Annotated in this window: 56 protein-coding genes (2 of these 56 only partly in view); 23 read left to right on the forward strand and 33 right to left on the reverse strand. The window is 61.9% G+C overall.

Annotation, left to right across the window (positions count from 1 at the left end):
- A protein-coding gene (locus J2X15_RS14755) for an undecaprenyl-diphosphate phosphatase (RefSeq protein WP_310344104.1) crosses the window boundary here: on the forward strand, window positions 1-312 show its end. 522 nt of this gene lie to the left of the window's left edge; only the last 312 of its 834 coding nucleotides appear in the window; its start codon lies off the left edge, out of view; it ends in the stop codon at window positions 310-312.
- A gap of 426 nt (window positions 313-738) precedes the next feature.
- Here the strand turns inward: J2X15_RS14755 and J2X15_RS14760 are convergent, their stop codons facing one another.
- From J2X15_RS14760 to J2X15_RS14810, 11 genes are all read right to left on the reverse strand, one after another.
- Window positions 739-2445 (reverse strand): putative bifunctional diguanylate cyclase/phosphodiesterase, encoded by a 1707-nt coding sequence (locus J2X15_RS14760; protein ID WP_310344106.1) that lies wholly within the window; start codon window positions 2443-2445, stop codon window positions 739-741.
- Window positions 2446-2448: 3 nt separating this feature from the next.
- A complete protein-coding gene (locus tag J2X15_RS14765; RefSeq protein ID WP_310344107.1) occupies window positions 2449-4242 on the reverse strand; it encodes a sensor histidine kinase in 1794 nt (597 codons plus the stop codon).
- A 10-nt stretch (window positions 4243-4252) separates the two neighbouring features.
- A complete protein-coding gene (locus tag J2X15_RS14770; protein ID WP_310344109.1) occupies window positions 4253-5056 on the reverse strand; it encodes an alpha/beta hydrolase in 804 nt (267 codons plus the stop codon).
- Window positions 5057-5067: 11 nt separating this feature from the next.
- Window positions 5068-5895, reverse strand: coding sequence for a proteasome-type protease (locus J2X15_RS14775; protein ID WP_310344110.1), 828 nt, complete (start codon window positions 5893-5895; stop codon window positions 5068-5070).
- A 24-nt stretch (window positions 5896-5919) separates the two neighbouring features.
- Window positions 5920-7056 carry a GGDEF domain-containing protein gene (locus J2X15_RS14780; RefSeq protein ID WP_310344112.1) on the reverse strand — a complete coding sequence of 379 codons (1137 nt, stop codon included), beginning with the start codon at window positions 7054-7056 and terminating at the stop codon, window positions 5920-5922.
- A 66-nt stretch (window positions 7057-7122) separates the two neighbouring features.
- Window positions 7123-9720 carry a DNA mismatch repair protein MutS gene (gene mutS, locus J2X15_RS14785; protein WP_310344114.1) on the reverse strand — a complete coding sequence of 866 codons (2598 nt, stop codon included), beginning with the start codon at window positions 9718-9720 and terminating at the stop codon, window positions 7123-7125.
- A 54-nt stretch (window positions 9721-9774) separates the two neighbouring features.
- The gene (locus tag J2X15_RS14790) at window positions 9775-10170 is read right to left on the reverse strand and encodes a hypothetical protein (RefSeq protein WP_310344116.1); all 396 of its coding nucleotides are present in this window, start codon (window positions 10168-10170) and stop codon (window positions 9775-9777) included.
- Window positions 10167-10505 (reverse strand): heavy-metal-associated domain-containing protein, encoded by a 339-nt coding sequence (locus J2X15_RS14795; RefSeq protein ID WP_310344118.1) that lies wholly within the window; start codon window positions 10503-10505, stop codon window positions 10167-10169. Before J2X15_RS14795 ends, J2X15_RS14790 begins: the two co-directional genes overlap by 4 nt.
- 13 nt (window positions 10506-10518) lie before the next feature.
- Window positions 10519-11172 carry a hypothetical protein gene (locus tag J2X15_RS14800; protein WP_310344119.1) on the reverse strand — a complete coding sequence of 218 codons (654 nt, stop codon included), beginning with the start codon at window positions 11170-11172 and terminating at the stop codon, window positions 10519-10521.
- On the reverse strand, window positions 11169-11339 hold the full coding sequence (locus J2X15_RS14805) for a hypothetical protein (RefSeq protein ID WP_310344121.1): 171 nt from the start codon (window positions 11337-11339) through the stop codon (window positions 11169-11171). Before J2X15_RS14805 ends, J2X15_RS14800 begins: the two co-directional genes overlap by 4 nt.
- Before the next feature lie 105 nt (window positions 11340-11444).
- Entirely contained in the window at window positions 11445-11789 is a 345-nt protein-coding gene (locus tag J2X15_RS14810; RefSeq protein ID WP_310344123.1) for a DUF2946 family protein, read from the reverse strand.
- Between the two features lie 239 nt (window positions 11790-12028).
- On the opposite strand from J2X15_RS14810, the gene J2X15_RS14815 reads away from it, so the two are divergent.
- On the forward strand, window positions 12029-14869 hold the full coding sequence (locus J2X15_RS14815) for a sensor domain-containing protein (protein WP_310344379.1): 2841 nt from the start codon (window positions 12029-12031) through the stop codon (window positions 14867-14869).
- Complete coding sequence (locus tag J2X15_RS14820; RefSeq protein ID WP_310344126.1) at window positions 14866-17853, forward strand: sensor domain-containing protein; 2988 nt, start codon at window positions 14866-14868, stop codon at window positions 17851-17853. Before J2X15_RS14815 ends, J2X15_RS14820 begins: the two co-directional genes overlap by 4 nt.
- Here J2X15_RS14820 and J2X15_RS14825 read toward each other — a convergent pair whose 3' ends face one another.
- Entirely contained in the window at window positions 17854-18762 is a 909-nt protein-coding gene (locus J2X15_RS14825) for an inositol monophosphatase family protein (RefSeq protein WP_310344127.1), read from the reverse strand. It lies immediately after the preceding gene.
- A gap of 132 nt (window positions 18763-18894) precedes the next feature.
- On the opposite strand from J2X15_RS14825, the gene J2X15_RS14830 reads away from it, so the two are divergent.
- Together J2X15_RS14830 and cysE are read left to right on the forward strand one after the other, a co-directional pair.
- Window positions 18895-19770 carry an RNA methyltransferase gene (locus J2X15_RS14830; protein ID WP_310344128.1) on the forward strand — a complete coding sequence of 292 codons (876 nt, stop codon included), beginning with the start codon at window positions 18895-18897 and terminating at the stop codon, window positions 19768-19770.
- 10 nt (window positions 19771-19780) lie between these two features.
- Entirely contained in the window at window positions 19781-20554 is a 774-nt protein-coding gene (gene cysE / locus J2X15_RS14835; protein ID WP_310344129.1) for a serine O-acetyltransferase, read from the forward strand.
- Window positions 20555-20592: 38 nt separating this feature from the next.
- Here the strand turns inward: cysE and mog are convergent, their stop codons facing one another.
- Window positions 20593-21192 carry a molybdopterin adenylyltransferase gene (gene mog / locus J2X15_RS14840; RefSeq protein WP_310344130.1) on the reverse strand — a complete coding sequence of 200 codons (600 nt, stop codon included), beginning with the start codon at window positions 21190-21192 and terminating at the stop codon, window positions 20593-20595.
- Complete coding sequence (gene yjgA, locus J2X15_RS14845) at window positions 21189-21851, reverse strand: ribosome biogenesis factor YjgA (protein ID WP_310344131.1); 663 nt, start codon at window positions 21849-21851, stop codon at window positions 21189-21191. The genes mog and yjgA overlap by 4 nt, the downstream gene beginning before the upstream one ends.
- Before the next feature lie 23 nt (window positions 21852-21874).
- On the opposite strand from yjgA, the gene pmbA reads away from it, so the two are divergent.
- The 14 genes from pmbA to J2X15_RS14915 all read left to right on the forward strand — a co-directional run bounded on the left by pmbA (window position 21875) and on the right by J2X15_RS14915 (window position 33584).
- The gene (gene pmbA, locus J2X15_RS14850; protein ID WP_310344133.1) at window positions 21875-23296 is read left to right on the forward strand and encodes a metalloprotease PmbA; all 1422 of its coding nucleotides are present in this window, start codon (window positions 21875-21877) and stop codon (window positions 23294-23296) included.
- Window positions 23297-23320: 24 nt separating this feature from the next.
- Window positions 23321-24229: an AraC family transcriptional regulator gene (locus J2X15_RS14855; RefSeq protein ID WP_310344134.1), complete on the forward strand. Its 909-nt coding sequence runs from the start codon at window positions 23321-23323 to the stop codon at window positions 24227-24229.
- A gap of 16 nt (window positions 24230-24245) precedes the next feature.
- On the forward strand, window positions 24246-25157 hold the full coding sequence (locus J2X15_RS14860) for an AraC family transcriptional regulator (RefSeq protein WP_310344136.1): 912 nt from the start codon (window positions 24246-24248) through the stop codon (window positions 25155-25157).
- A 114-nt stretch (window positions 25158-25271) separates the two neighbouring features.
- Window positions 25272-25679 (forward strand): helix-turn-helix domain-containing protein, encoded by a 408-nt coding sequence (locus J2X15_RS14865; protein WP_310344138.1) that lies wholly within the window; start codon window positions 25272-25274, stop codon window positions 25677-25679.
- 126 nt (window positions 25680-25805) lie between these two features.
- Window positions 25806-26255 (forward strand): SRPBCC family protein, encoded by a 450-nt coding sequence (locus J2X15_RS14870; RefSeq protein WP_310344140.1) that lies wholly within the window; start codon window positions 25806-25808, stop codon window positions 26253-26255.
- A gap of 28 nt (window positions 26256-26283) precedes the next feature.
- Window positions 26284-26823 carry a hypothetical protein gene (locus tag J2X15_RS14875; RefSeq protein ID WP_310344142.1) on the forward strand — a complete coding sequence of 180 codons (540 nt, stop codon included), beginning with the start codon at window positions 26284-26286 and terminating at the stop codon, window positions 26821-26823.
- A 239-nt stretch (window positions 26824-27062) separates the two neighbouring features.
- The gene (locus J2X15_RS14880) at window positions 27063-28169 is read left to right on the forward strand and encodes an NHL repeat-containing protein (protein ID WP_310344144.1); all 1107 of its coding nucleotides are present in this window, start codon (window positions 27063-27065) and stop codon (window positions 28167-28169) included.
- 64 nt (window positions 28170-28233) lie between these two features.
- On the forward strand, window positions 28234-29391 hold the full coding sequence (locus tag J2X15_RS14885) for a hypothetical protein (RefSeq protein ID WP_310344145.1): 1158 nt from the start codon (window positions 28234-28236) through the stop codon (window positions 29389-29391).
- 24 nt (window positions 29392-29415) lie between these two features.
- Window positions 29416-29979: a DUF4124 domain-containing protein gene (locus tag J2X15_RS14890; protein ID WP_310344147.1), complete on the forward strand. Its 564-nt coding sequence runs from the start codon at window positions 29416-29418 to the stop codon at window positions 29977-29979.
- A gap of 161 nt (window positions 29980-30140) precedes the next feature.
- Window positions 30141-30869 (forward strand): hypothetical protein, encoded by a 729-nt coding sequence (locus J2X15_RS14895; RefSeq protein WP_310344149.1) that lies wholly within the window; start codon window positions 30141-30143, stop codon window positions 30867-30869.
- An 80-nt stretch (window positions 30870-30949) separates the two neighbouring features.
- The gene (locus J2X15_RS14900; RefSeq protein ID WP_310344150.1) at window positions 30950-31300 is read left to right on the forward strand and encodes a hypothetical protein; all 351 of its coding nucleotides are present in this window, start codon (window positions 30950-30952) and stop codon (window positions 31298-31300) included.
- A gap of 30 nt (window positions 31301-31330) precedes the next feature.
- Window positions 31331-32077, forward strand: a complete 747-nt coding sequence (locus J2X15_RS14905) for a hypothetical protein (protein WP_310344151.1) — start codon at window positions 31331-31333, stop codon at window positions 32075-32077.
- A gap of 13 nt (window positions 32078-32090) precedes the next feature.
- Window positions 32091-33086, forward strand: coding sequence for a hypothetical protein (locus J2X15_RS14910; protein ID WP_310344153.1), 996 nt, complete (start codon window positions 32091-32093; stop codon window positions 33084-33086).
- Window positions 33087-33104: 18 nt separating this feature from the next.
- Window positions 33105-33584 (forward strand): hypothetical protein, encoded by a 480-nt coding sequence (locus tag J2X15_RS14915; protein ID WP_310344155.1) that lies wholly within the window; start codon window positions 33105-33107, stop codon window positions 33582-33584.
- Here J2X15_RS14915 and J2X15_RS14920 read toward each other — a convergent pair.
- From J2X15_RS14920 to nirB, 10 genes are all read right to left on the reverse strand, one after another.
- Window positions 33522-33968: a GatB/YqeY domain-containing protein gene (locus tag J2X15_RS14920; protein WP_310344156.1), complete on the reverse strand. Its 447-nt coding sequence runs from the start codon at window positions 33966-33968 to the stop codon at window positions 33522-33524. The genes J2X15_RS14915 and J2X15_RS14920 overlap by 63 nt on opposite strands.
- Before the next feature lie 118 nt (window positions 33969-34086).
- Entirely contained in the window at window positions 34087-34299 is a 213-nt protein-coding gene (rpsU, locus tag J2X15_RS14925; RefSeq protein ID WP_105262375.1) for a 30S ribosomal protein S21, read from the reverse strand.
- A 131-nt stretch (window positions 34300-34430) separates the two neighbouring features.
- Window positions 34431-35693 (reverse strand): BaiN/RdsA family NAD(P)/FAD-dependent oxidoreductase, encoded by a 1263-nt coding sequence (locus tag J2X15_RS14930; protein ID WP_310344159.1) that lies wholly within the window; start codon window positions 35691-35693, stop codon window positions 34431-34433.
- A gap of 143 nt (window positions 35694-35836) precedes the next feature.
- The gene (locus J2X15_RS14935; RefSeq protein WP_310344161.1) at window positions 35837-36541 is read right to left on the reverse strand and encodes a type IV pili methyl-accepting chemotaxis transducer N-terminal domain-containing protein; all 705 of its coding nucleotides are present in this window, start codon (window positions 36539-36541) and stop codon (window positions 35837-35839) included.
- A gap of 58 nt (window positions 36542-36599) precedes the next feature.
- A complete protein-coding gene (gene cobA, locus J2X15_RS14940) occupies window positions 36600-37418 on the reverse strand; it encodes a uroporphyrinogen-III C-methyltransferase (protein WP_310344163.1) in 819 nt (272 codons plus the stop codon).
- Window positions 37415-38320, reverse strand: coding sequence for a DNA-binding protein YbiB (ybiB, locus tag J2X15_RS14945; protein ID WP_310344165.1), 906 nt, complete (start codon window positions 38318-38320; stop codon window positions 37415-37417). Before ybiB ends, cobA begins: the two co-directional genes overlap by 4 nt.
- Window positions 38321-38338: 18 nt before the next feature.
- Window positions 38339-41146 carry a nitrate reductase gene (locus tag J2X15_RS14950; RefSeq protein ID WP_310344166.1) on the reverse strand — a complete coding sequence of 936 codons (2808 nt, stop codon included), beginning with the start codon at window positions 41144-41146 and terminating at the stop codon, window positions 38339-38341.
- Between the two features lie 24 nt (window positions 41147-41170).
- Window positions 41171-41554: a nitrite reductase small subunit NirD gene (gene nirD / locus J2X15_RS14955; RefSeq protein WP_310344167.1), complete on the reverse strand. Its 384-nt coding sequence runs from the start codon at window positions 41552-41554 to the stop codon at window positions 41171-41173.
- Window positions 41555-41632: 78 nt separating this feature from the next.
- Entirely contained in the window at window positions 41633-42424 is a 792-nt protein-coding gene (locus J2X15_RS14960; RefSeq protein ID WP_310344169.1) for a type IV pili methyl-accepting chemotaxis transducer N-terminal domain-containing protein, read from the reverse strand.
- An 11-nt stretch (window positions 42425-42435) separates the two neighbouring features.
- On the reverse strand, window positions 42436-44874 hold the full coding sequence (gene nirB / locus J2X15_RS14965) for a nitrite reductase large subunit NirB (protein WP_310344171.1): 2439 nt from the start codon (window positions 44872-44874) through the stop codon (window positions 42436-42438).
- Between the two features lie 334 nt (window positions 44875-45208).
- Between nirB and J2X15_RS14970 the strand changes: the two genes are divergently transcribed.
- Both J2X15_RS14970 and J2X15_RS14975 read left to right on the forward strand, forming a co-directional pair.
- Window positions 45209-46492 (forward strand): type IV pili methyl-accepting chemotaxis transducer N-terminal domain-containing protein, encoded by a 1284-nt coding sequence (locus tag J2X15_RS14970; RefSeq protein ID WP_310344172.1) that lies wholly within the window; start codon window positions 45209-45211, stop codon window positions 46490-46492.
- Window positions 46493-46570: 78 nt separating this feature from the next.
- A complete protein-coding gene (locus J2X15_RS14975; RefSeq protein ID WP_310344174.1) occupies window positions 46571-48331 on the forward strand; it encodes a bifunctional protein-serine/threonine kinase/phosphatase in 1761 nt (586 codons plus the stop codon).
- 1 nt (window position 48332) lies between these two features.
- On the opposite strand, the gene J2X15_RS14980 is transcribed toward J2X15_RS14975, so the two are convergent.
- Complete coding sequence (locus J2X15_RS14980; protein WP_310344176.1) at window positions 48333-48908, reverse strand: TetR/AcrR family transcriptional regulator; 576 nt, start codon at window positions 48906-48908, stop codon at window positions 48333-48335.
- 98 nt (window positions 48909-49006) lie between these two features.
- Between J2X15_RS14980 and J2X15_RS14985 the strand changes: the two genes are divergently transcribed.
- Both J2X15_RS14985 and cynS read left to right on the forward strand, forming a co-directional pair.
- Complete coding sequence (locus J2X15_RS14985) at window positions 49007-49474, forward strand: nuclear transport factor 2 family protein (protein ID WP_310344178.1); 468 nt, start codon at window positions 49007-49009, stop codon at window positions 49472-49474.
- Window positions 49475-49530: 56 nt separating this feature from the next.
- Entirely contained in the window at window positions 49531-49974 is a 444-nt protein-coding gene (gene cynS, locus J2X15_RS14990) for a cyanase (protein ID WP_310344179.1), read from the forward strand.
- Window positions 49975-50032: 58 nt separating this feature from the next.
- On the opposite strand, the gene J2X15_RS14995 is transcribed toward cynS, so the two are convergent.
- The 8 genes from J2X15_RS14995 to J2X15_RS15030 form a co-directional block, all read right to left on the reverse strand.
- The gene (locus tag J2X15_RS14995) at window positions 50033-50464 is read right to left on the reverse strand and encodes a DUF1801 domain-containing protein (RefSeq protein ID WP_310344180.1); all 432 of its coding nucleotides are present in this window, start codon (window positions 50462-50464) and stop codon (window positions 50033-50035) included.
- Between the two features lie 4 nt (window positions 50465-50468).
- A complete protein-coding gene (locus J2X15_RS15000) occupies window positions 50469-50948 on the reverse strand; it encodes an SRPBCC family protein (RefSeq protein ID WP_310344181.1) in 480 nt (159 codons plus the stop codon).
- On the reverse strand, window positions 50923-51258 hold the full coding sequence (locus J2X15_RS15005; protein ID WP_310344381.1) for a metalloregulator ArsR/SmtB family transcription factor: 336 nt from the start codon (window positions 51256-51258) through the stop codon (window positions 50923-50925). The genes J2X15_RS15000 and J2X15_RS15005 overlap by 26 nt, the downstream gene beginning before the upstream one ends.
- A 32-nt stretch (window positions 51259-51290) precedes the next feature.
- The gene (locus tag J2X15_RS15010) at window positions 51291-51752 is read right to left on the reverse strand and encodes an SRPBCC family protein (RefSeq protein ID WP_310344182.1); all 462 of its coding nucleotides are present in this window, start codon (window positions 51750-51752) and stop codon (window positions 51291-51293) included.
- Between the two features lie 275 nt (window positions 51753-52027).
- Window positions 52028-53242, reverse strand: coding sequence for an MFS transporter (locus tag J2X15_RS15015; RefSeq protein WP_310344184.1), 1215 nt, complete (start codon window positions 53240-53242; stop codon window positions 52028-52030).
- Window positions 53243-53480: 238 nt separating this feature from the next.
- Window positions 53481-54320: an ABC transporter ATP-binding protein gene (locus J2X15_RS15020; protein ID WP_310344186.1), complete on the reverse strand. Its 840-nt coding sequence runs from the start codon at window positions 54318-54320 to the stop codon at window positions 53481-53483.
- A complete protein-coding gene (ntrB, locus tag J2X15_RS15025) occupies window positions 54317-55258 on the reverse strand; it encodes a nitrate ABC transporter permease (protein ID WP_310344188.1) in 942 nt (313 codons plus the stop codon). The genes J2X15_RS15020 and ntrB overlap by 4 nt, the downstream gene beginning before the upstream one ends.
- A gap of 27 nt (window positions 55259-55285) precedes the next feature.
- A protein-coding gene (locus tag J2X15_RS15030; protein WP_310344190.1) for a CmpA/NrtA family ABC transporter substrate-binding protein crosses the window boundary here: on the reverse strand, window positions 55286-55850 show its end. It continues 680 nt past the right edge of the window; only the last 565 of its 1245 coding nucleotides appear in the window; the start codon falls outside the window, past its right edge; it ends in the stop codon at window positions 55286-55288.

Consider the following 55850-nt stretch of genomic DNA (forward strand, 5'->3'; position numbering starts at 1 on the left):
ATCATCGGCGGCATGCTGCTGGGCCTGTCGCGCAAGGCGGCCACCGATTTTTCGTTCTTCCTGGCCATTCCCACCCTCATTGGCGCGGGCGTCTACAGCTTGTACAAAGAGCGTGCGCTGCTGGCGGTTAGCGATATGCCGCTGTTCGTCGTGGGCCTGGTGTTCTCGTTCATCAGCGCCTGGCTGTGCGTGCGCTGGCTGTTGAAATTCATCTCCACCCACAGCTTTGTGGGCTTTGCGTATTACCGCATCGTGTTTGGGGTGGTGGTGCTGGTCACCGCGTGGACCGGCTGGGTGACCTGGGCGGCCTGACGGGTTGCTTTTTTGCGTCTACCGCTTTTTTAACACCCACTCCCCCAGCCCCTCGCCCCGTCGGCGAGGGGAGCCTTTAACAGTCGATTTTGCTACCCGCTTCGGCTACGGTGCAACGCCAGAACGGTTGCCAACGGGTGGGTGCGCCACGGCCCGTGCCAACGGTTGTGGCGACTGCCAACACATTGGCGCGGAGCCGCTGGCGGGCGCAGCCGCCAGTCGTGCCGAACAGATATCTCCGAAGTCCCACAACCGCAGCCCAGGGCCGTAGAGCGAACGAACGGTGGCCACCTCACCCCAGTAGCCACGTCATCGGCGCGCAACCACCAAATATGGCTGTTAAAGGCTCCCCTCGCCGACGGGGCGAGGGGCTGGGGGAGTGGGTGTTAAAAAGAAGCGGGCGTTAAAAAGAAGTGGGTGTCAAAACTACCCCCGGTACCCCGCAAAACACTTCACCGCCTCGTCCGCCGGCACCGGTTTGCTGAACAGGTAGCCCTGAAATTCCTCGCACTGCAGGCCGCGCAAAAACTCCAGCTGCTCCACAGTTTCCACGCCTTCCGCAATCACGGTCATGCCAAAGCTGTGCGCCATGGCCACGATGGCGCGGGTGATGGCGGCGTCCCCCGGGTCTTGGGTGATGTTGCGCACAAAGGCCTGGTCGATCTTCAGCGCGTCCAGCGGGTACTGCTTGAGGTAGGCCAAGCTGGAGTAGCCGGTGCCAAAGTCGTCCATGGCCAGCTTCACGCCCAGTGCCTTGCAGGCGTGCAGCGTGCTCAGGGTGGAGGCCACGCTCTGCAATGCCATGCTTTCGGTCACTTCCAGCTCCAGCACTTCGGGCGGCAGGCCGGTGTCTTGCAGCACCTGGGCTACGAGCTTGGGCAGATCCTTGGCGGCAAACTGGCGCGCCGACAAATTCACCGCCATCCGAAAACCGCTGTGGCCTTGGGCCAGCCACTGCGCGGCCTGTGTGGCCGCGGTGTGCATCACCCAGTGGCCGATTTGCACAATGATGCCGCTCTGCTCGGCCACGGGGATGAACTCGGCCGGAGAGATCCAGCCCAGCGTGGGGTGCTGCCAGCGCAGCAGCGCCTCAAAGCCCACCACGGCGCCGGTGGCAATGCGGATCTGCGGCTGGTAGTACACCTGCAGCGCACCCAGGCCCATGGCGTGGTGCAGTTCGTTGTGGATCTGCAAGCTGCGTGCGGCCTGGCGGTTCATGGCGGCGTCAAAGTACAGGTAGGTGCCTGGGCCGTTGGGCTTGGCGTGGTGCAGGGCCGATTCGGCGTTGAGCAGCAGCGCGTGCGCGCTGTCGGATTGGCCAGGGTACAGGCTGGCACCCGCGCAGGCTGTGAGGTACAGCGTGTGGCCACTCACCTGGTAGGGCAGGGCCAGGCGGCGCAGCAGTTCGGTGGCGCGCTGGTCCAGCGCGGCCTCGTCGGCCATGCCACCCATGCACAGCGCAAACTGGTCGCCACCGATGCGGCCCACGCCGTCGTGCACCGTGGGCTGGGGCCATTCGGCGCAATACTGGTTCAGGCGTTTGCCGACTTCGCGCAGCACCATATCGCCCACACCGGTGCCCAGCGATTCGTTGATTTTTGCAAATCCATCCAACCCCAGGCACAGCAGGGCCACGCTGCTCTGGTGCTCTAACGCGGCGGTCAGCTGCTGCTCAAACAGGTCACGCCCAGGCAGGGCCGTGAGCGTGTCGATCTGCATGGCCTGGCGGGTTTCGGTCTGCAGGCGCTGGGCTGCTTCCTCCAGGCTGCTGCTGCGCTGCAGCCTGGCCTGCACGGCCTCCAGCAGCTCGTCGCGGCGGCAGGGCTTGGTCAGGTAGTCGTCGGCACCGATGTTCATGCCGGCACGCACATCGGCGCGGTCAGCTTTTGCCGTCAGCATGATGATGGGGATGGTGGCGGTGCGGGCGTCTTCGCGCAGCGCCCGCACCAGGCCAAAGCCGTCCATCTCGGGCATCATCACGTCGGTTAGCACCAGGTCGGGCCGGTTGACCTGGGCTTGGGCATACGCGTCGGCACCATTGCGCGCGGCCATCACCTCGTAGCCCTCCAGCTCCAGCATCCACTGCAGGTTTTCGCGCAGCGAGGGTTCGTCTTCGGCGATCAGGATTTTCATGGGCTAGTCCTCGGCCGCGCAGCGGCGGGTGGGCAGGGTGACGGTGAAGGTGCTGCCCTGGCCCACAGTGCTGTGCACCGCGATCTGGCCCAGGTGGCAGGTCACCGCTTCTTTGACAATCGACAGGCCCAGGCCGGTGCCGGCAATCGGCCCCACATTGCTGGCGCGGTGGAAGCTCACAAACAGCTGGGCCTGGTCCGCCTCGGGAATGCCAATACCTTCGTCCCGCACGGTGAACACCAGGGCGCCGTCCAGCTCCTGCACCGCAAACAGCACCGTGCCGCCCTGGGGCGAGTATTTGACGGCGTTGGACAACAGGTTGCCCACGATGTTGCGGATCAGCGTGTCGTCCAGCCAATACAGCCGCTCCACCGGTGGCAAGTCCAGGTGCAGTTGCACGTGCGTCAACTGGCGCGCCATGGCGCTGCGCATTTCATCTACCAGCGCATGGCAGAAGGTAGCGATGCCCAACGCATGCGGTTTGAATTCCAGCCGCCCGGCGTCGGTGCGCCCAATCACCAGCACGTTCTCCAGCATGTGGGTCATGCGCTCCACCGCGTCATCGATTTTCTGCAGTGTGAGCAACTTCTTGTCGGCCGGCATGCGGTCGTTGTAGTGCTGCAGCAGTTCCACCGAGCCGTGGATGGTGGCCAGCGGTGTGCGAAATTCATGCGAAGCCATGGCGATGAAGCGCGTCTTCATGTCGTTCAGCGCAATCTGCTGTTGTAGCGCCTGGCGTTGGCTTTGCTCGGCCTGCAGGCGTGCCGTGGCGTCCACCACAAACAGCAGGGTCGCGTTGCGCTGGTTCCACTGGATCACAACGGCTGACAGCTCCAGTGCGCGCTCTTCGCCTTGTTGCGTGATGACACGAAAGCCATAGTGGGTTTCCACTGTCTCCCCGCGCAGGCGGCGCTGGTGGCGGTCCAGCACAGCGGGCACGTCGTCGGGGTGGATGGTGGCGGTGAACGGTTGCGACAGCAGGTAATCCAGCGGGTGGCCCACGATGCGCACCATGCTGGGGTTGGCAAACACCATGCGTCCGTCCTGCACCACCACCACGCCCACGCCGACGTTCTCGATCACCAGGCGGTAGCGCGCCTCGGAGCTGCGCATGGCCTCGATGGCCTGGTAGCGCTCGATGGCGGCGCCCACATGGTTGGCCACAAAGCTCAGGATGTCGGCATCCGCCTCGGAGTAGGGCTTGACCCCTTCCTCGTAGCCCTGCACCACCAGCGCACCGCTGATACGGCCCTCGACCTTCATGGGCACACCCAGCCAGGTGGTGAAGGTGAGGTCGCCCGTGGCCTCGGTGATTTCTCCGCACTCCTGCAGGGCCATGAAGCGTTTGGTGTCTATGAGTTGGGGCTCTGCCGTGCGCAGCACGAACTCCGTCATGCCGCGGCCCCGCGGCACATCGTTGCACTGCATGGTGTCACCGTCTTTTTCGTCCACGTAGTAGGGGAAGTCGACGGTGTTCTGGCTCTGGCTGCACAGGCAGACAAAGAAGTTTTTGGCGTACAGCAGCTCACCCAGCAGCTCGTGCACCGCTTTCAGAAAATCATAGAAAGGTAATCCGGCGGTGGCCCGCTCGGCGATGCGGTAGAACACACGTTGCAGGGTCTCGGCTTTCTTCTGTTCCTGCGCTTCGCGCTGCAGTTCGCGGGTGCGCTGTTCCAGCCACTGGTTGGCCTGGGTGCGCTGCGCGTCCAGTGTGGCCTGCAGTGCGTCGTGTTTTTCCTGCAAGGACTGGAGCTGCTGTTGCAGCAGTGCCAGTTGCGCTTGCGGGGATTGGCTCATGGCGGGTGCGTCAGGGCGCCATGTTGCGCAGCGCTGCCTCGATGGCGGCCGCGGTGGCTAGCGGCTTTTCCATCGGAAACAGGTGGCTGCCGTCCAGCATCATGATGCGGCCTTTGGTGACCTTCTCGGTCATGGCCATGCCCACCTGCTTCATCTCGGCCGACTGGTCGCCACCAATGAAGGTGACCGGGCATTTCAGCGGGTGGCGTGCCAGAAGCCGGTCCAGGTTGTCGGGCAGGGTGTTGTAGAAGGCCGTCTCCACTGCGCGGTCAAACGCCAGCACGCGCTTGCCCTCCGCGTCTTCGGCAAAGGCATCCACATAGTCCATGAGCACCTGCGCATCCCATTTGGCAAAGGCTTTTTTGTGCTGGAAATGTTCAAACGCGGCTTGCACACTGGGCCAGTGGTGGCGGCGCTGGCGGCTTACGGCACCGGGCGAGATGGACCCCACCAACTGTGTGGTCTTGGCCAGGCCCAGTACCTGCGAGCGCCAGCCACCCAGGATGGGCGAGTCGATCAACACCACGCCCTTGGCCAGCTCGGGGTGGCGAGCCGCGGCCATCAGGCTCAGGAAGCCACCCAGCGAATGGCCCACCAGCCAGACCGGCTCGCCCACTTTGTCTACCACGCGCGTGGCGTACTCCACCAACTGCTGCACCACATGGGGCCAGTTGTCCGTGACAGGGAAGCGCGGGTCGTGGCCGTACTTCTCGATGGCCTTGACCGCATAGCCGCGTGCGCGCAGGCTTTTGAACAGCACCTTGTAGGTGCTGGCGGGGAAGCTGTTGGCGTGGGAGAAAACGAGGGTGGACATCAAGAACCGATTTAAATCAGCTTTTCGTCGGGCGTGGTGATTTTCTTGAGTGGCAGACTGCGTGCGGATGGCACCAGCAGCGGTACGCTGGTCTGTTCGCCCGACCACATCGGGTCTTCGATGCTGTCAAACACCTCGCGCAGCTTCTGTCCCCAGCTGTCGTGCAGCATGGCGAAGTAGGGGTTGTTGTAGTCAATGCAGACCACCTTGTCGGTCTGAAAGCTGTTGGCTTCGTACACCACCAGGTCCAGCGGCAGGCCCACCGACAGGTTGGACTTGAGCGTGGAGTCCATGGACACCAGTGCGCACTTGGCGGCTTCGTCCAGCGGGGTCTGGGGCGTGATCACGCGGTCGAGCACGGGCTTGCCGTACTTGGATTCGCCAACCTGGAAGTAGGGCGTCTCGGGGGTGGCTTCGATGAAGTTGCCTGCCGAATAGACCTGGAACAGGCGCATGCCTTCGCCCTGGATCTGGCCGCCAAAAATCAGCGACACATTGAAGTCCACGCCCGCATTCTTGAGCGCCGGGCCGTCGCGCTCCTGCACTTTCCGGATGGCCGAACCGAGCACGCGCGCGGCGTCAAACATGCTGCGGGCGTTCCAGATGGTGGTGCCTTCATCGGCCTCGTGGTCTTTGAGCCGTTCGATCTGCAAAATCTCGCGCACCGACTGCGAAATGCTGAGGTTGCCCGCCGAGAGCAAGACCATGAAGCGGTCGTTGGGCTTCTCGTACACGATCATCTTGCGGAAGGTGCTGATCTGGTCGAGTCCTGCGTTCGTGCGCGAGTCGGAGAGGAACACCAGTCCGGCGTTGAGTTTGATGGCGACGCAGTAGGTCATTTTTCAGTGAGGCGGAGGCAAAGCCTAGAGTGTATCGGGCGCTTCCCGCAAGAACTGTGGTTTGACGACTGCCGCGCTGTTCTTGCCCGATTTCTTAACCTGGTACATGGCGCTGTCGGCTTGCTTCATCATGGTTTCGACCGAATCTGCATGGTCGGGAAACACGGCAATCCCGATGCTGGCGCCGACCTGCAAGGCCTGGCCCTGGTAGACCATGGGGTGCGCAATGGCCTGCACCAGCTTGTCGGCCACTGCAGCGGCGTCTTCCACGGTGGTTAGGCCGCCCAACAACACCATGAATTCGTCGCCGCCCTGGCGCGATGCGGAATCCACGGCGCGTATGGCGCTCAGCATGCGCTGCGCCACTGTGGTGAGCACAAAGTCGCCTGCGTCGTGGCCGTGGGTGTCATTGACAGCCTTGAAGTCATCCAGGTCAATAAACAACAGTGCTGCTCGGCTTTGGTCGCGCCGCGCCCGCTGGATCGCATGGTTTAGCCGGTCGCGCGCCAAGTGTGGCAAGGACAGGCCGGTGAGGCCATCGTGCGTGGCTTGGTGGGTGATCAAGGCATGCTGCTCGCGGATGGTATCCATGAGGGCTGCGTGAGAGGCGCTGTAGATGCTCAAGCCGTAACTCACGGCGGCGGTCACGATGCCGGTGGCACCGATCACGGCAATCCACGCCTGCGGCTGGCGGATGAAGTCATTCGTATCGATGGAAAGCACCAAGGCACCCCGGACATAGGCCCAGGCAAAGCCCGTTAGCACCAGCAGTTCCAACGCGATGACGAGCGCTCCGATACGCCCTTTGAAGAACATGGTGGTACTGATGCAGCTGGCAATGATCCAGGCGATGCCAGCGCCGTAAAACCCGAGGGCGTGCAGCGCCGGCAGGCCCACACCCAGGGGTAGGACGCTGGCCAGCACGGCCTTCACGTTGGCGGACAGGTGGCGGCGGTACAGGGCGACGAGGAGGACAAGAATCGCTATGGCGGTGTGCAGGGCGTACAGCGGCTGCCAGCCGGTGATCAGGACACGCACAAGCGAGGTCGGTATGCCCACCACCGCGAGCACCAGCATGCCTCTCCACATCCTGTCGGCCAATTGGTCCCGCACGGCAGTCTCGCTGATTTCCATTACCGGTGCGAGAGACGGTTGAGGCATGGTTGGCGCTTTCAGGGGTGACGCAAGTAGTTGGATGACTCGGGGAGGCAGGGAGCCCACATGCGCTCAGGCCTTGTGGATCAGCGCTTTGAGTTGGTACAGCGCTTCCATTGCCTCCCGTGGACTCAATGCATCAGGATTAATGCCCGCAAGCGCCGTCTCTACGGCGCCGCTAGCTTCCATTTCGATAGCAGGTGGTGCCGCAAACAGGTCTACCTGAGCTTGGGATGCGGTGGCCTGCGTCTCCAACGCCTCCAGCGTGTGGCGGGCCTGATTCACCACCGCGGCGGGCATGCCGGCCAGGCGGGCGACCTGAATCCCGTAGCTTCGGCTGGCCGGGCCGGGTTCGATGGCGTGCAGGAAGACGATGTCGCGCCCGGCCTCGGCGGCACTCACATGCACGTTCATGGCGGCATGGTGTGTGGCTGGAAATTCGGTCAGCTCAAAGTAGTGCGTGGCAAACAGCGTGAAAGCCTGCGTCTTGTCGTGCAGCTGCGTGGCAATGGCACTGGCCAGCGCCAACCCGTCAAAGGTGCTGGTGCCGCGGCCAATCTCGTCCATCAGTACCAGGCTGTGCGGCGTGGCGCTGTGCAGGATCTGCGCGGCTTCGGTCATCTCCAGCATGAAGGTGGACTGGGCATTGGCCAAGTCATCCGCCGCGCCAATGCGCGTGTGGATGGCGTCAATCGGCCCCAGGCGGCAAGCCTTGGCCGGCACATAGCTGCCCATGCTGGCCAACAGCACGATGATGGCGACCTGGCGCATGTAGGTGGACTTACCGCCCATGTTGGGGCCGGTGATGATCTGCATGCGCTGGCGGGCGCCCAGGCGCGAATCGTTGGCAATGAAGTTGCCGCTGGAGAGTTCTGCCAGCCGCGCCTGCACCACGGGGTGGCGGCCGGCTTCGATGTCGATACAGGGCTCCGCCACAAACTGTGGGGCGCTCCAGTCCAGCGTCAGCGCGCGTTCGGTCAGCGCGCACAGCGCATCCAGGGCGGCCAGCGCACGTGCCACGCGGGTGAGCTGCGGAATGTGCGCCTGCAACTGGTCCAGCACCTGCTCAAACAAATACTTCTCGCGCGCCAGCGCACGCTCCTGCGCGCTCAGGGCCTTGTCTTCAAAGGCCTTGAGTTCGGGGGTGATGAAGCGCTCGGCGTTTTTCAGCGTTTGGCGACGGCGGTAGTCGTCGGGCACCTTGTCCACCTGGCCAGTGGTGACCTCGATGTAGAAGCCGTGCACCTTGTTGAATTGCACGCGCAGGTTGGCAATGCCGGTGCGGGCTTTTTCGCGCACTTCCAGGTCCAGCAAAAAGGCATCACAGTTGGTCTGGATGGCGCGCAGCTCGTCCAGGTCGGCGTCAAAGCCACCGGCAATCACACCGCCATCGCGCACCAGCGCGGCGGGCTCGGGGGCTATGGCGCGGGCCAGCAGGGCGGTGGCGTCGCCGGGCGGCAATAAATGCTCTGCAATATGGGCCAAATAGCCCTCTAGCCCGCGTAGATGTTGCGCGAGCAGCTCTGTTTTTTGTAGCGTCACCACCAGCGCCACGAGTTCGCGCGGGCGCACCTGGCGCAGCGCCGTGCGCGCGGTGATGCGCTCCACGTCGGCGCAGCCCTTGAGCTGGCCGCGCAGGGTTTGCCAGAGGTTGTTGCGTAAAAGTCCAATGGCCTGCAGCCGGTGTTGGGCCTCGGTGCGGTCGCGCTGGGGCTCCAGCAGCCAGCTTTTCAGCATGCGGCTGCCCATGCCGGTCATGCAGGTGTCCAGCAGGCTGAACAGCGTGGGGCTGTCCTCGCCGCGCAAGGTCTGCACCAGCTCCAGGTTGCGACGCGTGGTGGTGGGCAGGTCGATCAGCGCATCGTTGCGTTGCACCTGCACGCTATGGATGTGGGTGAGCGCCCGACCCTGGGTGTGCTCGGCATAGCCCAAGAGCGCGGCGCTGGCGGCGTGGGCCAGTGGCAGGTCTTGCGCGTTCCAGCTGCTCAGGCTGGCGGCCTGCAGCGCGTCCAGCAGTTTGCGCTGGCCCAGTGCGCTGTCGAACTGCCATTCGGGCCGGGCCGTCAGGTACAGCGCGTTGCTGGTGGAGCGCAGGCGCTTGAGCTTGTCTTCAAAACTGGTGGTGCAGCCGGCGCTGTAGGTCAGCTCGCTAGGGGCCACGCGGGTGATCCAGCCGTTCACCTCGTCGGGCGCACATTCGGCCAGAAACACCACACCCTGGGTGACGGACAACCAGGCCAGGCCGCAGCGGTTGCGCGGGCCCTGGTGGACGGCCATGAGGATGGATTCGGATTTTTCGTTCAGCAGCTCGGCATCGGTCAGCGTGCCGGGCGTGACCACGCGTACCACCTTGCGCTCCACCGGGCCCTTGTTGACGCCCACCTCACCGGTCTGCTCGCAGATGGCGACCGACTCGCCATGGCGGATCAGCTTGGCCAGGTAGCCTTCCATGGCGTGGAAGGGCACACCGGCCATCACCACGGGCTGGCCGGCGGACTGGCCACGCTGCGTCAGCGTGATGTCCAGTAGCCGCGCCGCCTTCTCGGCGTCGGCATAAAACATCTCATAGAAATCCCCCATGCGGTAGAACAGCAGGGTGCCGGGGTACTGGGCTTTGAGACCCAGATACTGCTGCATCATGGGGGTGTGTTGCGGGTCGGGCACGGTCATGCGGGGAAGTCTATCAACATCAGCCTGCACTTCCGGGCGGCCAACCCGCCGCCGCTATTCGCTCAGCCAGGGCTGGACAAATGCAAACCAGCCACCCACCAGGTACAGCAGCACGCTGGTCCCGTACACCAGGCCTGCGGTCTTGCGCGTCTTCAGGCAGGCGTTACGCAGGGCCGGGTCGGTGGGGCAGGGCGCGTGGCGGTTGCGCCACTGCAGCACGCCACTGGCCAGCAGCATCAGACCGGCAAACACAAACAGACCCACCTTGTGCTCACTGAGCCACACCAGCTGCGGAAACACCGCGATCAGTGACGATAGCGCGGCCCCCGCGCCCAGCGCCACCAGCAGGGCCGGCAGTGCACAGCAGACCAGCGTGCTGGAACTGGCGAACAGGCTGGCCACGGAGGTCCACAGGCTGTTGCGGGACTCGACGACCCCGTCGACGCTCATTTGCGGCCTTTCAGCTCAGCCCGGATCTCGGCCACCGACTGCGGCACGGTTTCCATCTTCACCACGTCGTAGCCCGAGTCCACGATTTCGGCGGCGATGGCTTTGTCGTCCAGTGTCTGGCCCTCTTTGGCTTCGATGGCCACGGTCTTTTTCTTAAGGTCGACAAACACCTCTTTGGTGGCGCCCATTTTGGAGATGCGCTTTTCAATGCCCTGGGCGCAGAACGCGCAGACCATGCCGTTGACGGTGACTTTCACGCTGGTGGTGGCGAAGGCGGGAAGCGCGGTCTGTACCAATGCAACAGCCAGTGCGAGGGAGAGGGTGATTTTGGTCATGGGATGCTCCGAATCAAAAGATGTACATGAAGTTGGCGCGGACCTGGGATGCATTGCTGACCCCCAGTTCCACGAAGTAGCGGTTGTGGATGAGGCGCAGCATGGGCGTCACCTCGGTCGCGTCGGACAGGCCGTTCATGCGCCGCGCCTCCACGATCAGCCAGGGTTGGGTTTGGTCGTAGTCCACCTCGTAAAACGAGAATCCCAGGCGTGCCGAGGCAAAGTCGTGGTTGATGCCCTCGGCGCGGTACAGCCGAAGCAACGCTGAGGCATAGACCCGTGTGGTCTCGTAGTCCACCTGGATACCCGGTGTCACCACGATTTTGGCGCCGCTGAAGTCATTGCCCGTGAAGCTGCCCACGCCGCCCAGGAGCCAGACATTGGCCTGGGCCTCGGGCAGGTTCCAGCGGCTTAGTAGCCGCGTGTAGGTGACCTCGTTGAGCTGCCGAGTGCGGGTCTCATCGTCTGAGCGCATGGCCAGGGTGCTGAGGCCTACGGCGTCGCGCGGGGTCAGCGCGTAGTTGACAAAGGCTTCCTTCCAGTTGGGTGCGAAGTCGCCCATGGCCATCCAGCTGTCCTTGAAGCCCATGGGGCCGCACCAGGCAGGCAGCGCCACCAGGGCGCTTCCCAGTGCAAGGGCAATGCGTCGTGCGAGGTGCGGTGTCATCGCACGGGCTCCATCGCGTCCATGCGGATACTGCGGATGCGTTGGTGTTGCGGGGTGACGCGGGCTTTTTCAGGGTCTAGCTGGACGATGCGGGCGCGTGTCCAGTCGGGGGCGGCAAAGGCCGGCGCCGCGCAGACCAGCGCGACTATCCATATTCCAAATTTCATGGTGTTTCCAAACAGCGGGGCCGTGGCTGCGCAAGGTGATTGGCGCTCCAAGTCCCCAACAATGAACCCGCACGGGAAGCGTGCGGACGTGGTTCGGCTGTCGGGTCAGGAAATAGGGGGCTTGGCCGTGCGCGGCAGGTCTGCGCTGGCAAAGCGGTCGGCCTGCGGGGCCGCGGGGGCTGGCGGCCGGGGTGCTGCCGTGGGCACCGCCATAGTGGGCAGTGCGGCCAGCGTTACGCACAGCTGGCAGGACTGGCAGTGCGCCAGGCTCTTGCCGTGCTCTTGCGGTTGACCGGTGTCGCTTGTTGTGGCCTGGACCAGCATGGGGCAATCCGCTGGCATGGCCGACGCACTCACTTGGCTGGCAGCCATTTGCACGGCCATGTGCTCTGCACTCCACCCACGCAGGGGCAGCAAGGCAATCAGCAACAGGATGAAGAGGTGGCGCACTGCGAGATGATAGTGCAACCGTTGTTTCCGGGCGGGGCGCAGTCCAAATTGGCTACCCGCACAGCGGGTAAATCAGGGGGTGTTTGGATGGCGTGCCCAGATTTCAGGCCCTATCATAGGGAATCATCTCTACAGGCCCCCGCCTCACCGCAGTGCAGACCCGACCAGACCCCGTGTCTTCCGCTTCTCCCACCCCGTGGGCGGGTGGTGGTATCGGGGCGCCTGGTTTGACGGGGTCGGTGTTCCAAACTGTTTTTGAGTGCAGCCCTGAGGCCATTGCCTTGACCCGTGTGCGCGATGGCGTGCTGGTGGAGGTGAATACCGAGTGGCTGAGCCTGACGGGCTACTCCCGTGCCGAGGCGCTAGGCCGCACCGCAGTAGAAATGGGCCACTGGCTGGATCCGGAAGAACGCATGCGCGTGTTTGCCCCCCTGTTGACCGGCGGACGGGTGGTGGACACCGACGTCACGCTGGTGATGCAGGACCGCAACCCGCGCGTGGTGCGCATGAACGCCGCGCTGATGCAGGAGCAGGAAGAGCAGTACATCCTGATTTACCTGCGCGATGTGACGGCCGAGCGCCTGGCCCATGAGGCCCTGCGTGCGGGGGAGCAGGCGCTGGAGCACGCCAACGAAAAACTCAACCGCCAGGTCAAGCTCTACGAGGTGACCGAGTCGGTGGCCAAGGTCGGCCACTGGGTGATCTACCCGGGCGACAGCATGGTGCACCTGTCGCGCGGCTATGGCGAGATCGTGCAGGAGCCGGGGCGCGCGCTAGTACCCAAAGAACGGCTGCTGGCGAACGTGATGGAAGAGGACCGTGAGCGTGTGCTGCAGGCGCGCGCGCGCATGGACGGCCAGACGGTGGAGTACCGCTTGCGGCGCAGCGACGGTAGTGTGGTGTGGCTGCGCTCGCGCATGCACCGGCAGGTGGAGGGGGGGCAAGTACGGGCCGACTTCGGCATCGTGCAGGAGTTCACCAGTGAGCGGCAGGCGCGCCAGGAGCTGGAGAACCAGTTGGCCTTTATCCAGAAGATCACCAGTCGCGCGCCCGGCATGGTGTACGAATACCAGATGTGGCCCGACAAGCGCTCTGCGTTCCCCTTCGTCAGTGCGGCAGTGCAACAGCTGTTTGGCCTGACGCCTGAAGAGGCCCGCAACGATCCGGCCTCGGTCTTGCGCGCGGTGCACCCGGACGATGCCACCATGGTGGTCAAGTCCACCTGGGAGGCTGCAAAGACTGTGCAACCCTGGCATTGCGAGTTCCGCACCCGGCCGGCAGACGGCCAGGAGCGCTGGATGCTCGGTTACGCCCTGCCCGAGGTGCAGGCCGATGGTTCGGTGCTGTTTTGCGGCTCCATCACCGACATTACCTCGCAGAAAGAAGCGCTGACCCGGCTCAAGCTCAGTGAGGAGCGGTTTCGCAACCTGTCGGCGTTGTCGTCGGACTGGTACTGGGAGCAGGACGCTGAGTTCCGCTTTGTACGTGTGGATGGTGATGGCCGCATAGACAGCTATCTGGCACCCGAGGAGGCCATGGGTCGTACGCGCTGGGACTCGGGCGCACTGGGGGTGACTGCCGCGCAGTGGGCGGCCCACAAGGCACAGCTTCTGGCCCACGAAACGTTTTATGACTTTGAGCTGCAACGCGTCCGCGCCGATGGCACCTACATGTGGGCGTCCATCAGCGGGGAGCCGATGTTTGATGTGGATGGTGTGTTCACCGGCTATCGCGGCACGGGGCGCGATATTTCGGCACGCAAGCAGGCCGAAGCCGACATCGAGCGCCTGGCCTTTTACGATGCGCTGACCGGGCTGCCTAACCGGCGCCTGCTGATCGACCGGTTGAACCATGCGGTGGCTGCCAGTGCGCGCAACAGCCACCACGGTGCCTTGCTGTTCATTGACCTGGACAACTTCAAGATTCTTAACGACACGCTGGGACACCACATGGGCGACCTGCTGCTGCAGCAGGTGGCGCAGCGGCTGCAGGAGTGTGTGCGCACCGTGGACACCGTAGCGCGGCTGGGCGGCGATGAGTTTGTGGTCATGCTCGAAGAATTGGGCATGGACCCGGCCGAGGCCGCAGCTCAGGCCGAGACCGTGGCCAAGAAGATTCTGCAAACGCTGAACCAGCAGTTCGCACTAGCCAGCCACAACTTGCACAGCTCGCCCAGCATCGGCGTCACGCTGTTTTACCAGCACCTGCACAGTGTGGACGAGCTGCTCAAGCGCGCTGACCTAGCCATGTACCAGGCCAAGGGGGCAGGGCGCAACACGCTGCGCTTTTTTGACCCTGAAATGCAGGCGGCGGCCACGGCCCGCGCGGCCATGGAGACCGACCTGCGCCAGGGCATGTTGCGCGACGAGTTCATGCTGTACTACCAGTGCGTGGTGGATGCTGAAGGGGTGCCCACCGGGGTGGAGGCCCTGCTGCGCTGGAAGCACCCGCAGCGCGGCATCGTGTCGCCGGGCGAGTTCATTCCCATTGCCGAGCAGACCGGGTTGATCCTGCCACTGGGTCAGTGGGTTCTGGAAGCCGCCTGTGCGCAGCTGGTCGCGTGGAGCGCCAAGCCGCATACGCAGAAGCTCACCATGGCCGTGAACGTGAGTGCGCGCCAGTTCAAGCACCCCGAGTTCTCCAACCACATCCTGAACCTGTTGCGCCTGACCGGGGCCAACCCCTATCGCCTGAAGCTGGAACTGACCGAGAGCCTGTTGTTGTCGGAGTTTGATGAAGTGATTGAAAAAATGAGCGAACTGCGTTCCATCGGGGTGGGCTTTTCACTGGACGATTTCGGCACCGGCTATTCCTCGCTGTCCTACCTCAAGCGCCTGCCGCTGGACCAGCTCAAGATCGACCAGTCCTTTGTGCGCGATGTGTTGACCGATCCCAATGATGCGGCCATTGCCCGCACTATCCTGAATCTGGCCGAGAGCCTGGATCTGGGGGTGGTGGCTGAGGGGGTGGAGACCGCGGGCCAGCACGACTTTTTGCTGCGCAACGGGTGCAAGGCGTTTCAGGGGTATTTCTTCGGGCGCCCGGTGCCGGTTGAATTGCTGCAGTTGCCCAATCCATGAGCGGGGAGCAGCCGGTGAACCCCGAAACACCAGAGGCCTTGCAGGCCGAACTGGCACGCCTGCGCTCGGCGCTGACGGCTGCGGAGTCGGCGGCTCGGCGCCAATACGACATGCTGGACGCACTGTTTGTGCGCAGTCCCGCTGCCATCTCCGTCAACCGCCTGAGCGACGGTTGTTTTGTCGATGTGAACCGGCATTGGGAACAGGTCACTGGTTACAGCTGGCAGGATGCCGTAGGGCGTACCTCACTGGAGCTTGGTTTCTGGCCCAGTTTGGAGGCGCGCGACCTGGCGTTGACCAGGTTGATGACCGACGACGACCCTGACCACCGGCCAGAAGCGCCCTTCACCACCAAGGACGGGCGCAAGGTGTTGTTTGTCATGAACGGCACGCGCATCGACATTGCGGGCGAGCCGCATGTGGCGGTCTATCTCACCGACATCACCTTGCAACGCGAAGCGGAAGAGGCGGTGGCTGCGGGCGAGCGTGCGCTGCAGCTGGCCAATGAGGAGTTGCGCGGCCAGCTGGAGCTGTTTGAACTGACCGAGGACCTGGCCCATGTGGGCCACTGGACCGTGACCCAGGGCCAGCTGCCTGTGTGGTCCAAGGGGCTGTACGCACTCTCCCACACGCCGGTGCAGGACGAGGTGACGTTCGAGGAGGCGCGTGCCCACATCCATCCGGAGGACCGGGCCGCCTTTCTGGACGCGCGTGCCCGCATGGATGGCACCGAGCTGGCCTACCGTTGGATCAGCGAGGGGGACGACCAGCGCTGGCTGCGCACCCGCATGCGCCGCCACCACCGCAGCGATGGCTCGTTTGTGGACTTTGGGGTGGTGCAGGACTTTACCGAAGAGGCCCACGCCAAGCGCGCGCTGCAGGAGCGGCTGGATCTGATCCAGCGCCTGACCAGTCGCCTGCCCGAGATGGTGTTCCAGTACGTGCACTACTCGCAGCAGTACGGCAAGTTCACGTTTGTCAGCGAGGCCTGCCATGCCATTTTTGGCGTGACCGCCGAACAGGCACGCAAGGACCCACGCAGCGTGTTTCGCTGTATCCATCCCGAAGATTGGCATGCCACGCTGTCCTCGATGCAGGACAGCGTGACGCGCAACACGACCTGGGCCCACGAGTTCCGCGTGCGTTTGCCCGACGGCACGGTGCGCTCACTGTTTGGCAAGGCCGTCATGCAACTCGAAGTCTCGGGCCACCGTGTGGCGTATGGCTCGGTCACCGACATCACCGACCACAAGACTTCGCAGGCCACGCTGATGGAGAGCGAGGCGCGGTTCCGCTCGCTTACCGAGTTGTCGTCCGACTGGTACTGGGAGCAGGATGCCGAGTTCCGGTTTGTGCGTTTTGATGGCGCGCTGAGCACGCAATCCAGCCAGACCGGCGTGGGCAACCTGGGCAAAACGCGTTGGGAGATTGGCGCGCTCAACATGTCCGAACCCGACTGGAAGGCCCACCGCGAGGTGCTGCAGTCGCATGCCGAGTTCCGCGAGCTGGAATTGCGCGATACCGACGACGATGGAAACATCTACTGGATTTCTACCAGCGGCGCACCCATGTTCGACGCCGAGGGGCGCTTTCAAGGTTACCGCGGTGTGGGGCGCGACATCACGGGGCGCAAGCTGGCCGAAGAGAAAATCGAACGGCTCGCTTTTTTTGATGTGCTGACCGGGCTCCCCAACCGCCGCCTGCTGATCGACCGGCTGCAGCTCGCCCTCGTGGTGGCTGGCCGTGATCGGGCCGTGGGGGCTTTACTCTTCATTGACCTGGATAACTTCAAGGACCTGAACGACACCCGGGGCCACGACATGGGCGACATGCTGCTGCAGCAGGTCGCCCAGCGCCTGGTGGCCTGCGTGCGCCAGGCTGATACGGTGGCCCGCCTGGGGGGCGACGAGTTTGTGATCATGCTGCACAACCTGGAGCACGACCCGGACCGCGCTATTGCCCAGGTGGAGCTGGTGGGCAAGAAGGTGATTTCCAGCCTGAACCAGATGTACATGCTGGGCACGGTGGAGCACCACAGCACGCCCAGCATTGGTGTCACGCTCTTCGGCCAGCAGCGCCAGACCGTGGACGAGCTGCTCAAGCAGGCCGACCTGGCCATGTACGAGGCCAAGGCCGCGGGCCGCAACACGCTGCGCTTTTTCGACCCTGCCATGCAGGCCCTGGTGGCCGAGCGCACGGCGCTGGAGGCGGACCTGCGCCACGGCTTGCAGCGCCACGAGTTGGTGGTGTACTACCAGCGCGTAGTAGACGCGCAGCGGCGCACCGTGGGTGTGGAGGCCCTGGTGCGTTGGCGCCACCCGCAGCGTGGCTTGGTGTCGCCCATGGATTTCATTCCCATTGCCGAGCAGACCGGGCTCATCATCCCGCTGGGCCAGTGGGTGCTGGAAGTGGCCTGCCGCCAGCTTGCGCAGTGGGCGGAGAGCCCGGCTACCGCCATGCAGTCCATCGCGGTCAACGTGAGCGCCCGCCAATTCCGCCACCCCGAGTTTGCCCAGCAGGTGCAGGCGCTGCTGCGCAAGACCGGTGCCAACCCGCAGCGCTTGAAGCTGGAGCTGACCGAGAGTCTTCTGCTGAGCGACACGCAGGACGCGATCCTGAAAATGACCGAACTGCAGAAGGTGGGGGTGGGCTTTTCTCTGGACGACTTTGGCACGGGCTACTCGTCGCTGTCTTACCTGAAGCTATTGCCGCTGCAGCAGCTCAAGATCGACCAGTCGTTTGTGCGCGATGTGCTGACTGACCCCAACGACGCCGCCATCGCCCGTACGGTGCTGGCGCTGGGCAAAAGCTTGGGCTTTGGCGTGGTGGCAGAGGGGGTAGAGACCGAGGGGCAGCGCGAATTCCTGCTGCAGAACGGCTGCACGCTGTTCCAGGGCTACCTGTTTGGCCGACCCTGCCCGGTGGACGAGCTGTCCCTGCCGGACCAGCCCAGCAAAGGCGAGGCCCCGACCTGGGTGATCTGATTACAGCGGTGCGTCGTCGGTAGCGCTGTCGCGGGCGGGCTGTGCCTGCGCTTCGCTGGCAGCAATGGCCGCCTGGCGCAGCGCAGCCTTTTCACCTGCTGGGGCAAACTTGCTGTACTTGCCCAGCAGCGTGACCATCTGGCCGTAAATGCGGGGGCTGCCGGCCAAAATCTCGTGCTGGTCCAGAAAATCGGCTTCGCCCGTGAAGTTGCCCACCAGGCCACCGGCCTCGGTCACCAGCAGCGAACCCGCGGCCACGTCCCAAGGCTGCAGGCCCAACTCGAAAAAGCCTTCGGTGTAGCCAGCGGCCACATAGGCCAAGTCCAGCGCGGCGGAGCCGGGGCGGCGCAGGCCGGCAGTGCGTTGCATCACGTCGCCCATCATCTGCAGGTACTGGTTGAAGTTGTCGCCCTGGCGGAAGGGGAAACCGGTGGAAATCAGCGACTCGTTGAGCTGGGTACGCTTGGAGACGCGGATGCGGCGGTCGTTCAGATAGGCGCCACGGCCCTTGGTGGCGGTGAACAGGTCGTTGCGGCTGGGGTCGTACACCACGGCTTGCTCGATCTTGCCCTTGACGGACAGTGCGATGCTCACGCAGTACACGGGCAGGCCGTGGATGAAGTTGGTGGTGCCGTCCAGCGGATCGATGATCCAGACGAATTCGGAGTCTTTGGCGCCGTGTTCGCTGCCAGATTCTTCAGCCAGGATGCCGTGGCCGGGATAGGCCGTCAGCAGGGTTTCAATGATCGCTTGCTCTGCAGCGTGGTCCACTTCGGTGACGAAGTCGTTGGCCTTTTTTTGCGAAACGCGTACGGATTCGATGTCCAGCGCCGCGCGGTTGATGATGTTTCCGGCAGTGCGGGCGGCCTTGATGGCCACATTGACCATGGGGTGCAGATTGAGCGTCATAGATTGTTGGGGGAAGAACTGGGAGGACCGGCTGGCGATGCAGGCGGCGACAATAGGCGTATTTTAGCGGCTGGGCTAGGGTTGCGCACCCTAAGACCCCAAAACAGCCTCTCTCTCCCTGACACCGACCGTATGCATACCCGCTTTATCCTGATCAACACCAGCCACGCCGGCAATGTGGGCGCTGCCGCCCGCGCCATGAAAACCATGGGTTTTGACGACCTGGTGCTGGTGGCGCCGCGCTGGTCCAATGTGCTGCGCCGGGAAGAAACCATCCAGCGCGCCAGTGGGGCGCTGGACGTGCTGGACAAATGCCGCATCGTGGACACGCTGGACGAGGCGCTGGACGGCATCAGCCACCTGTGCGCCACGGCGATGACGCCGCGCGATTTCGGCCCACCTACCACCACGCCGCGCGAGCACTTTGCCGCGCTATCAAAAGGTGAGCTTCTCGCGCAGGAGACACGGGGGCTAGAGGGTGATTTGGCATCTAACTCCGGTCAGTCCGGCGTGGGCTTTCTATTTGGCTCCGAACGCTTTGGCATGCGCAATGAAGACGTCTACCGCTGCCACGTCTGCCTTTCCATTCCCAGCAACCCGCAGTTTGGCTCGCTCAACATTGGTGCGGCCTTGCAAGTGATTGCCTATGAGTGGCGCCTGGCACTGGGCGGGTTTTCTTCGGATTCCGCTCACCCTGAGCCTGTCGAAGGGTTGCAGGCTTCGGCAGGCTCAGCCCGAACGGGGAATAGTTTGGCGGATGCGGCCCAGGTGAGCGGCATGCTCACGCACCTGGAACAGTCGCTGGTGGCGCTGGGCTTTCTGGACCCCGCTGCGCCCAAGAAGCTGATGCCACGCTTGAACGCGCTGTTCAACCGGGCCCAGGTCACGCAGGAGGAGATCCACATCCTGCGCGGTATTGCCAAGGCCATCCTCCAACGTAGCGCCCAAGCACCGGCTGCGGGTGGGGGATTGGTGGCGATAGACGGCAAATCAGACCTGAACGGGTAGACTCTTTCGCATGTTTTCACGCATCCGCTCCGACATCCAATGCATCCTCGACCGGGACCCGGCCGCCCGTACCACCTGGGAGGTCATCACCTGTTATCCGGGGCTGCATGCGGTGGTGGTGCACCGCGTGGCACACTGGTGCTGGACGCACGGCCTGAAGTGGTTGGGGCGCTTCATTTCGCACCTGTCGCGGTTTTTCACCGGTATCGAAATTCACCCCGGCGCCAAGCTGGGCGAGCGCGTTTTCTTCGACCATGCCATGGGCACGGTGGTGGGCGAGACCGCCGAGATTGGCGACGGCTGCACGATTTACCAGGGTGTCACCTTGGGCGGAACCAGCCTATACAAGGGCTCCAAGCGCCACCCCACACTAGGCAAAGACGTGGTGGTGAGCGCTGGCGCCAAGGTGCTGGGCGGCTTTGTGGTGGGTGATGGTGCCAAGATCGGCAGCAATGCTGTCGTGGTCAAACCCGTGCCTGCGGGTGCTACGGCGGTGGGCATTCCGGCGCGCATTCTCCCCAGCAAAGCCGGGGTGAGCGCCGATGTGACTACTGCAGACCGCAAGTTCACCGCCTACGGCATCACCCAAGAAGACGATCCCGTCAGCCAGGCCTTGCGTGGGTTGGTCGACAGTGCCTCCGGCCAGGACCACCAGATTGCGCTGCTGTGGAAGGCCATCGAGCAGCTCTCGGCCCGTGGCACGGCGGGCGACTGCGTGCCCAGCGATGCCTCGCGCAAAGAGTGTTTTGAGGCAGAGAAGCTCAACCAGCTCATCGGAAAGTAAAAAAGGCCCCTCGGGGCCTTTTTTACGGCTGTGTGGATTTAGCTACGCACGGGCCGCATCGCACTTTTGGGTCGAAAGCCCTTGCACACGGCATCCACCGTTTCCAGATACGGACCGCCAATCAGGTCCACGCAGTAAGGCACGGCGGCAAAGATGCCGGGCACGATCTGCTGGCCTTCGGCGTTTTTCAGGCCTTCCAGCGTCTCGGCAATCGCCTTGGGTTGGCCCGGCAGGTTGATGATCAAAGTTTGCTTGCGGATCACCGCTACCTGGCGCGACAGGATGGCCGTAGGCACAAAGTGCAGGCTGATGGCGCGCATCTGTTCGCCAAAGCCCGGCATCTCCTTGTCGGCCACTGCCAGCGTGGCTTCGGGCGTCACATCGCGCAACGCCGGGCCGGTGCCACCGGTGGTCAGCACCAGCGCACATTTCGCATCCACCAGCGCAATCAGCGTGTCTTCAATGGATTTTTGTTCGTCGGCAATCAACCGCGCTTCGAACTGGATGGGGTTGTGCAACGCACGGCTCAGCCAGTCTTGCAGGGCGGGCAGGCCCTTGTCTTCGTAGACGCCGCTGGAAGCGCGGTCGCTGATGGAGACGATGCCAATCTTGACCGGATCAAACCCGGACCCACTCATGCCTCGTCTCCGTCGTAGTCGACCCCATCGTCCGCGTCATCGGCTGTGGGGCCATCCTGGTGGGCCTGCAAGGCCTCACGCACCAACTGGAAAATATCGCGGTAGGCACGACCGTGGCGCAGGGCCTCGCCAGGTTTTTCGGGCTTGGCGTCCTTGCGGGCCTGGCGCACCAGGGCGCGCAGGTTCTGGCTGTCGGTGGCGGGGCTCAGGGTGATCCACTGGCCCACGGCATCGTCATCGGCAATCAGGCGGTCGCGCCATTGTTCGGCCTGGTGCAGGACCATCGTTTCTTTGGCCGATGGCATGTGCTGTTCTTCGAGCGCCGCACGGATTTCGTCCCATTTGGTGGGCTCCAGCTTGCGCATTAGCTTGCCAATGAACTGCATCTGGCGGCGTTTGCCTTCGAAATTGGTGATGCGCTTGGCTTCCGCCACGCCTTCCACCAGCTTGTCGGGCAGGTCCAACTTGGTGATGAGCTCGGTGCGCAGCGTCAACAGGTCTTCGCCCAGCTTTTGCAGCTCGGTGCTTTCCTTTTTGAGGTCGGTACGGGTGGGCTCATCCGTGCCCTTGAGTTCGCGCTTGTACTCCAAGTCCAGTGCGCTGCCTTCGGCGACGAACTGACCCTTGACGTAATAGCCCTTTTTTAGTTTGCGTGACATAGCCAAGTATCATAGCCGTCGCCATGAAGAAACCCACCTCCGCCTCTGGGCGCACCTCCCCATCTCCCACTCCTAAGGCCAAACCGGCCGACAGCGGCTTTGCCTACACCCGCGACTTTTTCGAGTCGCGCGTGGACACCGCCCTGGCCCAAGCCAAGAAATTGGGGGCGACGGACGCTGGCTCCGAAGTGTCAGAGGGCTGTGGGCTGAGCGTGTCCGTGCGCAACGGTGAACTGGAGAATGTGGAACGCAACCGTGACAAGTCGTTGGGCGTGACCGTGTATGTGGGCAACCGCCGCGGCAATGCCAGCACCTCCGATTTCTCGGACGCGGCCATCGAACAAACCGTGCGCGCGGCCTACGACATCGCGCGCTTCACGGCCGAGGACCCGTTTGCCAGCCTGCCCGACGCCGATGACATCGTGCCGGTGGCCGACCGCGGCCGCAACCTGGATTTGTTCTTCCCCTGGGCGGTGACCAGCGAAGAGGCCGCCCAGTTGGCCTTGGAATGCGAAGCGGCCGCGCTGGGCGTGAGCAAGCGCATCACCAACAGTGAAGGCGCTGCCGTGTCGGCCCAGCAATCGCATTTTTTCAGCGCACACACGCGCGGTTTTCGGGGTGGCTACGCGTCTTCGCGTCACTCGCTGTCGGTATCGCCGATTGCGGGCAAGGGCAACGATATGCAGCGCGACGCCTGGTACAGCTCCATGCGCTCGGCAGACGAGCTCGCCTCGCCCCAGGCCGTGGGCCGCTATGCCGCCGAACGTGCGCTGAGTCGCCTGAAGGCCCGCAAGATTGCCACGGTGGAATGCCCCGTGCTGTTCGAATCGCCGCTGGCGGCTGGGCTGGTGGGCGCCTTTGTGCAGGCCGTGAGCGGCGGAGCCTTGTACCGCAAGAGCAGCTTTTTGCTGGACTCGTTGGGCAAGCAGGTGCTGCCCAAACACATAGATATTCAGGAAGACCCATTCGTGCTGCGCGGCAAGGGCAGCTCGCCGTTTGACGACGAAGGTGTGCGCGTGCAAGCCCGCAAGGTGGTCGACGCCGGGCGCGTTCAGGGCTATTTCCTGAGCAGCTATTCGGCCCGCAAGCTGGGCATGCGCACCACCGGCAACTCGGGCGGCTCGCACAACCTGACCTTTACCTCCCGCCTAACCAAGGCCGGTGACGACCTGGACGCCATGCTGCAAAAGCTGGGCACCGGCCTGCTGGTGACCGAGCTGATGGGGCAGGGCGTGAACTACGTGACGGGCGACTACTCGCGCGGCGCTAGTGGCTTCTGGGTCGAGAAGGGCCGCATTGCCTACCCGGTGCACGAAATCACCATTGCCGGCAACATGAAAGCCATGCTCAAGGGCATTGAGGCCGTGGGTGCTGATACCTACAATTACGGCGCTAAGACCGTAGGCTCGGTGCTGATCAACAAGATGAAGGTGGCGGGGAGCTAACACTGCTCTTTGCGGGGTTAAAACATGGAAGCAACTCCGCTGAATGGGGATGACGGGGCTATACACCCCGATACACACACATCTCTATTCCTGCCTTCGCCGGTATTGGCGGACTGCGTGTGCGCGTATATGGTGCGCGACACTTTGGATGCCCAATTAAGTCCCAAACAGAGCCTCAGTCATTTGCCAGTGTCCCCGCTGGTCAATATTAGTTGGGCAATCCACTGTGACGGACCCGGGATGCATGGCGGTGAATGCCATTCGTTGGCAAGAGGGGCTGTATTGCGCGGCCCTCGCACGCAACCCACTGTTTGGGAAAGTTTTGGTCCAGCCTATGTGTTTACATTGACTGTTTTTCCGGATGCATTCCATGCTCTGACCCAGTTGAATGTAGCCAATTTTCTGGACCAAACCCAGGACTTGCAAACGGCGCTCGACCAAGACTGGCAGAAGATGGCTGATGCAGTCTTGATGGCCATCGACGACTTGGCACGCATTCAAATCATCGAAGTGTTTCTAACACATCGTTGGCTATCTGTGCGTGCTCAAAAGCCCGCGTCGCCTCCACCGGAGGGTTTGTCCTTATTCAATGCCTGGGTTGATGCCGTAGCGTTGCGTGCATCCGCGTCAACCCTTGGGCAAAGCACGCGCCAACGAGAGCGACTGGTAAAGGGGCAATTAGGCCTTCCCATGCGCGCGCTCCGTGGCTTGGTGCGCATGGAGTCAACATTGACGCGAGGCCACGAATCCAACGCGTTTGGCGCCCCATCTTTGGTGGATGTGGCCCATGACATGGGCTTCTCTGACCAAGCGCATTTTTCCAGAGAAGTGAAGCGTTTCTCTGGTCTGAGTCCTACGGAATTGCAGCGAGCCATTGAGACCCAGGAATCCTATTGGCCTTACCGTCTTCGGCAGGCGTTGAAGGCGCGTTAATTGCTTCTGTGTAAACATGGCACTAAAACCGCTCGATGCGGATGACGGGGTTATACACCCGGACACCCGAACATCTCTGTTCCTGCCTTCATCCGCGTTGGCAGATTGTGTGTGTGCTTATGTGGTGCGTGACACTTTGGATGCTCAATTAAGTCCCAAGCAGAGATTCAGCCATTTGCCAGTGTCTCCGTTGGTCAGCATTATTTGGTTGATTCACGGTGGAAGATCATCGATTCATATTGATGATGTATGGCCCCCATCGTCAAGGCGCGTTGTTTTGCGCGGTCCTCGTACACAACCCAATGTTTGGAAAAATCAAGGCCCAGCCCTTGGTTTTTCACTGACATTTTTCCCTGATGCATTTCATGCGCTGACTCACTTGAATGTGGCCAGTTTGCTTGATCAAGCCAGAAATTTGCAAACTATTCTCGACAGAGATTGGCAAAAGATGGCGGTTGCCGTCTTGAAGGCTGCTGATGATTTGGCGCGCATCCAAATTATTGAAGAATTTTTAACGCCACGCTGGGTGCCTGTGCGTGCTAAGCAACCAGTGACAACGCTGCCGGATGGATTGACGTTGTTCAATGACTGGGTTGATGCGGTAGCGTTGCGCGCGTCCATCTCAACCCTCGGGCAAAGCACGCGCCAACGAGAACGGCTCATCAAAGGACAAATGGGGCTTCCCATGCGTGCGATCCGTGGGCTGGTGCGCATGGAGTCGACATTGACGCAAGGCAACGAGTCCAGCGCATTTGGTGGTCAGTCCTTGGCGGAGGTGGCTCATGCCATGGGATTCTCTGACCATGCGCACTTGTGCCGAGAAGTGAAGCGCTACTCAGGTCTGAACCCAACGGACTTGCAACTCGCCATTGAGACCCAGGAATCCTATTGGCCTTACCGTCTTCGGCAGACGCTGAAGGCGCGTTGATTGCTCTTGGCCCTGTATAAAACATGGCACTAAAACCGCTCGATGCGGATGATGGGGCACTACACCCTGACACACGCACCTCTCTGTTCCTGCCCTCTTTGTCTCTGGCTGTGTGTGTGCGTATATATCGCGGGACACCCTGAATGCACGATTGAGCCCAAAGCAAAATCTCAACCACTTGCCGGCGGCCCCTCTCATCAGCATAGTCTGGTTGATTCAGGGAGAAAGTTCGTTCAGCTGGAAAAAAGCATTCGGCAACTGGAGCGAAAAATTAAAGGGGAGTCAGGACTGTCCATGCGTGAACTTCGGGGCATGGCGCGCATGGAGTCCACATTGCTTCACAAGCGTGAATTGAGCTCCGTGGGGCAGCCGTCTTTGGCCGATGTGGCGCACGACATGGGGTTTTCTGATCAATCGCATTTGTCTAGAGAAGTGAAGCGGTTTTCTGGTTTGAGCCTGACTGAGTTGCAAAAAACCATTGAAACCCAGGAATCTTTCTGGCCCTACCGTTCCTGGCGGTGATTACTTCGATGTGCAGCGTGCCAATTGCGTAAAGCGCGGCGCAATGTCGTTTCGGTTCAAGACGGTCTTCTCCTACTTCCATAGCATCCGGATCGTTTGCTCATTCAATGGACAAAAGGAGATCGCTTGCAGCTACTCACTGAACAGACCACAACCATCGCCAGATCCGTCGATGCCACCTACCTATACGCGACAAATCTTGAGCATTTTGCGGAGTGGTTTCCGGGCGTGCTATCCATAGAGTCAGCCAACACACTGGCGCACGCCCAGTGCGGTAAGGAATATCTGGAAACAATGGCCATTCCTCTCAGGGGTACCAGAAAAATCAAAATCAGCGTCAAAGACGCGCAATCCAACAAGGTGTTCGTTACAGAGGGGGATTTTTCACCCTTGATGCCAAGAATGGAGATTTTCTTTCAGGTAACGGGTATTGATTCCTGTAGCGTTACATGGCGCATGTCCAGTCGCAACGATGGCTGGCTATTCAAAACCACTCTTCTGCATGTATTCAAAAGAGTCATGCAAAAAAGGGCGGCAATTGGTATGAAGAGGTTGAAGCGAAAACTCGAAATTTAACAAGACGTTGAGACTGTAGGGTGCTGCGATGAAGTATTACCAAATGTCAGACAAGGTGCTTTTGGAAAATTGGGATGGCACAGAAAGTGTTGGCCTTTATATGCGTAGCCATGCGCTGATGCAAACAAAGACCGGAGACGTTTTTGTGGACTACACCGATAGCGATGTGGGCGCACCATTTGAAGGGGCACTGATATGCGATTTGGATGATGAAGATTCCAATGGAATATTTCCCACATTTTTCAGGTCACCTGCACTGATTGGAACCAAGGCGTTTTATCAAGACCTGCTTGAAATTGGTATCCGTAATATTGAGGTACACCCGGTCATCATTCACGATCGCACCAACCATCGAACAATTGAAGACTATGTGTTGCTCAATGTTATTGGTCGCGTTCCATGTGAGGCGATGGATGACTTGGTGGTTGATACAGGCAAGCTCGGTCAGCTTGAATTATTTCTGGTCCACGAAGATACCAATTGCATTCTTGTCAGCGAGCGGGTTTACAGGCACTTAATCAACAAAGGCTATACCGACATCTTTTTTGAAGAGGTCAAGCAGATGTAATCTGCGTGCTTGCATGTAACTTTCGGTTTTGCTGCACCTTGTTACACAAAGCACGACGCAAATGTCGTTTCGATTCAAGACGGCAGCTTCCTACTTCCCTAGCATCCGAAGCTTTTGTTCATTCGACGAACAAAAGTGTTGGGTCATACCGCCTTCCGCAGTTTTGCGAGGGGTGTTCTTCAGAAGTGGGAGTATTTATGCTGTTGGGTTGTCATGTGTTTTTGGGTCTTCAACGTGCAATGCCTTTGGTGCTTGCAGTGGCACTGGGGGCTTGTGGTGGGGGCGGGGGAGGCGGCGGCTCCAGCACCACCAGCACGACCCAAATGGGTGGCTCCATCCAGGGCAAGGCACTTGCGCTAAGCACCCAGGTGACTACGCTGGCTGGCACGGCGGGTAGCAGTGGTTTGACGGATGCCACTGGCACCGTAGCGCGCTTCAATAGCCCCATTGGGATTACATCCGATGGCTCCAATATCTATATTGCAGACTACAACAACTACACCGTCCGCAAGGTCGTGATAGGTACGGGAGTGGTCACCACCATCGCAGGAAGTGCTGGCAGCAGTGGTTCGACGGATGGCACGGGTGCAGCGGCTCTGTTCAACAACGCAGAAGCAATCACCACCGACGGAACCAACTTGTACGTGGCAGACACCGGCAACCAAACCATTCGCAAGGTCGTGATTGCCACGGGCGTGGTCACCACGCTGGCGGGCACGGCAGGCAGCTTTGGCACTGCGGACGGTACGGGCGCAGCTGCGCGCTTCGACACCCCGAGGGGGGTTACTACTGACGGCACCAACCTTTATGTGGTTGACTCTGGCAACGTAACTATCCGCAAGGTCGTGATTGCCACGGGCGTGGTCACCACGCTGGCGGGCACGGCGGGCAGCAGTGGTTCTGCGGATGGCACGGGTGCTGCCGCGCGCTTCTTCTCCCCAACGGTAATCACCACTGACGGAATCAACTTGTACGTGGCGGACGCTAGCAACCACACCATCCGCCAAGTGGTGATTGCCACAGGCGCTGTCAGCACGCTGGCGGGCACGGCGGGCAGCGGTGGTTCGACAGATGGCACGGGTGCTGCCGCGCGCTTCTTCAACCCAAAGGGAATCTCCACTGACGGAACCTACTTGTACGTGGCCGATACTGACAACCACGCGATCCGCAGGGTGGTGATTGCCACCGGCGTGGTCACCACGCTGGCGGGTACGGCGGGTAGCAGTGGTTCGACGGATGGTGCGGGTGCTGCTGCCCGCTTCAAACTCCCGCGAGGAATCACCACCGATGGAACCAACTTGTACGTGGCCGACACCGACAACTACACCATCCGCAAGATTCAGTAAACCCTGAATGCCCAGGTTGTCTATGCTGCCTGAACGGGTGCAACGCCGCAGGGCCTTGCATTGGATGGGCGCCTCTTTAACGCTGATGAATCTGCTGTGCGCATGCGGGGGAGGCGGTGGCAGTGATGCGGGCAGCAGCTCGGGCGGCAGCGCATCCGCACCGTTGTCAGCCCCCAGCATTTCTGCTGTAACAGGCACGCTGCTGCACCAGCAAACGATCACCGTGCAGGGCAGCCACTTTGGCAGCAAGCCCCAGGCAGCGCCGCTGCGGTTTGAAGACTTCGACACCCGCAGCACGGGCACTGCGCCCGCCAGCTTCGGCTACACCAACTACGGCGGCTTTGGCGGCAGCACCACGGTAGACGGCACTGAGGCCTACGGCAACGGTAAATCACTCAAACACCAGAGCCACTTTGGCGCCGTGTCATCAAGCGGCGTGGTGGAAGAGTCGTTTCCACACATCGCCACAACGGGCTTCAGTGCTACCGAGCTTTACCTGAGCTACCGGCTCAAGTTCCGAACCAACGGCGGGCGCATCGTGCAACTCAAATTCAACCGCAGCGGCATGGAGGTGGCTGGTGCCAACGGCAGCCCCTGCTATGGCGGCAAGCCCAAGTACTACTCCAGCTACTACCCTGACGGTCCCAGCGTGAACCGCTACTCCACCGACAAGCGCCTGGTGGGCGTGCAAGGGGGCATTGTGCGCAGCGACGGCAGCCTGGACGAAGGTTGGGTGGGTGAGGATGCTGGCATGGGTAGCGGCACAGTGCTGGCCCTGGAGGAAGACACCTGGGTGCAAGTGGAGGAGTACTACCGCCTCAACGACATCGGCCAGACCAACGGCGAACACATCACCTGGGTGAACGGCAATCTGCAGATTGACCGCCATGCCTTGCAACCGCGCACCAGCGCAGCCCAGGTGCTGAACTGCAGCTATCTGGCAGTGGGCATGGACTATTGGATCAACCCCAGCAGCACCGACGGTGTGAGCGTCTGGTACGACGATCACTACCTGGACACCAGCCGCGCGCGCTTGGTACTGGCCAACGCTGCAACTTGGAGCGCGGCCACCCTGCGCAACCCGCAGGTGGCCACCCAATGGCAGGATGGCAGCATTTCCGCCACCTTGCAGCGTGGTGGGTTTTCAGCGGGGCCTGCATGGCTGTATGTGGTGCGCGCCGATGGTTCCACATCCACCGGTTGGCCGGTAACACTGCCTTAAATATCTTTATATCTTGACTCCACCATGCGCTTGCAAATCATTCCCCAATATTTCGGTCTAAGCTTGGCGCTGCTGTTCATTGCCTTTTCGGGCTTCGCCCAGGGCGTCTACAAATGGGTGGATGCCGAGGGCAAGATCCACTACGGCGCACAGCCGCCGGCCAACGAGAAAACCAGCGAGCCACTAAAGCTGCACAGCAACAGCGGCTTTGGTGGTGACAACAATGGCAAGGTACGCGCCACCGAATACAACGCAGATGGCACCAAGAAGATTCCCCAAGACGTGCAGGACTTTGCCAAAGGCATGGAAAAGGCCCTGAAGAAAGCTGACCCCAAGGATGTTCCATTGGACTGCATCAGTGCGGTCAAGAATGCGCAGGACCAAGCGGATACAGCGCTGGAAGTGAGTGCCAAGAATATGAAGGACGGCTACATCACCCAGGCGGACTACGAAAATAACGCCGCCAAAATTCGCCGAGCCAAGGCCGAAACAACCCTGGCCAGCTGTCAGTTCGCCACTGGCAAGGACCGCGCCTTTTACCAGTGCATGTCCAATGGCAACAACCACTTCCTGGCGTGCACCAAGTAGGCCAACACGGTATATCTGCAGAAACGGCGGGAACTCTCCCTCTTCGAAGTCAGAACGATTGCCACCCTCTGTTTTGAAGACGACGACATCAGCCAGCGCTGGTTAGAAGCCTTCCAGCAGACTCACATGTCTGAATCATTCACCCTAAAAAAACACAAATCATGTTGAAAATTGCAGTGGCAATACTGGTGCTGTTGGCAAACCAAGCATACGCTCTCGAAGTGAGTGAACGCTCTCTGAAAGGCAGTTGGAAAATTGTCTCGTACAACGGCAACCCTTCCGATGACGAAGACGACCGATGGGAATTCAGCGGCAATCACATGTCGCAAGTGACGTATTTCGCGAACGGAAAAATTCGCTCCATGAGTCCATCCGTTTTCTACATTACCAACGGCCATTTTCTGGAAATTGATTCTGGTGTTGTGAATATCAGCCAGCTCGATGAGCAGGTCATGAAAGCCACCGTGATTGGTATCGACTTCGTCTTTCGTAAAGTCAGTGATGAGGTCTACGTCAAACCGCGCGCAAAAGAAAAAGCAGTCTCGGAAGAGGCCACCGCCATGGCATCTGGAATGGCAAAGGCACTGTTCGAAAATGGCGAAGAGAACGCCAAAGAATTGAGTTGCCCCAAAGCGGTCAAAGACACCTGGCGTTTCCTGGACCAATCTGTCCTTCAAGGCGAAGTCAACTTTAATGACGGATACATCACCAAGCAAGAGCTTGCCGACGCCAGCAAAAAATTCAAAACCCTCCGGGACGCCATTGACGTGAAGTCATGTGAGAGCTCCCAAGGGGATACAAAGAACTTTTATCTTTGCCTGAGCAACCCGAAAAACATCATTTTGTATTGCGCGAATAAATACACATTCAATGTGAGTCAGCCCAAATAATTTCAACGACCCGTCAGGAGAAAATCATGTCACACCTTTTATCAAAAGCAGTAGCAGTCGCAAACAATTTGTAGAAGGGGTTGAGCCAAGAGGAATTGAGAGCGCTTTGGCCAAGCACCCGTGAAGTCCATTCGGCATCTGAAATTCGTGGCAAGTGGATTGACGAGAAAAGCACCCAAGGATTCTTGGAGGTCGTCATAACGCTGAAGGCGGATGGAACCGGCACCTTCTTTCATTCAAGAAGGGCCGACATGGGTGACTGGGCTTTCCATTATTCCGTTGAAGGCTCGGTATTGACGATGGCGCTAGAGGCCATAGACAGTGAAGGCATTCGATACAAGCATCTGGATGCTCGATTGTTTGAGAAAAAGCTTTTGTTGAACGATAACGGCGACGTTTCTGTTTTCGTATTGAACAGCTCATCCGTCTAAAGAGGCTTTCCGAAATTGAAAGGAACCACCATGGGCCTACACGCACAAGTCACACACATCGACCTAACCATCCGCCCCGCCGCAGCTAAGCAGATGCGCCAGGATCTGGGGGCACAGGGCCTGCTGGATGCGGCCACCACCTCGGCGGCCGACTACCTTGCCCAACAGTTCTGCGAAGTCACCAGCAGCCGGTCGGGGCTGCGCATCACCAACATCAGCTGGGACCAAATCGACGAAGACCTGTATGCGCTGCTGGACCGGCTCGCGCCCTACGTGAGCAGCGGCGGCTTCGTCAAATTCGGCAGCGAGGGCGGCACCTGGGCCATGGCGGTGTACGAGCAGCAGGCGCTGCTGCCCCTGGGTGAATTGCTGTCGTTCAAGAACAAGCCCCAGGAAGTGGCGGTTTCGAGCGAGTGGGGCGACAGTGGCCATGACGGCAACACCCTGGTGCACGATGCCACCGCCACCGAAGAGAAGCTCAAGGACTTCTGGTACTGGCGCCATGGCGTGCTGATGTTGGCCCTGAAGGTGGCCTATGTCGGTGAGAGCCTTGGGCACCTCAAGAGCCTCAACAAAAAGGTCGTGGGCGATGTGCACGGCCTGTGCGGCAACGCGCACGACTTCCTGACCGGAGAGAGGACGCTGAGCAAGTCCCAGGTCAACTCGTTTGCCGACGATGCACCACCTTGTGCAAAGCGGCTGCTGGACGTCATGACCACCATCCAGAACCGGCCTGACGCCCAGGAACTGTCGATCTGGTGGCGCGCTCACAAGTGATGCCTGGGTTCACATGTCCGAGCAGTTCACCGTCAAGATCAAAATCTCCAGCGCGGAGAAGCCCGTGCGCGAGCTCATCACCAGGTTGGCCTCAGCCCTGGGTGAAGATGACTATGCCGCCGTGCGGCAGATAGCCACCGAGGCGCTCCATGGCGCACCGAGCGGCAGAGACGCAAAGGCGTTGGTTGCCGCGCTGCTGCTGCCGTGCTCGGAATACGGCCCCGCCGAAGTTCCGTTTTTGGATGCGTTGTGCGGCGCACTGGAGGATGCAAGCGCGTACCTGCAGGTCAGCGGCAGTAAGAAGCTCAGCATCGAACTGGGTGGCACCGACAACGGCACGGCCGACGCGGTGGCCTACCTGCTGGCACTGCTACACAGCCTGCCTGTGGATGGCCTGGAGGCGGCCGGCAAGGGTTTCACATGGATGGCCAAATGGGCCTGCGATGCGCAGGGGGTTTTACAAACGGCATCGTATGAGCCGCTGGACGAGGGTCAAAAAATTGATCCCAAGGCGGACGAAAAACTGCGCCGCAAGGTGCTAAAGGAAAACAAGGCATTCCTCAACACACCTGTGCGCGGGCTCGTGGATGCCTTGCCCGCCGATCTTCCCATGGGGCTTGTCAACGCCGTTGGTTTGGACCAGATACTCGGGCACACCTACGCTGAATTAATAGGCCACGTTGCGGCCCTGCCCGATCAGACCGGCCATGACTTTCGGTTGGGCATCCATGGACAAGCGTTAACAACACGCGACCTGGACGACCAGTTGCGCATCGAAGTATGGAACGCACCGGGCAACAAGCAGAGCCTTGAATTGTTTCTGCGTGCTGAACTCTCGGAAACGCGTATGCACAAGCACTTCACGGACCTGCTGCGCGAGGTTGGATACAACAAGGACTTGAGCGACATCGGCGTGTTCAATTGGGAATCCAGCGGTATCAACATGAAAGTACGACTTCATGACTGGATGTTCGAACTGCGCGTGATCCGCCATGCCCAACCCGGCTAACCTAGAACAGGACTCACCATGTCAGAACCATTCTCCTTAAAGATCGCGGCCAGCAAAGCAAGCCCCGAAGCCCTGCATGCGCTTTCGTGTTTTGCAGTGGCAGTGAACAGCAAAGACGGCAATAACTTGCGGACGTTGTTGGCGGCTTCTTCACTAGCCCAGGCGGCACTGACGACCGACAAGTTGCCGCCAGATATTTTTCTGCCGCATGCCCCGTACACCAGTTATCAGTTCAATGTGGTGGATGCTTTGTATGAGGCAACCCAGGCCACGGAGCTGGCAGTCACGCTTGATGGTGCCGGCAAGCTGCGCATGGAATTGGAAGGCACAGACCGTGACGCCGATGGCTTTTGCGTGTTCTTTTTGTTGTGGCTGGCATCCGTTGGCCTGACTGCGTTTGATGCGACGGCGAAGTCGTCTCACTTGTGCGAGCCATTACCCTGCCAACGCGGCCTTCACGGCGGCCGACACGGTGCCCATTTCGGCTTTGCCGGCTAGGCGGGTCTTCACCACGCCCATGACCTTGCCCATGTCGCCGGGGCCTGTAGCGCCCAGCTCGGCCACGATGGCCTTCACCTCAGCCAGCACCTCGTCAGCGGACATGCGCTGGGGCAGGTAGGCCTGCAGCACTTTCATTTCGGACGCTTCCTTGTCGGCCAGCTCCTGGCGTTCGGCTTTGATGAAGGCTTCGATGCTGTCCTTGCGCTGTTTGATCAGCTTGTCCACGATGGCGACGACCATGGCGTCATCCAGTACCACACGCTCGTCCACTTCTTTTTGCTTGCAGGCGGCCAGCAGCAGGCGGATGGTGCCCAGGCGCTCGCTGTCCTTGGCGCGCATGGCGGTTTTCATGTCTTCGGTGATCTGGTCTTTGAGTGACATAACGGTGCTTCCTGAAAGGGAGTGAAAATGAGGCTACAGAATGAAAAAAGCCCGCCGGAGCGTCCCCAGGCGAGCTTTTTGAGGCCAGAAGCTGCGTACAGCTTCGTGGGCCAGAAACTTAGAACAGTTTCTTGGGGAGCTGCATGCTGCGAATGCGCTTGTAGTTGCGCTTGACGGCGGCAGCCTTCTTGCGCTTGCGCTCTGCAGTGGGTTTTTCGTAGAACTCGCGGGCGCGCAAGTCGGTCAGCAAACCCAATTTTTCAATAGTGCGCTTGAAGCGACGCAGGGCGACGTCAAAGGGCTCGTTTTCTTTTACACGGATCGTTGTCATTACGTAATGAATTCCAAAATGTGCTGTCGCCAGTCATGGGGGGAGATCGAGACCCACATGCCACGTTCAGCGGTATTTCCTCATCTATAACTAGTATTGGCCGATGAGGAGACTGCCAGAATAGCCCGTGATTATAACGCGTTAATGCGCGCTGCCAAGCCATGCGCGCAGGCGTAGCCGCTGGCCCAGGCCCACTGGAAGTTGTAACCGCCCAGCCAGCCCGTTACATCGACCACTTCTCCAATGAAAAACAGGCCCGGTTGGCGGCTTTCCAGGGTCTGGCTGGACAGCACCTTGGTGTCCACACCGCCGCCTGTTACCTCGGCCTTGCGGTAGCCCTCGGTGCCCGTGGGGGTCAGTTCCCAGCGGCTCAGGTGCTCGGCAAGCGCGTTCAGGGCCTTGTCACTGGCTTCGTTGACCGGGCGCTGCCAGTCGTGGCCCCAGGTTGCGCCCTGTTCCACCCAGGTGTCAGCCAGGCGGCTGGGCACCAGGCCTGCCAGTTCATTGGCAATGCGCTTGCGCGACGTGGCCTTGGCCTCGGACAGGTGCTTTGACAGATCGGTGCCCGGCGCCAGATTCAGGCGGATGGGTGTACCTTCGGCCCAGTAGCTCGATATTTGCAGGACGCCCGGGCCGCTGAGCCCGCGGTGGGTGAACAGCAGGTCCTCGCGGAACGCCATGCTGGCCTTCTTGGCGCCAGTGGCAATGTCCACCGGCAGCGACAGGCCCGAGAGCTGGGCAAACGGCGCCCAGGCGGCTTCGTCAAAGGTCAGCGGCACCAGTGCGGGGCGGGGCGTGACGAGGGGCAGGTCGAACTGCTTGGCCACGCGGTAGCCAAAATCGGTGGCGCCGATCTTGGGAATCGACAGACCACCCGTGGCGATGACCACGGCACCGCAGTGAATCGCTCCTCTGTCGCTCTCAATTTCATAGCTGCTCGCACACTGTCCATGGGGGCTAGAGGCCAGGACTTGGGGTTTTGCCAAAAACCTTATATTTTTGACGCTACAGGGCTGCCAACGCTCCACGCCGCCCGCAGCGCACTCGGCCAGCAGCATGGCGATCAGGTCTTCGGCCGAGCGGTCGCAAAACAGCTGGCCCTTGTGTTTCTCGTGGAAGGCGATGTTGTGTTTCTTCACCAAGCCGATGAAGTCGGCCGGCGTGTAGCGGGACAGCGCCGATTTGGCAAAACGCGGGTTCTCGCTGAGGAAGTTGGCCGCGGTGACGTCCACATTGGTGAAGTTGCTGCGGCCGCCACCCGAGATACGGATTTTTTCGGCCACCTTCTCGCTGTGGTCGATCACCAGCACCTTGAGACCCAACTGGCCCGCCACCCCGGCGCAAAACAAACCGGCAGCCCCGGCACCCACGATCACCACGTCAAAACTATGCATGCGCGCAGTGTAGGGGACGGCCTGTTGGAGTGAAACGGTTCGTAGCGTGTTGGGGCACGCAGTTTGGCGCGATTTCGGGCCCGAAGGGCTATGAGCGCCGGGCTGCGGGCCCCAGCGCGCTGCGCGAGCACAAGAGGCCGTGTTCAGGCCTGCTGCCGATTCCGATCCGCCAAATCAATCGCCTTGCGCGACAGCCCGTCAATCTCGGTGCTGATGCCCGAGAGCACATTGGCCACCACCGCGAACTCGCGCCCCTGTTGGCCCGCGCGTGCGGCCATCACCTGGGCGTTGAAGCTCACCACCTTGGCCTCGCGCGCGATGGTGTGGATGTCGGAGACGATGCCGGAGAGTTCCTTGAACAGCAAATCGGCTTTGGCTTTGGTCACCACGTCAAAGGCCGTGGTGGCCGCGTTCAGCGCTTCGAGCACAGCGTCGGTGGAGTCGACGATGCTCTCCAGCACCACCGTGGTCCGGCGCGACTGGTTGGCAATATGTTCCAGCGCGGTGCGCATCAGGTCTATGAATGTCTGGATCGTGGTGTTCACACCCTGGGTGCCTTCGTACACCGCACGCAGGCGCTGCGCGCTGGGCACGTCGTAGTTTTGAATGGTGCCGAGCAGCCGCGCATGGCTGTCGCAAAACAGCTGGAAGGTGCTACGCGCCGCGTCGAGCTGGCGGGCATCGCCATTCGCAGCCAGCAGGGTCTGCATGACCATGCGTTGGGACAGCATGCGCTGGCGGGCGGCGAGGTTCAGGTCGGAAATCTGCCCCGCAGCAGGTGCGCGGGTGGGGGTGGCGCGTGCAGGAAGTTGGGTGGAAGCGTGGGATGGGGCAAGGCTGGTGGTCATCGTGGGAACTCCTTTCGCGTGGAGTTCCTTAAGCAAAAACGATGCCCGAACTAAGTATTTACCCTAATCTAGCCATGCGCGCAGAAATGGATTCGTCCTGGCCAATCCCCGCAGCGTCTGCGGACTGGATGCCCAGCACCACATCGCCCACCACGATGACGCTGGGGCTGGCCAGTTGTTCACGGGTGATGGTGGCCTGCAGTGCGTGCAGCGCGCAGACCGCATGGCGCTGCGTGGGCAGGCTGGCGTTCTGGATGATGGCCACAGGTGTGTCCGACGGTAGGCCCTGCAGCAGGCCGTACTGGATGTCGGCCGCACCACTTACGCCCATGTAAATCACCAGCGTGAGTTTGGCCTGGTCGGCGGCGGCGGCTAGCGCGGGCCAGTCGGTGCCGGCATCTCCAGGCTTGGCGTGGCCGGTGACAAACACCACGCCGTGCGCATGTTCGCGGTGCGTGAGCGGCACGTTGAGCGAGGTGACGGCGGCGAGACCCGCGGTGATGCCGTTGACCACCGAGACGCGGATGCCGGCCTCTTGCAAATGCTCCACCTCTTCGCCACCACGGCCGAAGATGAAGGGGTCGCCGCCCTTGAGGCGCACCACGTTTTCACCCTCCTGGGCCGCGGTGATCATCAGCCGCTCGATGAAGGACTGGGGTGTGGACTTGCAGCCCCCGCGCTTGCCCACATGGATGATGCGTGCGCCAGGCTGCGCATGGGCCACGATGGCCTCGTTCACCAGGTCGTCTACCAGCAGCACCGTGGCTTGCTGGATGGCCTTGAGGGCTTTGAGCGTGAGCAACTCGGGGTCACCCGGGCCCGCACCCACAAGGGTGACGTGGCCGCTGGAGGGCGTGCGGGAAAGGTCGTGTGTCATAGGTTGCGGTGTATTTGCAAAATGTGCGCCACCTGGTGCGCAATGGGCGCGGGCACGGGCTGGCTGCCGGCCAGCACGGCGCGGATGTAGGCCGCAGTCGTGGCCGCATCGGTGCTGGTGGGGAGTTCGGGCAGCTCGGTGAGCGAGCCGGCCTGGTAGGCCTGCAGGTCGGTGGACTGGCCGTTCACAAAGGCCTGCATCTTGGGCGTGCGGCGCGGGTCAGCCACGGCCTCGCCCTCGGTGCCGCGAATCAGCAGCGCGTTGGACTGCACCAGGGCCAGCGTCTCGGCCATGGAGATGGCGTACTCCGGATGCGTGTAGCTGCTGATCAGCAGCGCGGCGCCGTCCACCGGGTTCATGAGCTTGACCAGGCTGTGCGCTGGGTTGCGCAGGTTCACCACGCGGCGCACATCCAGCAAGCGCTGCAGGCCGGGGCACAGCAGGGCGGTGGGCACAAACGCTACCGCACCTGGCGCTACGGAATTGATAGCTACTTGCGCAGGGATGTCGAGGGCTGCAAGCACTTCTGATATGAAAACCCGGCGATCTTCGGTGGCTGCACCATGGATGAGCACGGGTAGGCCTTCGCGTGCCAGCAGCAGTGCCAGCAGCGGGGTGAGCAGCGGCAGCTTGCGCGCACCGTTGTAGCTGGGGATGACGACCACGGGCTGTGTGGAGGCGGGCAGCAGTGCCATGCGGCGGCGCGTGGCGTCCAGAAAGCCGGCCATCTCGTCGGCGGTTTCGCCCTTGATGCGCATGGCCAAGCAGAACGCGCCGATTTCCAGATCGGTGACCGTGCCGTCCAGCACCTGACCGAAGAGGTCGTCTGCCTGTTCACGGGTGAGGGGACGGGCGCCGTCTTTGCCACGCCCGATTTCTTTGATGTATTTGCCAATAGCCATGGGGCGATTGTCCGTGACTCAGGCGGTGGTCGGCTCCATGCTGGCGCGCACCATGCGCTGCAGCTGGGGCACACACGAGCCGCAGTTGGTGCCGCACTTCAGCGCGCCTTGCAGCGTGGCCAGGCGGTCGGCCGCAAAGCCGGTGCAGTCGGCCAGCGTGGCTTGGATGGCGCTGTCGGTCACGTTGAAGCAGGTGCACACCACCTTGCCGCGCGATTGCACGGGCATGGGCGGCGTGGCACCGGGCGCCAGCAAGGCGCGGCCGTAGTTTTGTGCGGGCTGTTCGTCTTGCAGCAGCGTGGTCATCCAGCTTTGGGCGCGTGTGTCGCCGGCCAGCATGAAGCCTTCCAGCGTGGCGTTGACCGTAGCGCGTTGCAGGCGCACGGCACGGCGCTGGCCGCGCTTCTTGTCAGCGTAGCGCACCACGTCAGCGCCGTTCAGTTGCAGCAGCGTTTCGATCTCTTGCAGCACCTCATCCGACGCGGCCTCCAGGTCTGCCGCACGGAACAGCACGCCGCTGCGCTCATGTCCCTTGGAATCGCCGGCGCTGCCAAAGGGCACGCAGCTGGCAAAGGCAAAGCGGCCCATCAGCGCCTGCAGCGCACTGCGCGCGGCCAGCACCTCGGTGGCGGGTAGCCAGGCAATGGCCAGCAGGGTCCAGGGCATGTCGGCCTTGAGCACCTTGACCGCCGCGTGCTTGAACTCGGGCTGTTTGGAGTCCGGGCAATAGGCCGAAGTGGTGAGGGCGTTGACTCCGGCCAGCCGGGTACCGGTGGCGCTCACGCCGCTCAGATACTCCTCGCCCCAGTGCATGGCCATGAACGCCTGGCTTAGGCCCACCTCGGGGCTGGCCTGCACCGGCACCAGGATGGAGCCGCGGCGCGAGGTGACGTGCACCAGGTCGTTCTCCTGGATCAGGCGGCGGGCCATGTCTTGCGGGTGCATTTGCAGCACGGGTTCGCGCACATGGCCAAACAGGCGGCCCAGCGTGCCGGTGCGGCTCATGCCGTGCCACTGGTCGCGCAGGCGGCCCGTGGTCAGCGAGAACGGGTAGCGGGCCTCGCGCGGCTCGGCCACGCCGCGGTACTCCGCATTCACAAAGCGTGCACGGCCATCCGGCGTGGGGAACACGCCGTCTTCGTACAGGCGCACCTTGCCAGTGCTGGCACCTTCGGGCATGGGCCACTGCAGCGGCTTGGCGTCCAGTTGGGCATAGTCCATACCGGTGATGTCGAGGTCGCGGCCGCGGGTGGATTCGCGGTGCTCGTTCCACACCGATTCGGCTGTGGGGTAGGGGAACAGCGTGCCGGTGGTCGTGTCGCGGCCCAGCGCGCGCTCCAGGCGCTGCGCAAAGTCGGTGGCAATGGCCCAGTCGTGGCGCGGCGCGGTGTCGGGTGCGCCGGGTGGCACCACGGCGGCACGCACACGGCTGATGCGGCGTTCACTGTTGGTGACCGTGCCTTCTTTTTCGCCCCAGGTGGTGGCAGGCAGCAGCAAATCGGCGTAGCGGGCGGTGGCGGTGGTGCTGAAAGCCTCCTGCACCACCACAAACTCGGCACGCTCCAACGCACGGCGCACCGTGGCTTGGTCGGGCATGCTTTGCGCGGGGTTGGTGCAGGCAATCCACAGCGCTTTGATTTCACCATCGGCGGCAGCCTGGAACATCTCCACCGCGGTCTTGCCGGTCTTGTCGGGCACGCTGGGCACACCCCATAGCGCGGCCACCTCGGCGCGGTGCGCGGGGTTGGCCAGGTCGCGGTGGGCGGAGAGCAGGTTGGCCAGGCCGCCCACTTCGCGTCCGCCCATGGCGTTGGGCTGGCCGGTCAGCGAGAACGGGGCGGCGCCGGGCTTGCCAATCTGGCCGGTGGCCAGGTGCAGGTTGATGAGTGCGGTGTTCTTGGCCGTGCCGCTGCTGGACTGGTTCAGGCCCTGGCAGTACAGGCTCAGTGTGGCCGGGCTTTGCGCAAACAGGCGTGTGGCTTCCAGCAGGTCGGCCTTGCTGATGCCGCAGGTCTGCGCCACGGCATCGGGCGTGTAGTCGCGCACCGTGGCCTTGAGGTCGTCAAAGCCCGTGGTGTGCGCGGCAATGAAGGTGGGGTTGGTCCAGCCTTCCCACAGCATGAGGTGCAGCATGCCGTTGAACAGCATCACGTCGGTGCCGGGCTGGATCTGCAGGAACAGGTCGGCCAGCTCCACCGTGTCGGTGCGGCGTACATCGGCCACCACGATCTTCAGCGCGGGGTTCTTGCGCTTGGCGTCTTCAATGCGGCGAAACAGGATGGGGTGGGCGAACGCGGTGTTGGAGCCGACGATGAAGATGGTCTGCGCGTGGTTCACATCGTCGTAGCAGGCGGGCGGGGCGTCGGCACCCAGCGTCTTCTTGTAGCCGGCCACCGCGCTGCTCATGCACAGGCGCGAGTTGGTGTCGATGTTGTTGGTGCCGATCAGGCCCTTGGCCAGCTTGTTGAAGACGTAGTAATCCTCGGTCAGCAACTGGCCGCTCACGTAAAAGCCCACGGCGTCGGGGCCATGGTCGCGCACGATGCGGGCGAACTGGTCAGTGGCCAGCGTGAGCGCGCTGTCCCACGACACGGGCTGGGGTGTGGCACTGCGCTGCAGGCGTTGCAGCGGCTGCAGCAGCCGGGTTTGCAGGGTGACGGGCTCGCTGGCCGTCAGGTGCAGCGTAGAGCCCTTGGAGCACAGGCGACCGAAGTTGGCCGGGTGGTCCGGGTCGCCCCGCACGCCGGTGATCTGCGCGCCCTGCGACTCGATGATGACGCCGCAGCCGACACCACAGTACGGGCAGGTGGAGCGCGTTTCGGTCATGCTTACGTGTCCTTCTTTTTACGGTCAGGCGGTGGCGTTGCGGCGGAGGGGGCCGGCGATGGGGCGCACCAGGTCGGTGGCGTGGCCTTGCAGCTCGGCGGACTTGAGGAAGACCTGGCCACCGTCGAGCTTGACTTCGAACTTGGGCGTGCAGCCCTCGTCAGGGGCGCTGGCCTGGCCATCGCACAGGCCAATAGTCCAGTTGTGCAGCGGGCAGGCCACGCTAGTGCCAAACACGATGCCCTGGCTCAGGGGGCCGCCCTTGTGCGGACAGCGGTCCAGCAGCGCAAACACTTCGTCCTGCGTGTTGCGGAACACCGCCACGTCCAGACCCTGGGTGCGCGCCACACGGCGTGAGCCCAGCACGGGGATGTCTTCCAGCTTGCAGATCAGGGTCCATTCGGTCATTTTGTTCTTCCTAATGCTATTGTTTTGGTAGCTGCCCGCGCAATATTAACGGGGGCTAGAGGCCTATTTTGTATAAATTTACGCTTTGAGGCTGGAGTACATGCCGGTCACCCGGTCCATCACCGCCAGCAGGTTTTCGCTGCTGATGAATATCTCGGCCATGGGCCGGGGGCGTTGTGCGCCTTCTTGCAGCTGCTTGAGGGCCATATCGAAGAACACCCACTGTGCATCGGCCAGCGTCAGCTCGTCCTTGATGCGCAGGGTGGCCTCGGGCGCGTTGCGCAGCAGCTCCATGGCGGTGGTGAATTCGTTGCGGGCCTTGGCAATCTCGGCCGTAGCCACGCTGGCATCCACCGGCAGCGTGGCGGCCAGGTAAAACTTGGCCATGCGCTGGCTCAGCATGCGCTGGCGCCCGGCAATGTTCACCAGCTTGCCCACGGGCTTGGCCAGCGCCGCCTCGTACTGCACCGTGCCTTGGTGTGCCAGTGCCAGTACCTTGGCGTCCAGCTGCAGCAGGCTACCCGCGTTTTCACGGGTGGGGCTTTTGCCCACCAGCGCGGTCTTGTACTCGGACCAGGCTGCGTCGAGCTTGCCGTAGGTGGCCTGCACGTCGGGTGTGGGGGCAAAGCCTTTGAGCTCGGCGAGCTGGCGGTCAAACAGCGCCATCGATTTGTCCAGCACCAGTTGGGCGCTCGCTTTCTCCACGTTTTGCAGCAGGGCCAGCCAGGCCTTGCCCATGCGCTGGCTCAGCATGCGCTGGCGTCCGGCCTTGTTGATGGCGTCGCTCAGGTCCAACACTTGGGCGTGGGCTGGCAGTGCCAGACCCAAGCCACCGGCAGCGGCCACGGCAATCAGGGTTCTGCGTTGCATGGTGCGGGCCCTCAGGCTTTGACAGCTTCGAACTGGCGGGTGTCGACCTGCGCGTCCTGGAAGTCGAACCAGGGATCGGGCTCACCGTCGAGTGCGAACAGCAGTTCTTCGTTCAAGGCCTTGCGGCCTTCGGCGTCTTCCAGAATGCGCTTCTTCACGTAGTCCAGGCCCACGCGTGACACAAAGTGCACCGTGCGTTCCAGGTACCAGCCTTCCTTGCGGTAGAGCTGCATGAAGGCACCGGTGTACTCCAGCACTTCTTCGGTCGTTTTGAGTTTGACGAAGAAATGCGCCACCTCGGTCTTGATGCCACCGTTGCCGGCGATGTACATCTCCCAGCCGCTGTCCACGCCAATGATGCCCACGTCCTTGATGCCGGCTTCGGCACAGTTGCGGGGGCAGCCGGAGACGGCGTACTTGACCTTGTGCGGTGCATACATGCGCCAGTGGGCGCGTTCCAGGTCCTTGCCCATCTGCGTGCTGTCCTGCGTACCCATGCGGCACCATTCGCTGCCCACACACGTTTTCACCGTGCGCAGAGCCTTGGCGTAGGCGTGGCCACTGGGCATGCCGATGTCCTTCCACACGCTCACCAGGTCTTCCTTCTTCACGCCCAGCAGGTCGATACGCTGGCCGCCGGTCACCTTGACCGTGGGGATCTTGTACTTGTCCACTGCGTCGGCAATCTTGCGCAGTTCGTTGGCCGTGGTCTCTCCGCCCCACATACGCGGGATGACGGAGTAGGTGCCGTCCTTCTGGATGTTGGCGTGGCTGCGCTCGTTGATGAAGCGGCTTTGCGGGTCGTCCTTGGCCTCTTTGGGCCAGCTGCTGATCAGGTAGTAGTTCAGCGCGGGGCGGCAGCTGGAGCAGCCGTTGGGGGTCTTCCAGCCCATGCCCTGTTGTACCTGGGCGATGGTGAGAAATTTTTCCTTGAAGATGGCATCGCGCACTTCCTGGTGGCTGTGCTCGGTGCAGCTGCACATGGCTTTCTTCTTGGGTGTGGCGGAGTAGTCGCCACCGGCCGTGAACATGATGATCTGTTCCACCAAGCCGGTGCAGGAGCCGCACGACGCACTGGCCTTGGTGTGCTTCTTCACCTCGTCCAGGGTGAACAGGCCTTTTTCCTTGATGGCCTTGCAGATGGTGCCCTTGTTCACGCCGTTGCAGCCGCAGACTTCGTCGCTGTCGGCCATGGCGGCGGCCTTGTTCTGGCCCTGGTGGCCTACGTCGCCGATGTTGGAGCCGCTTTCACCAAACATCAGCTTGTCGCGGATGTCGGCAATGCTGCGACCGTCGCGCAGCATCTTGAAGTACCAACTGCCGTCCACCGTGTCGCCGTACATGCAGGCGCCCACCAGCTTGTCGTTTTTGATGACCAGCTTTTTGTAAACGCCACCAAAGGGGTCGCTCATCACGATTTCTTCGGTGCCTTCGCCACCGGTGAAGTCGCCGGCGGAGAACAGGTCGATGCCCGTCACCTTCAGCTTGGTGGAGGTGAGTGAGCCGGTGTAGCGGCCAATGCCGTACATGGCCAGGTGGTTGGCGGCCACTTTGGCCTGCTCAAACAACGGGGCCACCAGGCCGTAGGCAATGCCGCGGTGGGCTGCGCATTCGCCCACGCTGTAGATGCGGGCGTCGGTCACGGTCTGCATGGTGTCGGTCACCACAATGCCGCGGTCCACATGCAGGCGCATGCTGGAGGCCAGCTCGGTGTTGGGGCGAATGCCCACGGCCATCACCACCAGGTCGGCCGGTACTTCGGTGCCGTCCTTGAACTTGATGCTCTTCACGCGGCCATCTTCACCACCCACCAGCTCCTGGGTTTGCGCACCCATCAGGAACTGCAGGCCACGCTCTTCCAACGACTTGCGCAGCAGGCCGCCGGCCACGGTGTCCAGCTGGCGTTCCATCAGCGTGGGCATCACGTGCACCACGCTCACGGTCATGCCGCGCAGCATCAGTCCGTTGGCGGCCTCCAGGCCCAGCAGGCCCCCGCCGATGACGACAGCATGCTTGTACTTGGTCGCCGCGTCGATCATGGCGTTGGTGTCGGCAATGTCGCGGTAGGCAATCACGCCATCCAGGTCTTTGCCGGGGATGGGCAGGATGAAGGGGTTGGAGCCGGTGCAGATCAGCAAGCGGTCGTACTCGGCCTCGGTGCCGTCAGATGCTTTGACAACGCGCTTCACGCGGTCCACTTCCACCACTTTCTTGCCGGCGTGCAGCGTGATGTTGTTCTCGGTGTACCACTCAAAGGAGTTCAGCACGATCTCGTCCAGCGTCTGCTCACCAGCCAGCACCGGGCTCAGCAAGATGCGGTTGTAGTTGGGGTGGGGTTCTGCGCCAAAGACGGTGATGTCGTACAGGTCCGGGGCTACCTTGAGCAATTCCTCAATGGTGCGCACGCCGGCCATGCCGTTGCCAATCATTACCAGTTTCGATTTTTTCATAGTAGCCACTCCAAGGACGAGAAGACTCAAGCGGGTGTGGCGGGGCCACATGCCAGAAATTAGGGGGTAGAGGAGATCCGCGCCTTATGCAAAGGCGCACCAGCAAGCACTGGCGTTGGACAGACTGCGACTGCGCGACGTCGTTGTGCGCAGAACCGGCATGGCTGTCATCTCGTTTGAGCGCGTCGTTGCGCCCGGCTCAGCTAATGCAAGAGCTGTGCCATATGATCGGCACCTGTTCACGGTGGCCCTCTCCGTCCGTGTGGGTGGTGTGCGAATTGCGTTGCACAAAGGCCCCGTAAGCCCCGTTATTCCTAGCTAAAACCGAATTTTCATGACCTCCGCCCTGCTGTGTTCCACCCGCCAAAAGACCGCGCCCACGATGGCTGCCGACCTGCAGGCGGCGGGCATTTCGGTGCTGGCCACGGTCGACGATTGCAGCAAGTTGGTGCAAGGCGTGGTGCTGCACGCACCAGATGTGGTGATTTGCGATGTGCCGCTGCCCACCAGCGCGTGGTTCCAGGCGCTGCAAGTGGTGGGGCAAACCGTGCCCCGCCCGTTGATCGTGTTCACGACTGACAGCGATGCCAGCCACATCGCGCAGGCCACCGAATGCGGTGTGCATGCCTATGTGGTGAATGGCTATGGGGCCAACCGGCTGCGCCCGCTTATCCACCTGGCACAGGCACGGTTTCACAAGGCCGAGCAGCAGCGCCAAGCCTATGAAGAACTGGCCACCCGCTTCGAGGAGCGCAAGGCGGTGGACCGGGCCAAGGGCATCCTCATGCGAGCCCAGAGCCTGTCGGACGATGACGCCTTCCGCACCCTGCGCTCGGCCGCCATGAGTTCCAACCAGCGCATGGGCCAGCTTTCGCAGCACATCATCCAGTCGGCCCACTTTGCCGAGGCGGTGAACCGCTCGGGCCAACTGCGTATGTTGTCGCAGCGCCTGGTCAAGTTGCACCTGCTGCAGGCTGCACGGGTCCAGGCCGTGCACCACGCCGCGCTGCTGCAGGACTCGGTGCAGTGGGTGGACAGCAACTTTGCGCTGCTGCGCAAAAACCTGTCGCAGCCCACCTATGGCGATCTGTTGGCGCAGGTGGCCCAAACCTGGGAGCTGCTGAAGGCCGCGTTGGCCGCAGGTGGCACTGATGTGGTGGAGCGCGAGGCCGAGGCCTTGCTGATGGGCGCCGAGCGCCTGACCGCCAGCCTGGAAAGCTCGGGCGCGGCCGCGCCGCTGCAGGTGCTGAACCTGGCCGGGCGCCAGCGCATGCTGTCGCAGCGCTTCAGCAAGTACGCGCTGCTGGCGCTGGAGGGCGAAGGCGTGGCGGTAGAGCTGGCCCAGGCCGGCATGCGCGCCGCCCAGCAGGAGTTTGAAAAAGCCCTCACGTACCTCAATGGACTGCCGCTGAGCACCCCCGCCATCCACGAGGCCCTGGGCGCTGCGGGTGTGGCCTGGCTGCAGATGGTGGCCGCTGCGCAAGACGCCCAGCGCCTGAGCCCTGCCAAGCGTGGTTCCCGACTGGAAGACCTGGCGGCTGGCAGCGAGACCTTGCTGGGCTTGTTCGAACAGCTGTCGCGCCACTACGAGCACAGCATGCAAATGCTGGTGGGATGAGGCTGGACTTAAGGGTTAACCCGCACGATTTTGGTGCGCTGCAGCAGCGTCCGGCACTGAAATTGCTTATCTTGGTGCATGGCATTTGACATAGACATTGGCTTTGCATCCCAGGCCGGGCGCAAACCTCTTAACGAAGACTTCTGCGCCGCTATGCTGCCCACCCAGGGGCAAGAGGACATGGGCTCCATCGTCGCCATAGCCGACGGTGTGAGCGCCGGTGGCATGGGCCGCGAGGCTGCGCAGACCACGGTGACCAGCCTGGTGCGCGACTACTTTGGCACGCCCGAGACCTGGGACACCACCGTGGCGCTGGACCGCATCATCGCCGCGCAAAACGCCTGGCTGTGTGGCATCAACCGGCGGCGCCAGCCTGCCATGGGCCTGACCACGCTGACCGCACTGGTGTTGCGCGGCCATTCGTACACGCTAGCCCATGTGGGGGACGCGCGCTGCTACCTGGTGCGCGATGGCAAGGCCACCCAGCTTACGCAAGACCATGTGGTCAACCATCCCGATCTCAAGCACCAGCTGCTGCGCTCCGTGGGGGCCGAAGACCACCTGGTGGTGGACTACCTGCAGGGTGACCTGCAGGTGGGTGACGTGTTCATCCTGCTCACCGACGGTGTGCACGGCGAAGTGTCTGCCCGCCGCCTGCCCGAATATGCGGCCATGACCGATGCGCGTGAGGCCGCCCAAAAGCTGGTGGACCTGGCGCTGGCCCGGGGCAGTAACGACAACGTGTCCGCCATGGTGGTGCGCGTGCAGGGCCTGCTGGAGGCCACGCTGGCCGATGCCAACCGCCGGGCCGAGGCCTTGCCCATACCCGCAAAGCTGAAAGTCGGCGACACGCTGGACGGTTTTGTCGTGACGGCGCCCATTGCCGACAACGGCATCAACGTGCTGTACCAGGTGCGTGACCCGGCGACGCAGACGCTGTACGCCCTCAAGACCCTGAACACCGCCCGCGCCCACGACCAGGAAGAGCGCGCCATGCTGGCCCATGAGGCGTGGCTGGCGCTGCGCATGCATTCATCCCGCGCAGCGGACCACTTGGTGGCCGTGCACGAGCGCTTGCCCAATGGCCGTGAGCGTTCGGCGTTTTATGTGCTGTACGACTGGCATGGTGGCGAGACCCTGCAGCAGCAATTGGACCACCACACACGCGTGGCGCCGGCCGTGGCGCTGGGCTACACCATGCAGGCGCTCAAGGGGCTGGCGCGGCTGCACCGCCAGGGCGTGGTGCACCGCGACATCAAACCCGCCAACCTGCACCTGGGCGACGACGGCGTGCTGCGCGTGCTGGACCTGGGGGTGGCCCTGAGCGGGCGTGAACCCGCCGCCATGCGTGCGCTGCACGCGGGCACGCCCAGCTATGTAAATCCCGAGCAGTGGGGCTTTCGCACCAAGGCTGGCAATGGCAAGACGGAAGCGGAAGAGGGCGAAGCCCAACTTCCCAATGCACAGAGCGATTTGTTCGCACTGGGCGTAACGCTGTACCAGCTGCTCACCGGCAAGCTGCCCTATGGTGACGTGCTGCCCTACCAGGTGGGCCGCTATTACCGCGACCCCACACCGCCCAGCCGCCACAACCCCGAGGTACCCATCTGGCTAGACCATGTGCTGCAAAAAGCCGTGGCCCGCGACCAGCGCCAGCGCTTCGAGACGGCCGAAGAGTTTTTGCTGGCGCTGGAGCGCGGCGCAAGCCGCCCGCTGAATGCACCCATGGCCACACCGCTGATGCAGCGGGACCCCACCGCCATCTGGAAGGTGGCGTTGGGCGTGTCGGTGTTGCTGAATATTCTGCTGGTGTACTGGCTGCTGTTTTTGCCGAAATAGCCTACGCTGCCCGAAGCGCGCGCAAGATGTGCGCAAGGCTAGACAAAGCCCCCTCAGGCCTCTGTGCGCCTTGGGCCAGAACAATCGCGCCGTCTATGGCTAGCGCTATGGCCTGTGCGTCCTTCTGTCGATGCCTGGATGGGGGGAGCAGCGTGGCCACCGCTGCCGCCATGCTTTCCTTGTGCGTACGCGCAATGTCAATCACTTCGGGCTGGGTTCCCCCCAGCTCCACCACGCTGTTGATAAACGCGCAGCCCCGAAAGCCATCGTCTTCAAACCACTCGCGCAGCACAGGAACCAGGGCATCCGTGCCTGCAAATTTGGTTCCGTGGCGGCGCAGGGCATCGGTGAACCAGTCCATCCACTTTTCATGCCGGTAGGCCAGGAAGGCCTGGATCAACTCGTTTTTGCTGGGGAAGCAGCGGTAGAAGGTGGCCTTGGCCACGCCCGACACTGCAATCACGCGGTCGATGCCCGTGGCCCGAATGCCATCGCTGTAGAAAAGCCGGTGCGCGGTCAGCAAGATGCGCTCACGGGGGGGCTGGTCTTTCAATTCGGGCGTGGGGAATAGCGACATAAAGACATTGTAGACAAGTCTGTCTACATCGATTAGCATTTGCATGTAGACAGATCTGTCTACGTATGCCCCATTGCTTTTGAAAAGGTCCACTCCCCATGGAAGCCCGTCCACCATTGCCCCCATTTACTCTTGCCACCGCCATACAGAAGGTGCGCCTGGCCGAAGACGCCTGGAACTCGCGTGACCCGGCGCGTGTGGTGCTTGCCTACAGCACGGATACCCGCTGGCGCAACCGCGTCGAGTTTCCTGTCGGCCGAGAGGCCGCGCAGGCATTGCTCGAGCGCAAATGGGCACGCGAGTTGGACTATCGGCTGATCAAGGAAATCTGGGCCTACGCCAATGATCGGATTGCGGTGCGTTTCGCATACGAATGGCACGACGACGCTGGCAACTGGTTTCGCAGTTACGGCAACGAGAACTGGGAATTCAACGCGGACGGGTTGATGACCCATCGCCACGCCAGTATCAATGACCAACCGATCCAGGCCTCGGACCGCAAATTCTTCTGGCCCTTGGGCCGCCGCCCTGATGACCATCCGGACCTGAGCGACCTCGGCCTGTAAGGTGCAATTCTTGCATTCCATCTTGACTTTCCAACCACTGCCGCCAAGGAGCACCTATGAACCGCAACGACGTTACTGAAAAAATCATCGCGACCAAAGTCAGCAAAGGGCTGAAGTGGGAGAGCGTGGCCAAGAAGGTGGGGCTGAGCAAAGAGTGGGTCACCGCCGGTTGCCTGGGCCAAATGACCTTTGACGAAAAGCAGGCCAAGGTCGTCGGCAAGATCTTCGGCCTTAGCGCCGAAGAGATCAAATGGCTGCAAGTGGTGCCGTACAAGGGCTCACTCCCCACGGCGGTTCCTACCGATCCGCTGATCTACCGCTGGTACGAGCTGGTCAATGTGTACGGAACCACCATCAAGGAGCTGATCCACGAGGAATTTGGCGACGGCATCATGAGCGCCATCGATTTCAGCATGGACATCGTGCGCCAACCCGACCCCAAGGGCGACCGCGTCAACGTGGTGCTTTCCGGCAAGTTTCTTCCGTACAAGCAGTATTGAGCGCGGGCAGTGGGCTGGAAGCGCTGTCTTCTTTGTCACTGGAGTTCCTTGCTACTTTTCAATGCCCGGGGGCTGACTTCGCTTTCTTCGCGGGTTTTGCCTTGCCCGCACTGTTGAACGCCCCCGCTTGCTGCATGAGCGCCTTGAAGGCGGCTGCGTCTACTTCTTCGCCTTCATGGATGTCGATGGCGCGGCGCATGTTGCCGTCCAGGCTAGCGTTGAAGAGGCTGGCTGGGTCTGGCAGCGACGCGCCCTTGGCGAAGGTGAGCTTCACTTTGTCCTTGTAAGACTCGCCGGTGCACAGGATGCCGTGGTGCGACCACACCGGCGTGCCCATCCACTTCCACTCTTCGACAACGTCCGGGATGGCCTCTTGAATCAGTTGGCGCATTCTGCCCAGCGTGGTCCCGCGCCAGTCGCCCAGATCGGCGATTTTTTGCGTGATGAATTCCGATGCGGACCCGCTGGGGTCTGGGGCTGACTTTTTCATGGTCTTAGGCAGCTGGGACTCTGGGCAGCACATGCCCAGTTTCCAGCAGCGTCTTCAGGTTCGACAGCACCGCGGGCCAGCCGCCTGAGATGCCCGCCAGCATTTGCGCGTCGAGGTCTATGTGGCTGACGGTCAAACGAACCAACCCGTCGATGCGCTGCTCGATGTCGATTTCCACGCGCGAGTGTTTGGATTCGTCGTCGGCCTCACTGGGGCGCGCCCAGGTGTAGACCAGGCGCTTGGGCGGGTCGCACTCCACCACCTTGCCGCAGATGTCGACCGTGCGCGCCGCGTCCAGACGCTGGTGCTCCCATTTCGAGCCGGGCTTCCAGTCGGACACGTTAACGCGGGCACATTCCGATGTGGGGCCCACCCAGTACTGCGCCATCACGTCGGTGTCCATGAAGGCTTGCCACACCTTTTCGGGCGTGGTCTGGATGTAGCTCACATAGACAAAGCTAGGTTTTGTTGTTGGCGTTGTCATCTTGGGGTCCTTCCAATGTTTGTTTCAGGTTGTGCAGTGCGTCCAGCCGACCGTGCTCGAACTTGGCGATCCACCGCGTGTGAATTTCATGCAGCGGCACGGGGTTGATGTAGTGCAGCTTTTCGCGACCCTGCCACACCACGACCACTAGGTTGGCTGCCTCCAGCAGTTGCAAATGCTGGGTGACGGCCTGGCGCGTCATGTCCATGTGCTCGCACAGCGCACCCAGCGTCTGGCCGCTCTCGCTGTGCAGTTGGTCGAGCAGGCGCCTGCGTGTCGGGTCGGCCAGTGCTTTGAAAACTTTGTCGATATCCAAAACGTGCTTTCGTCATCGGTAGCACCTCAGTCCGCACCGTCGCCGCTGATGTGCGGGTCGTTCGGGTTCGGGGTGCCTTTGCCGGTTTCTACCAGTGATTTCAGGCTCATCAGATAAATCGCCCACTTGGTACTGCAATGGTGCATGAATTCCACAGGATATTTCCAGCCCTGGTGCTTGAAGAGAACGATGGCGTGTTCGCCGGATTGCTGCAGGTCGAAACGGATGCGCGTGCCTATCCATTCCGCAGGGCCATCCACCACTTGCCATAGCACGCTGCGGGCGGGTTCCAGCTCCAGCACCTTCATGTCAAAGCCGCCGATCTCAACCCCATCGACGCTGAAGCGGAAGGTGAGGGCGCCGCCCGCCCCCGGGTCCCCTTGCGTATTGCCCGTCCACCAGGCCGCCAAGCCTTCGCGCGTGGTGAGGGCCTTGTAGACCGCATCCACCGACGACTTGATTCCGACCCTGTGCAGGATATCCACCATGTCTGTTCTCCTTGAAGTGTCTGGAAATTATATGCAAGCAAATACTTGCATGTCAAACACTCCACTAATCTGAAAACCGAATTGGCATAAAAAAACCGCGCAGCCCCCGTAGGTTCTGCGCGGCTAGCTACTGTTTTAGTAGCGTCTGATTGTTAGGCGCTGCGTGCGCGACCGCCTTTTTAGTTCCGGCACGCTTCGCTTAACTTGCTTCGCAAGTGAGCCTGCACTGAAAGTGAGGCACGAACGCTTCGCGTTCTACCCTTGCTGCACGAGGCTCATGCGCTACGCGCACGACCTCCCTTTTCTGCCCAGGTGCGGGTCCAGCGGACTTGCATCTTGCGCATGACGACCAGCATCAGAAGGGAAAACACGGCCAGCACCACAAAGCCGGGCAGGAAGCTGCCCATGTGCTGTTTGGACTGCCCCATCAGGGCCGGGATGGTGCCTCCACCCAGTGCACCGATCTCACCGATCATGGAGCCTGCCACCGCTGTGGAGGTGGGCCAGCGCAGCGGCACCAGCTGGAACAGCGCGCCGTTACCAGCGCCCAGGGCAGCGAAGCACAGGATCAGCAGAAGCGTGGTCATGACCAACGAGCCCGAGGAGAGCCCCACACCGACCAGCGCCAGTGCGACGGCCACCAGCACGACGGTCAGTGTGTTGACGCCACCCCAGTGGTCGGAAATCCAGCCCCCTGCGACACGCACCACGGCCCCCATCAGCGCGGCCAGCATCGTGAGCTGCCCGGCCTGCACTTTGCTCACGCCGAACTGGTCGTAGTAATAAGTGGGCAGGAACGTGGCGATGCCGATGAAGCCGCCAAAGGTCACCACGTAGATCAGGCTAAAGACCCAGCCATCCTTCTCCAGCAGGCAGGCCAGATGTTCGCGCATAGAGGCATGCTCATCACGGTCCGGCGGCTCCTTGGCCATCAGCAACACGACGACCATGGGGAGCAACGAAGCGATGGCGGCAAAGCCGTACACCGTCTGCCAGCCGTAGGCCTGGGCCAGGGGGGGCGCCAGCAGCGCGGCCAGCGCAGTACCTGCATTGCCCGCGCCCACCAAACCCATGGCCAAGCCCTTGTACTTGGGCGGATACCAGCCCGAGCCCAGCGACATGGCCACGCCGAAGCTGGCGCCCGCTACGCCCAGTAGCAGGGCCATCTTCAACAGGTCGTCGTAGGAGTGCACGAAGAAGTAGCCGAAACACATGGTGCAGAAAATCAGGCCTAGCTCGACAAGCGTTGCGGTCTTGCGCCCCACGTATTGCGCGAGCAACCCCAAGGGAAAGCGCATGATGGCGCCAGCCACGATGGGGATAGACAGCAGAAAGCCCTTCTGGGCAGCGCTGAGTTGAAACTGTTCGCTGATGAAGGGCGCCATGGCGCCGTTCATCACCCAGATGACGAATGAGAACGTCAGGTAAAAAAATGCTGCGAACAATGTTGGGGCATGTCCGCTTTTTAAAAATTGACGAAATCCGGCCATGATTGGGCTCCGTAGAGAGAGGGACTGGGGGAGGGACGTGCGGAAGCCGCTGGAGCCGCTAGGGCTTCAGACACCAAGTGCGCCTACCCTGATGGCAGGCGATCAACCGCAACACTGCTAGACCTTCGTTGGTCGTACTTTGATTAAGCAGGATCTGTGCCTGTTTTGGGTGCGGTGCATGCACAAAAAAAGGGCGCCGTGGAGGGCGCCCTTTTGTGTGTGTGGCTGGACGCTGCGGTTAGGCCGCCTTCTCCACGTGGGCCTGGCGTGTATACAAAAAGTCGATCACGGCCTTGCGGTACTGCAGGTACTGCGGGCTGTCGGCCAGCTCCACGCGGTTGCGCGGGCGGGGCAGGTCCACGCTCAGCACTTCGCCAATGGTGGCGGCGGGGCCGTTGGTCATCATCACGATCTTGTCGGACAAGAGCACGGCCTCGTCCACATCGTGCGTCACCATCACCACGGTGCTTTGGGTGCGGGCCACGATCTCCAGCAGCTCGTCCTGCAGCTTGGCGCGGGTCAGTGCGTCCAGCGCGCCAAAGGGCTCGTCCATCAGCAGCACTTTGGGCTCCATGGCCAGCGCACGGGCAATACCCACGCGCTGCTTCATGCCACCGCTGATTTCGCCAGGGCGTTTTTGCGCCGCCGCCGTCAGGCCCACCAGGGCGAGTGCGGCATCGGTGCGGGCCTTTAGCTGCGTTTTGTTTTCAGATGCGGCACCGGTGCTCTTGGCCGCCGCACCAAACACGCGCTCCACGCCCAGGTAGACGTTCTCAAAGCACGTGAGCCAGGGCAGCAGCGAGTGGTTTTGGAACACCACGGCGCGCTCGGGGCCGGGGCCGTTGATCTCGCGGTTGGCGCAGATCAGCGAGCCCTCGGTGGGCGTGGTCAGGCCGGCAATCAGGTTCAGCAGCGTGGACTTGCCGCAGCCGCTGTGGCCGATCAGCGCCACAAACTCGCCCTTGGCCACGGTCAGGTTGATGTCACGCAGTGCTGGGAACAGGCCCTTCTTGGTCTTGAAGGTCTGGGCGACGCCCTGGATCTCGATGAACTTGGAGTTGGTAGACGCAGTGCTCATGATTTCACCTCTTCAAACGTAAATGCGGTTGCGATTTTGATCAGGGCGTATTCCAGAACCAGCCCGACGATGCCGATCACAAAGATGGCGATGATGATGTTCTTGACGTTCAGGTTGTTCCACTCGTCCCACACCCAGAAGCCGATGCCCACGCCGCCGGTCAGCATCTCGGCCGCCACGATCACCAGCCAGGCGGTGCCCACGGCCAGGCGCACACCGGTCAGCATGTAGGGCAGCACCGATGGGAAGAGGATCTTGGTGACGATCTTCCATTCACTCAGGTTCAGCACGCGGGCCACGTTCATGTAGTCCTGCGGTACGCGCTGCACACCCACTGCGGTGTTGATGATCATGGGCCAGATGGAGCAGATGAAGATGGTCCAGATGGCGGCAGGGTTGGCACCCTTGAACACCAACAGGCCAATCGGCAACCAGGCCAATGGTGAGACGGGGCGCAGCAGGCTGATCAGCGGGTTGAACATGCGGCTCAAAAACTCAAAACGTCCGATCATGAAACCCGCCGGAATGCCCACCGCAGCCGCCAGGCCAAAGCCCAGCGCCACGCGCTCCAACGAGAACAGCACGTTCCAGCCCACTCCCTGGTCGTTCGGCCCTTTGCGGTAGAACGGGTCGCTGAAGATGGTGATGGCCTGTTGCAGCGTTTCCCAGGGGCTGGGAATGCTGCTCTTGGTGCCAATGCTGACCAGCGCCCAGATGCCCACCAGCAGTGCCAGGCCCATCACGGGTGGCAGCACCCGGAGCACCAGGCCGCGCCAGTCGTAGCCCGGTTTGGCAGCGGCGAGCGTTGCCTCCACAGCTGCTGGTTTGCTTGCTTTTTGCATGCTAGCCCCCGTGGAACCTACGCTAGCAGCTTCTTTTTTGATAGCAGACCCTTCGGCCGATGTGGCTAAGGGGGAGTGAAAAACAGCGCTGACCATGGTGGCCTCCTTGCGGTTGGGTGGGGGTTAGGCTTTGACCTTGAAGCTGTCGGCGTATTTCTTGGGATCCTTGCCGTCCCACACCATGCCGTCCATGAACTTGCTGCTGCGCATATCGCTCTTGGGCACGGGGGTCTTGCTGGCGGTGGCGGCCTGCTTGTAGATGTCGATCTGGTTGATCTGTTTTGCTACGGCCAGGTAGTCGGGGTGCTCTTTCAAAATACCCCAACGCTTGTGCTGCGTGAGGAACCACATGCCGTCGGACAGGTAGGGGAAGTTCACCGCACCGTCGTTGTAGAACTTCATGTAGTTGGGGTCATCCCAGGTCTTGCCCAGGCCGTTTTGGTAGCGGCCCAAGATGCGCTGGTTGATCGCGTCCACACTGGTGTTCACATAGCTCTTGTCGGCAATGGTTTCGGCCATCTTGTTTTTGTTGGACAGGCTGGCGTCGATCCACCGGCCGGCTTCCAGAATCGCGGCGGTCACGGCACGTGCAGTGTTGGGGTACTTCTTGACGAAATCGCCCGTGGTGCCCAGCACCTTTTCGGGGTGGTCCTTCCAGATGTCCTGGGTGGTGGTGGCGGTAATGCCG

Origin of the sequence: Rhodoferax saidenbachensis (assembly GCF_031457975.1) — a bacterium.
GTDB lineage: Bacteria > Pseudomonadota > Gammaproteobacteria > Burkholderiales > Burkholderiaceae_C > Allorhodoferax > Allorhodoferax saidenbachensis_A.

Excerpts from the sequence above, each read along its gene's own strand:
- J2X15_RS14760 (WP_310344106.1), bottom strand. The coding sequence starts at position 2,445 with ATGAAAATCCTGATCGCCGAAGACGAACCCTCGCTGCGCGAAAACCTG.
- J2X15_RS14765 (WP_310344107.1), bottom strand. The coding sequence starts at position 4,242 with ATGAGCCAATCCCCGCAAGCGCAACTGGCACTGCTGCAACAGCAGCTC.
- J2X15_RS14770 (WP_310344109.1), bottom strand. The coding sequence starts at position 5,056 with ATGTCCACCCTCGTTTTCTCCCACGCCAACAGCTTCCCCGCCAGCACC.
- J2X15_RS14775 (WP_310344110.1), bottom strand. The coding sequence starts at position 5,895 with ATGACCTACTGCGTCGCCATCAAACTCAACGCCGGACTGGTGTTCCTC.
- J2X15_RS14780 (WP_310344112.1), bottom strand. The coding sequence starts at position 7,056 with ATGCCTCAACCGTCTCTCGCACCGGTAATGGAAATCAGCGAGACTGCC.
- mutS (WP_310344114.1), bottom strand. The coding sequence starts at position 9,720 with ATGACCGTGCCCGACCCGCAACACACCCCCATGATGCAGCAGTATCTG.
- J2X15_RS14790 (WP_310344116.1), bottom strand. The coding sequence starts at position 10,170 with ATGAGCGTCGACGGGGTCGTCGAGTCCCGCAACAGCCTGTGGACCTCC.
- J2X15_RS14795 (WP_310344118.1), bottom strand. The coding sequence starts at position 10,505 with ATGACCAAAATCACCCTCTCCCTCGCACTGGCTGTTGCATTGGTACAG.
- J2X15_RS14800 (WP_310344119.1), bottom strand. The coding sequence starts at position 11,172 with ATGACACCGCACCTCGCACGACGCATTGCCCTTGCACTGGGAAGCGCC.
- J2X15_RS14805 (WP_310344121.1), bottom strand. The coding sequence starts at position 11,339 with ATGAAATTTGGAATATGGATAGTCGCGCTGGTCTGCGCGGCGCCGGCC.
- J2X15_RS14820 (WP_310344126.1), top strand. The coding sequence starts at position 14,866 with ATGAGCGGGGAGCAGCCGGTGAACCCCGAAACACCAGAGGCCTTGCAG.
- J2X15_RS14825 (WP_310344127.1), bottom strand. The coding sequence starts at position 18,762 with ATGACGCTCAATCTGCACCCCATGGTCAATGTGGCCATCAAGGCCGCC.
- J2X15_RS14830 (WP_310344128.1), top strand. The coding sequence starts at position 18,895 with ATGCATACCCGCTTTATCCTGATCAACACCAGCCACGCCGGCAATGTG.
- cysE (WP_310344129.1), top strand. The coding sequence starts at position 19,781 with ATGTTTTCACGCATCCGCTCCGACATCCAATGCATCCTCGACCGGGAC.
- mog (WP_310344130.1), bottom strand. The coding sequence starts at position 21,192 with ATGAGTGGGTCCGGGTTTGATCCGGTCAAGATTGGCATCGTCTCCATC.
- yjgA (WP_310344131.1), bottom strand. The coding sequence starts at position 21,851 with ATGTCACGCAAACTAAAAAAGGGCTATTACGTCAAGGGTCAGTTCGTC.
- pmbA (WP_310344133.1), top strand. The coding sequence starts at position 21,875 with ATGAAGAAACCCACCTCCGCCTCTGGGCGCACCTCCCCATCTCCCACT.
- J2X15_RS14855 (WP_310344134.1), top strand. The coding sequence starts at position 23,321 with ATGGAAGCAACTCCGCTGAATGGGGATGACGGGGCTATACACCCCGAT.
- J2X15_RS14860 (WP_310344136.1), top strand. The coding sequence starts at position 24,246 with ATGGCACTAAAACCGCTCGATGCGGATGACGGGGTTATACACCCGGAC.
- J2X15_RS14875 (WP_310344142.1), top strand. The coding sequence starts at position 26,284 with ATGAAGTATTACCAAATGTCAGACAAGGTGCTTTTGGAAAATTGGGAT.
- J2X15_RS14880 (WP_310344144.1), top strand. The coding sequence starts at position 27,063 with ATGCCTTTGGTGCTTGCAGTGGCACTGGGGGCTTGTGGTGGGGGCGGG.
- J2X15_RS14885 (WP_310344145.1), top strand. The coding sequence starts at position 28,234 with ATGGGCGCCTCTTTAACGCTGATGAATCTGCTGTGCGCATGCGGGGGA.
- J2X15_RS14890 (WP_310344147.1), top strand. The coding sequence starts at position 29,416 with ATGCGCTTGCAAATCATTCCCCAATATTTCGGTCTAAGCTTGGCGCTG.
- J2X15_RS14895 (WP_310344149.1), top strand. The coding sequence starts at position 30,141 with ATGTTGAAAATTGCAGTGGCAATACTGGTGCTGTTGGCAAACCAAGCA.
- J2X15_RS14905 (WP_310344151.1), top strand. The coding sequence starts at position 31,331 with ATGGGCCTACACGCACAAGTCACACACATCGACCTAACCATCCGCCCC.
- J2X15_RS14910 (WP_310344153.1), top strand. The coding sequence starts at position 32,091 with ATGTCCGAGCAGTTCACCGTCAAGATCAAAATCTCCAGCGCGGAGAAG.
- J2X15_RS14915 (WP_310344155.1), top strand. The coding sequence starts at position 33,105 with ATGTCAGAACCATTCTCCTTAAAGATCGCGGCCAGCAAAGCAAGCCCC.
- J2X15_RS14920 (WP_310344156.1), bottom strand. The coding sequence starts at position 33,968 with ATGTCACTCAAAGACCAGATCACCGAAGACATGAAAACCGCCATGCGC.
- rpsU (WP_105262375.1), bottom strand. The coding sequence starts at position 34,299 with ATGACAACGATCCGTGTAAAAGAAAACGAGCCCTTTGACGTCGCCCTG.
- J2X15_RS14930 (WP_310344159.1), bottom strand. The coding sequence starts at position 35,693 with ATGCATAGTTTTGACGTGGTGATCGTGGGTGCCGGGGCTGCCGGTTTG.
- J2X15_RS14935 (WP_310344161.1), bottom strand. The coding sequence starts at position 36,541 with ATGACCACCAGCCTTGCCCCATCCCACGCTTCCACCCAACTTCCTGCA.
- cobA (WP_310344163.1), bottom strand. The coding sequence starts at position 37,418 with ATGACACACGACCTTTCCCGCACGCCCTCCAGCGGCCACGTCACCCTT.
- ybiB (WP_310344165.1), bottom strand. The coding sequence starts at position 38,320 with ATGGCTATTGGCAAATACATCAAAGAAATCGGGCGTGGCAAAGACGGC.
- J2X15_RS14950 (WP_310344166.1), bottom strand. The coding sequence starts at position 41,146 with ATGACCGAAACGCGCTCCACCTGCCCGTACTGTGGTGTCGGCTGCGGC.
- nirD (WP_310344167.1), bottom strand. The coding sequence starts at position 41,554 with ATGACCGAATGGACCCTGATCTGCAAGCTGGAAGACATCCCCGTGCTG.
- J2X15_RS14960 (WP_310344169.1), bottom strand. The coding sequence starts at position 42,424 with ATGCAACGCAGAACCCTGATTGCCGTGGCCGCTGCCGGTGGCTTGGGT.
- nirB (WP_310344171.1), bottom strand. The coding sequence starts at position 44,874 with ATGAAAAAATCGAAACTGGTAATGATTGGCAACGGCATGGCCGGCGTG.
- J2X15_RS14970 (WP_310344172.1), top strand. The coding sequence starts at position 45,209 with ATGACCTCCGCCCTGCTGTGTTCCACCCGCCAAAAGACCGCGCCCACG.
- J2X15_RS14975 (WP_310344174.1), top strand. The coding sequence starts at position 46,571 with ATGGCATTTGACATAGACATTGGCTTTGCATCCCAGGCCGGGCGCAAA.
- J2X15_RS14980 (WP_310344176.1), bottom strand. The coding sequence starts at position 48,908 with ATGTCGCTATTCCCCACGCCCGAATTGAAAGACCAGCCCCCCCGTGAG.
- J2X15_RS14985 (WP_310344178.1), top strand. The coding sequence starts at position 49,007 with ATGGAAGCCCGTCCACCATTGCCCCCATTTACTCTTGCCACCGCCATA.
- cynS (WP_310344179.1), top strand. The coding sequence starts at position 49,531 with ATGAACCGCAACGACGTTACTGAAAAAATCATCGCGACCAAAGTCAGC.
- J2X15_RS14995 (WP_310344180.1), bottom strand. The coding sequence starts at position 50,464 with ATGAAAAAGTCAGCCCCAGACCCCAGCGGGTCCGCATCGGAATTCATC.
- J2X15_RS15000 (WP_310344181.1), bottom strand. The coding sequence starts at position 50,948 with ATGACAACGCCAACAACAAAACCTAGCTTTGTCTATGTGAGCTACATC.
- J2X15_RS15010 (WP_310344182.1), bottom strand. The coding sequence starts at position 51,752 with ATGGTGGATATCCTGCACAGGGTCGGAATCAAGTCGTCGGTGGATGCG.
- J2X15_RS15015 (WP_310344184.1), bottom strand. The coding sequence starts at position 53,242 with ATGGCCGGATTTCGTCAATTTTTAAAAAGCGGACATGCCCCAACATTG.
- J2X15_RS15020 (WP_310344186.1), bottom strand. The coding sequence starts at position 54,320 with ATGAGCACTGCGTCTACCAACTCCAAGTTCATCGAGATCCAGGGCGTC.
- ntrB (WP_310344188.1), bottom strand. The coding sequence starts at position 55,258 with ATGGTCAGCGCTGTTTTTCACTCCCCCTTAGCCACATCGGCCGAAGGG.